At 73.6% G+C, this 55,740-nt stretch carries 57 protein-coding genes (2 of these 57 running past the window's edge); 22 read left to right on the top strand and 35 right to left on the bottom strand.

Annotation, left to right across the window (positions count from 1 at the left end; translation table 11 throughout):
- Both ACPOLA_RS09170 and ACPOLA_RS09175 read left to right on the top strand, forming a co-directional pair.
- Positions 1–1,609 carry the 3' portion of an MMPL family transporter gene (locus tag ACPOLA_RS09170; protein ID WP_435770111.1) on the top strand. The gene continues 563 nt to the left of window position 1, outside the view, so 1,609 of the gene's 2,172 nt are visible here — the last part of the coding sequence; its start codon lies beyond the left edge, outside the window; the stop codon is at positions 1,607–1,609.
- A gap of 46 nt (positions 1,610–1,655) precedes the next feature.
- The gene (locus ACPOLA_RS09175) at positions 1,656–2,831 is read left to right on the top strand and encodes a class I SAM-dependent methyltransferase (protein ID WP_435770112.1); all 1,176 of its coding nucleotides are present in this window, start codon (positions 1,656–1,658) and stop codon (positions 2,829–2,831) included.
- Positions 2,832–2,847: 16 nt separating this feature from the next.
- Here the strand turns inward: ACPOLA_RS09175 and ACPOLA_RS09180 are convergent, their stop codons facing one another.
- From ACPOLA_RS09180 to ACPOLA_RS09190, 3 genes are all read right to left on the bottom strand, one after another.
- Positions 2,848–3,477: an MBL fold metallo-hydrolase gene (locus ACPOLA_RS09180; protein ID WP_435770113.1), complete on the bottom strand. Its 630-nt coding sequence runs from the start codon at positions 3,475–3,477 to the stop codon at positions 2,848–2,850.
- A complete protein-coding gene (locus ACPOLA_RS09185; protein WP_435770114.1) occupies positions 3,477–4,589 on the bottom strand; it encodes an S-(hydroxymethyl)mycothiol dehydrogenase in 1,113 nt (370 codons plus the stop codon). Before ACPOLA_RS09185 ends, ACPOLA_RS09180 begins: the two co-directional genes overlap by 1 nt.
- A 101-nt stretch (positions 4,590–4,690) precedes the next feature.
- Positions 4,691–5,293 carry a hypothetical protein gene (locus tag ACPOLA_RS09190; RefSeq protein ID WP_435770115.1) on the bottom strand — a complete coding sequence of 201 codons (603 nt, stop codon included), beginning with the start codon at positions 5,291–5,293 and terminating at the stop codon, positions 4,691–4,693.
- 161 nt (positions 5,294–5,454) lie between these two features.
- Here ACPOLA_RS09190 and ACPOLA_RS09195 point away from each other — a divergent pair, with 161 nt between their 5' ends.
- Both ACPOLA_RS09195 and ACPOLA_RS09200 read left to right on the top strand, forming a co-directional pair.
- Entirely contained in the window at positions 5,455–5,889 is a 435-nt protein-coding gene (locus ACPOLA_RS09195) for a hypothetical protein (protein WP_435770116.1), read from the top strand.
- A complete protein-coding gene (locus tag ACPOLA_RS09200; protein WP_435770117.1) occupies positions 5,889–7,193 on the top strand; it encodes a hypothetical protein in 1,305 nt (434 codons plus the stop codon). Before ACPOLA_RS09195 ends, ACPOLA_RS09200 begins: the two co-directional genes overlap by 1 nt.
- 75 nt (positions 7,194–7,268) lie before the next feature.
- Here ACPOLA_RS09200 and tsaD read toward each other — a convergent pair whose 3' ends face one another.
- The 10 genes from tsaD to ACPOLA_RS09250 form a co-directional block, all read right to left on the bottom strand.
- Positions 7,269–8,321: a tRNA (adenosine(37)-N6)-threonylcarbamoyltransferase complex transferase subunit TsaD gene (tsaD, locus tag ACPOLA_RS09205; RefSeq protein ID WP_435770118.1), complete on the bottom strand. Its 1,053-nt coding sequence runs from the start codon at positions 8,319–8,321 to the stop codon at positions 7,269–7,271.
- Positions 8,318–8,782, bottom strand: coding sequence for a ribosomal protein S18-alanine N-acetyltransferase (rimI, locus tag ACPOLA_RS09210; RefSeq protein WP_435770119.1), 465 nt, complete (start codon positions 8,780–8,782; stop codon positions 8,318–8,320). Before rimI ends, tsaD begins: the two co-directional genes overlap by 4 nt.
- Positions 8,779–9,438, bottom strand: a complete 660-nt coding sequence (gene tsaB / locus ACPOLA_RS09215; protein WP_435770120.1) for a tRNA (adenosine(37)-N6)-threonylcarbamoyltransferase complex dimerization subunit type 1 TsaB — start codon at positions 9,436–9,438, stop codon at positions 8,779–8,781. Before tsaB ends, rimI begins: the two co-directional genes overlap by 4 nt.
- 37 nt (positions 9,439–9,475) lie before the next feature.
- Positions 9,476–10,648 (bottom strand): glycoside hydrolase family 16 protein, encoded by a 1,173-nt coding sequence (locus ACPOLA_RS09220; RefSeq protein WP_435770121.1) that lies wholly within the window; start codon positions 10,646–10,648, stop codon positions 9,476–9,478.
- 213 nt (positions 10,649–10,861) lie between these two features.
- A complete protein-coding gene (locus tag ACPOLA_RS09225) occupies positions 10,862–11,743 on the bottom strand; it encodes a glycoside hydrolase family 16 protein (protein WP_435770122.1) in 882 nt (293 codons plus the stop codon).
- Between the two features lie 129 nt (positions 11,744–11,872).
- Positions 11,873–12,805: a tRNA (adenosine(37)-N6)-threonylcarbamoyltransferase complex ATPase subunit type 1 TsaE gene (gene tsaE / locus ACPOLA_RS09230; protein ID WP_435770123.1), complete on the bottom strand. Its 933-nt coding sequence runs from the start codon at positions 12,803–12,805 to the stop codon at positions 11,873–11,875.
- Complete coding sequence (locus ACPOLA_RS09235; RefSeq protein WP_435770124.1) at positions 12,802–13,902, bottom strand: alpha/beta fold hydrolase; 1,101 nt, start codon at positions 13,900–13,902, stop codon at positions 12,802–12,804. The genes tsaE and ACPOLA_RS09235 overlap by 4 nt, the downstream gene beginning before the upstream one ends.
- Complete coding sequence (alr, locus tag ACPOLA_RS09240) at positions 13,899–15,110, bottom strand: alanine racemase (protein ID WP_435770125.1); 1,212 nt, start codon at positions 15,108–15,110, stop codon at positions 13,899–13,901. The genes ACPOLA_RS09235 and alr overlap by 4 nt, the downstream gene beginning before the upstream one ends.
- Before the next feature lie 25 nt (positions 15,111–15,135).
- Complete coding sequence (locus ACPOLA_RS09245; RefSeq protein ID WP_435770126.1) at positions 15,136–16,584, bottom strand: NAD(P)H-hydrate epimerase; 1,449 nt, start codon at positions 16,582–16,584, stop codon at positions 15,136–15,138.
- Positions 16,581–17,765 carry a hypothetical protein gene (locus ACPOLA_RS09250; RefSeq protein WP_435770127.1) on the bottom strand — a complete coding sequence of 395 codons (1,185 nt, stop codon included), beginning with the start codon at positions 17,763–17,765 and terminating at the stop codon, positions 16,581–16,583. Before ACPOLA_RS09250 ends, ACPOLA_RS09245 begins: the two co-directional genes overlap by 4 nt.
- Before the next feature lie 106 nt (positions 17,766–17,871).
- Between ACPOLA_RS09250 and ACPOLA_RS09255 the strand changes: the two genes are divergently transcribed.
- Positions 17,872–19,011: a sensor histidine kinase gene (locus tag ACPOLA_RS09255; RefSeq protein ID WP_435770128.1), complete on the top strand. Its 1,140-nt coding sequence runs from the start codon at positions 17,872–17,874 to the stop codon at positions 19,009–19,011.
- Positions 19,008–19,682, top strand: a complete 675-nt coding sequence (locus ACPOLA_RS09260) for a response regulator (protein ID WP_435770129.1) — start codon at positions 19,008–19,010, stop codon at positions 19,680–19,682. The genes ACPOLA_RS09255 and ACPOLA_RS09260 overlap by 4 nt, the downstream gene beginning before the upstream one ends.
- Before the next feature lie 27 nt (positions 19,683–19,709).
- On the opposite strand, the gene ACPOLA_RS09265 is transcribed toward ACPOLA_RS09260, so the two are convergent.
- Complete coding sequence (locus ACPOLA_RS09265; RefSeq protein ID WP_435770130.1) at positions 19,710–20,063, bottom strand: holo-ACP synthase; 354 nt, start codon at positions 20,061–20,063, stop codon at positions 19,710–19,712.
- A 12-nt stretch (positions 20,064–20,075) separates the two neighbouring features.
- A complete protein-coding gene (gene glmS, locus ACPOLA_RS09270; protein WP_435770131.1) occupies positions 20,076–21,920 on the bottom strand; it encodes a glutamine--fructose-6-phosphate transaminase (isomerizing) in 1,845 nt (614 codons plus the stop codon).
- Between the two features lie 75 nt (positions 21,921–21,995).
- Between glmS and coaA the strand changes: the two genes are divergently transcribed.
- Positions 21,996–22,988, top strand: a complete 993-nt coding sequence (coaA, locus tag ACPOLA_RS09275; RefSeq protein WP_435770132.1) for a type I pantothenate kinase — start codon at positions 21,996–21,998, stop codon at positions 22,986–22,988.
- A gap of 43 nt (positions 22,989–23,031) precedes the next feature.
- Here the strand turns inward: coaA and ACPOLA_RS09280 are convergent, their stop codons facing one another.
- The 6 genes from ACPOLA_RS09280 to rplM form a co-directional block, all read right to left on the bottom strand.
- Positions 23,032–23,829: an endonuclease/exonuclease/phosphatase family protein gene (locus ACPOLA_RS09280; protein WP_435770133.1), complete on the bottom strand. Its 798-nt coding sequence runs from the start codon at positions 23,827–23,829 to the stop codon at positions 23,032–23,034.
- 24 nt (positions 23,830–23,853) lie between these two features.
- Complete coding sequence (locus ACPOLA_RS09285; RefSeq protein WP_435770134.1) at positions 23,854–24,645, bottom strand: ABC transporter permease; 792 nt, start codon at positions 24,643–24,645, stop codon at positions 23,854–23,856.
- Complete coding sequence (locus tag ACPOLA_RS09290) at positions 24,642–25,565, bottom strand: ABC transporter ATP-binding protein (RefSeq protein ID WP_435770135.1); 924 nt, start codon at positions 25,563–25,565, stop codon at positions 24,642–24,644. Before ACPOLA_RS09290 ends, ACPOLA_RS09285 begins: the two co-directional genes overlap by 4 nt.
- 72 nt (positions 25,566–25,637) lie before the next feature.
- A complete protein-coding gene (gene glmM, locus ACPOLA_RS09295; protein WP_435770136.1) occupies positions 25,638–26,981 on the bottom strand; it encodes a phosphoglucosamine mutase in 1,344 nt (447 codons plus the stop codon).
- 97 nt (positions 26,982–27,078) lie between these two features.
- Positions 27,079–27,582 carry a 30S ribosomal protein S9 gene (gene rpsI / locus ACPOLA_RS09300; RefSeq protein WP_435770137.1) on the bottom strand — a complete coding sequence of 168 codons (504 nt, stop codon included), beginning with the start codon at positions 27,580–27,582 and terminating at the stop codon, positions 27,079–27,081.
- Positions 27,583–27,624: 42 nt separating this feature from the next.
- Positions 27,625–28,068: a 50S ribosomal protein L13 gene (rplM, locus tag ACPOLA_RS09305; RefSeq protein ID WP_435770138.1), complete on the bottom strand. Its 444-nt coding sequence runs from the start codon at positions 28,066–28,068 to the stop codon at positions 27,625–27,627.
- A 362-nt stretch (positions 28,069–28,430) separates the two neighbouring features.
- Here rplM and ACPOLA_RS09310 point away from each other — a divergent pair, with 362 nt between their 5' ends.
- The 5 genes from ACPOLA_RS09310 to ACPOLA_RS09330 all read left to right on the top strand — a co-directional run bounded on the left by ACPOLA_RS09310 (position 28,431) and on the right by ACPOLA_RS09330 (position 34,289).
- Complete coding sequence (locus tag ACPOLA_RS09310; RefSeq protein WP_435770139.1) at positions 28,431–29,318, top strand: bile acid:sodium symporter family protein; 888 nt, start codon at positions 28,431–28,433, stop codon at positions 29,316–29,318.
- Positions 29,319–29,380: 62 nt separating this feature from the next.
- Positions 29,381–30,670 (top strand): citrate synthase, encoded by a 1,290-nt coding sequence (locus ACPOLA_RS09315; RefSeq protein WP_435770140.1) that lies wholly within the window; start codon positions 29,381–29,383, stop codon positions 30,668–30,670.
- A 2-nt stretch (positions 30,671–30,672) separates the two neighbouring features.
- Complete coding sequence (locus tag ACPOLA_RS09320; protein WP_435770141.1) at positions 30,673–31,317, top strand: HAD family hydrolase; 645 nt, start codon at positions 30,673–30,675, stop codon at positions 31,315–31,317.
- Positions 31,318–31,366: 49 nt separating this feature from the next.
- Positions 31,367–32,995 carry a long-chain-fatty-acid--CoA ligase gene (locus ACPOLA_RS09325; RefSeq protein ID WP_435770142.1) on the top strand — a complete coding sequence of 543 codons (1,629 nt, stop codon included), beginning with the start codon at positions 31,367–31,369 and terminating at the stop codon, positions 32,993–32,995.
- A gap of 73 nt (positions 32,996–33,068) precedes the next feature.
- The gene (locus tag ACPOLA_RS09330) at positions 33,069–34,289 is read left to right on the top strand and encodes a S1C family serine protease (protein WP_435770143.1); all 1,221 of its coding nucleotides are present in this window, start codon (positions 33,069–33,071) and stop codon (positions 34,287–34,289) included.
- A 3-nt stretch (positions 34,290–34,292) separates the two neighbouring features.
- Here the strand turns inward: ACPOLA_RS09330 and ACPOLA_RS09335 are convergent, their stop codons facing one another.
- The 7 genes from ACPOLA_RS09335 to ACPOLA_RS09365 all read right to left on the bottom strand — a co-directional run bounded on the left by ACPOLA_RS09335 (position 34,293) and on the right by ACPOLA_RS09365 (position 40,689).
- On the bottom strand, positions 34,293–34,466 hold the full coding sequence (locus tag ACPOLA_RS09335; protein ID WP_435770144.1) for a DUF5302 domain-containing protein: 174 nt from the start codon (positions 34,464–34,466) through the stop codon (positions 34,293–34,295).
- A gap of 104 nt (positions 34,467–34,570) precedes the next feature.
- Positions 34,571–35,599, bottom strand: a complete 1,029-nt coding sequence (locus tag ACPOLA_RS09340; protein ID WP_435770145.1) for a GNAT family N-acetyltransferase — start codon at positions 35,597–35,599, stop codon at positions 34,571–34,573.
- Complete coding sequence (locus ACPOLA_RS09345) at positions 35,596–37,296, bottom strand: ABC-F family ATP-binding cassette domain-containing protein (RefSeq protein ID WP_435770146.1); 1,701 nt, start codon at positions 37,294–37,296, stop codon at positions 35,596–35,598. The genes ACPOLA_RS09340 and ACPOLA_RS09345 overlap by 4 nt, the downstream gene beginning before the upstream one ends.
- Before the next feature lie 55 nt (positions 37,297–37,351).
- A complete protein-coding gene (locus tag ACPOLA_RS09350) occupies positions 37,352–37,966 on the bottom strand; it encodes a class I SAM-dependent methyltransferase (RefSeq protein WP_435770147.1) in 615 nt (204 codons plus the stop codon).
- Complete coding sequence (gene truA / locus ACPOLA_RS09355) at positions 37,963–38,799, bottom strand: tRNA pseudouridine(38-40) synthase TruA (protein WP_435770148.1); 837 nt, start codon at positions 38,797–38,799, stop codon at positions 37,963–37,965. The genes ACPOLA_RS09350 and truA overlap by 4 nt, the downstream gene beginning before the upstream one ends.
- Positions 38,800–38,918: 119 nt before the next feature.
- Positions 38,919–39,686 (bottom strand): HNH endonuclease family protein, encoded by a 768-nt coding sequence (locus ACPOLA_RS09360; RefSeq protein ID WP_435770149.1) that lies wholly within the window; start codon positions 39,684–39,686, stop codon positions 38,919–38,921.
- A 58-nt stretch (positions 39,687–39,744) separates the two neighbouring features.
- On the bottom strand, positions 39,745–40,689 hold the full coding sequence (locus ACPOLA_RS09365; RefSeq protein WP_435770150.1) for a PfkB family carbohydrate kinase: 945 nt from the start codon (positions 40,687–40,689) through the stop codon (positions 39,745–39,747).
- Positions 40,690–40,737: 48 nt separating this feature from the next.
- On the opposite strand from ACPOLA_RS09365, the gene xseA reads away from it, so the two are divergent.
- Together xseA and ACPOLA_RS09375 are read left to right on the top strand one after the other, a co-directional pair.
- Positions 40,738–41,985: an exodeoxyribonuclease VII large subunit gene (gene xseA, locus ACPOLA_RS09370; RefSeq protein ID WP_435770151.1), complete on the top strand. Its 1,248-nt coding sequence runs from the start codon at positions 40,738–40,740 to the stop codon at positions 41,983–41,985.
- Complete coding sequence (locus ACPOLA_RS09375; protein WP_435770152.1) at positions 41,978–42,208, top strand: exodeoxyribonuclease VII small subunit; 231 nt, start codon at positions 41,978–41,980, stop codon at positions 42,206–42,208. The genes xseA and ACPOLA_RS09375 overlap by 8 nt, the downstream gene beginning before the upstream one ends.
- A gap of 15 nt (positions 42,209–42,223) precedes the next feature.
- Here the strand turns inward: ACPOLA_RS09375 and ACPOLA_RS09380 are convergent, their stop codons facing one another.
- Positions 42,224–42,817: a DUF4245 family protein gene (locus tag ACPOLA_RS09380; protein ID WP_435770153.1), complete on the bottom strand. Its 594-nt coding sequence runs from the start codon at positions 42,815–42,817 to the stop codon at positions 42,224–42,226.
- A 112-nt stretch (positions 42,818–42,929) separates the two neighbouring features.
- Between ACPOLA_RS09380 and ACPOLA_RS09385 the strand changes: the two genes are divergently transcribed.
- The 5 genes from ACPOLA_RS09385 to glpX are packed head-to-tail and all read left to right on the top strand — an operon-like array spanning position 42,930 to position 47,077.
- Positions 42,930–43,340 carry a TOBE domain-containing protein gene (locus tag ACPOLA_RS09385; protein ID WP_435770154.1) on the top strand — a complete coding sequence of 137 codons (411 nt, stop codon included), beginning with the start codon at positions 42,930–42,932 and terminating at the stop codon, positions 43,338–43,340.
- A 26-nt stretch (positions 43,341–43,366) separates the two neighbouring features.
- Positions 43,367–44,149 (top strand): molybdate ABC transporter substrate-binding protein, encoded by a 783-nt coding sequence (gene modA / locus ACPOLA_RS09390; protein WP_435770155.1) that lies wholly within the window; start codon positions 43,367–43,369, stop codon positions 44,147–44,149.
- Positions 44,146–44,940, top strand: coding sequence for an ABC transporter permease (locus ACPOLA_RS09395; protein ID WP_435770156.1), 795 nt, complete (start codon positions 44,146–44,148; stop codon positions 44,938–44,940). The genes modA and ACPOLA_RS09395 overlap by 4 nt, the downstream gene beginning before the upstream one ends.
- On the top strand, positions 44,937–46,013 hold the full coding sequence (locus ACPOLA_RS09400) for a sulfate/molybdate ABC transporter ATP-binding protein (protein WP_435770157.1): 1,077 nt from the start codon (positions 44,937–44,939) through the stop codon (positions 46,011–46,013). The genes ACPOLA_RS09395 and ACPOLA_RS09400 overlap by 4 nt, the downstream gene beginning before the upstream one ends.
- Before the next feature lie 50 nt (positions 46,014–46,063).
- Entirely contained in the window at positions 46,064–47,077 is a 1,014-nt protein-coding gene (gene glpX, locus ACPOLA_RS09405) for a class II fructose-bisphosphatase (protein WP_435770158.1), read from the top strand.
- 18 nt (positions 47,078–47,095) lie between these two features.
- Here glpX and ACPOLA_RS09410 read toward each other — a convergent pair whose 3' ends face one another.
- The gene (locus ACPOLA_RS09410; RefSeq protein WP_435770159.1) at positions 47,096–47,722 is read right to left on the bottom strand and encodes a LysE family translocator; all 627 of its coding nucleotides are present in this window, start codon (positions 47,720–47,722) and stop codon (positions 47,096–47,098) included.
- Positions 47,723–47,796: 74 nt separating this feature from the next.
- Here ACPOLA_RS09410 and ACPOLA_RS09415 point away from each other — a divergent pair, with 74 nt between their 5' ends.
- Entirely contained in the window at positions 47,797–48,585 is a 789-nt protein-coding gene (locus tag ACPOLA_RS09415; RefSeq protein WP_435770160.1) for an MBL fold metallo-hydrolase, read from the top strand.
- Positions 48,586–48,601: 16 nt separating this feature from the next.
- Here ACPOLA_RS09415 and ACPOLA_RS09420 read toward each other — a convergent pair whose 3' ends face one another.
- Entirely contained in the window at positions 48,602–49,438 is an 837-nt protein-coding gene (locus ACPOLA_RS09420) for an esterase/lipase family protein (RefSeq protein WP_435770161.1), read from the bottom strand.
- 94 nt (positions 49,439–49,532) lie between these two features.
- Between ACPOLA_RS09420 and ACPOLA_RS09425 the strand changes: the two genes are divergently transcribed.
- Entirely contained in the window at positions 49,533–50,423 is an 891-nt protein-coding gene (locus ACPOLA_RS09425; protein WP_435770162.1) for an alpha/beta fold hydrolase, read from the top strand.
- A gap of 50 nt (positions 50,424–50,473) precedes the next feature.
- Here ACPOLA_RS09425 and ACPOLA_RS09430 read toward each other — a convergent pair whose 3' ends face one another.
- From ACPOLA_RS09430 to ACPOLA_RS09445, 4 genes are read right to left on the bottom strand one after another with little or no spacing between them, the layout of a single operon-like run.
- Positions 50,474–51,679, bottom strand: coding sequence for an ABC transporter ATP-binding protein (locus tag ACPOLA_RS09430; protein ID WP_435770163.1), 1,206 nt, complete (start codon positions 51,677–51,679; stop codon positions 50,474–50,476).
- A 6-nt stretch (positions 51,680–51,685) separates the two neighbouring features.
- A complete protein-coding gene (locus ACPOLA_RS09435) occupies positions 51,686–52,516 on the bottom strand; it encodes a carbohydrate ABC transporter permease (RefSeq protein ID WP_435770164.1) in 831 nt (276 codons plus the stop codon).
- 4 nt (positions 52,517–52,520) lie between these two features.
- A complete protein-coding gene (locus tag ACPOLA_RS09440; protein WP_435770165.1) occupies positions 52,521–53,462 on the bottom strand; it encodes a carbohydrate ABC transporter permease in 942 nt (313 codons plus the stop codon).
- Positions 53,459–54,751 carry an extracellular solute-binding protein gene (locus tag ACPOLA_RS09445; protein WP_435770166.1) on the bottom strand — a complete coding sequence of 431 codons (1,293 nt, stop codon included), beginning with the start codon at positions 54,749–54,751 and terminating at the stop codon, positions 53,459–53,461. Before ACPOLA_RS09445 ends, ACPOLA_RS09440 begins: the two co-directional genes overlap by 4 nt.
- 215 nt (positions 54,752–54,966) lie before the next feature.
- On the opposite strand from ACPOLA_RS09445, the gene ACPOLA_RS09450 reads away from it, so the two are divergent.
- Positions 54,967–55,740, top strand: the 5' portion of a protein-coding gene (locus ACPOLA_RS09450) for a DUF4032 domain-containing protein (RefSeq protein WP_435770167.1). 429 nt of this gene lie beyond the right edge of the window; 774 of the gene's 1,203 nt are visible here — the first part of the coding sequence; it begins with the start codon at positions 54,967–54,969; the stop codon falls past the right edge of the window.

Here is a 55,740-nt window from a genome sequence, read left to right on the forward strand (position 1 = left end):
CGTGGGCATCGCCACCTTCACCCTGATCATCGTGCTGCTCGCCCTGATCTTCCGCAGCGTGCTGATCTGTGTGCTGCCCATCGCCGTGGTCACGGTCGTGTCGATGATCGCGACCGGGGCGATCGCCTGGGCCAACGAGATCTTCGACCTCAAGGCGGACGCCTCGATCCAGCAGATCCTCGTCGTCGTGCTCTACGGCGTCGGCACCGACTACATCCTGTTCTTCCTCTTCCGGCACCGCGAGAAGCTGCGCCAGGGCGCTCCGATCAAGGAGTCGGTGGTGTACAGCCTGGACCGCGCAGGTGAGGCGATCGCCTCTGCCGGCGGCGCGGTCATCGTCGCGTTCCTGGCCCTGGTCCTCAGCTCGCTGAGCATCTTCCGGGCCATCGGACCGGCGCTGGCGATCGCGGTGTTCGTGACGCTCCTCGCCGCGCTGACGCTGGTGCCGGCGATCGTCAGCCTGCTCGGCAAGGCGCTCTTCTGGCCGTCCCGCAGCTGGCAGCGGGAGCCCGAGCACGGCACCTTCACCAAGCTGGGCTCGGCCGTCGGTCGCCGGCCGGGACTGGTCGCGCTGGCAGCAGGCGGCGTGATGGGCGTGATGGCGCTCTTCGCCCTGGCCTTCAACCCGTCCTTCGACTTCACCTCCAGCCTGCCCGAGGGCGTGGAGTCGACCGAAGCGATGGAGACGTTCCAGGAGCACTTCTCCGCCGGAGCCGCCGAGCCGGTGCCCGTGCTCGTCGACGCGCAGGGCGCCGACGTGTCGCCGGCGGACCTCGAGCCGCTCAAGTCGGCCCTTGCCGGGGTCGACGGGGTCGCGGAGGTCGCCGGTCCGCTGCCGTCCGAGGATGGCAGCGCCTACCAGCTCTTCCTCACCCTCACCGACGACCCGGTGTCGCAGGCGGCCCAGGACAACGTCTCCGGTCCCATCCGCGACGCCGCACATGAGGCGACCCCGGAGGGCACCGAGGCGTACGTCGGCGGAACTCCCGGCATCTTCGCTGACATGTCCGAGGCGATGGCCCGCGACTACAAGGTCGTCTTCCCGGTCGCCGCGCTGGTGATCATGCTGATCCTGGCCCTGCTGCTGCGCAGCCTGGTGGCGCCGTGGTTCCTGATGGCGGCGGTCGGGCTCGGCTTCGCGGCGACGCTCGGGGCGACGGTGGTCGTCTTCCAGAACATCGTCGGCGAGCCCGGGCTGATCTTCATGCTGCCGATCTACATCTACCTCTTCGTGACCGCACTCGGCACCGACTACAACATCCTGATGGTCGCGCGGCTGCGCGAGGAGGCCCGCGAGGGACGCCCCGCACGCGCCGCGGCCGCGGAGGCGGTCAAGCACGCCGGGCCCACCATCGCAGCCGCCGGCCTGATCCTCGCCGGAACCTTCGCCTCCCTCATGCTCGGCGGCAACACGCTGATCGTGTCGATGGGCTTCGCCCTCGCCGTCGGCATCCTGATCGTCGCATTCGTGATGTCGATGTTCTTCACGCCGGCGCTCACGGCGCTGATCGGGCACGCTGCCTGGTGGCCCGGCCATGGTGACGAGCCGCGCGAGCCCGAGGCCGTGCCGGCGTCGTCGAAGCGACCCGACCGCAGCGTGGTCGACTGAGGCGGGTGCGCCGCCGCCGACCGGCGGCACCTGACAGGATCGGCGGGTGGACCTCGACACCTTCCGGTGGCTGCTCACCGACGAGGGCCAGGCGCTGCTGGCCGAGGCCGCGGCGCTGGTCGAGAGCGGCGCCACGGACCTGGCCGCGGGATCCGCACTGCGTCGTACGGCGTCGGCGGAGCGGGCCGCGGCCGCGCTCACGCAGGTCGCCCTGCGCCGCCGGGCGAGGAGCAAGTACGACGAGCTGGCCGACCGGATGTACTTCACGCCGGACGGCCTCGAGCAGGCCACCCGACTCGCGGTCGCGACCCACCGGGCCGGGCGCTACGCGGCGTTCGGCGCGCGCACGTTGATCGACCTCGGCTGCGGCGTCGGCGGTGACCTGGTCGCCGCCGCCCGGGCCGGGCTGGTCTGCGCCGGCGTCGACCTCGACCCGGTCCGGGTGGCGGTCGCCGAGGCGAACCTCGCCGCCCTCGGGCTCGGCGGCGCGGTGCAGGTGGCGGACGCGACCGAGGTGGACCATCGTGGCTTCGACCTCGCCTTCGCCGACCCCGCACGGCGCGGCGGCGCCGGCCGGACCTTCCGCGTGGAGGACTGGACGCCGCCGTGGAGCTGGGTGGAGGACCTGCTCCGCCGCGACGCGTGCGTCAAGGTCGCCCCGGGCATCCCCCACGCGCTCCTCCCCGATGACGTCGAGGCGGAGTGGGTCAGCGACCGGGGTGAGGTGAAGGAGGCCGCGCTCTGGGCCGGGCGTACGGCGACCGTCCGCCGCCGCGCCACGGTCATCGGCGACGGCGGGCTGGCCACCCTCACCGACGAGGACGATCCCGGCGCCGCCCACGTCGGCACGCGCGACGTCGGCGGCTTCCTCTACGAGCCCGACGGCGCGGTGATCCGCGCCGGTCTCGTCACCGCCGTCGCGGCCGGCGTCGGCGGGGGCCTCCTCGACCCGAAGATCGCCTACCTGACCGGCGACGACGCGTTCCGCACGCCCTTCGCCCGGGGGTACCGGGTGCTCGAGGAGCTCCCCTACCGGGAGAAGCAGCTCAAGGCGGCGCTGCGGGCGCGGGGCGTCGGGCGGCTGACCATCAAGAAGCGCGGCGTCGACGTGACGCCCGACCAGCTCCGCAGGCGCCTCGACCTCCACGGCGAGGCCGAGGCGACCCTCGTGCTCACCCGCGTCGCCGGCGTCGGCACCGCGCTCCTCGTCGAGCCCTTCTGAGCGTCACCGCCGAGGGTCAGGCCCGGCCGAGGGCCTCCGCCTCGGCGCCGATCGTGGTGTCCTCGCCGTGGCCGGTGTGGACCACGGTGTCGTCGGGGAGGGCGAAGAGCCGCGCCCGGATCGATGCCTCGAGCACGCCGCTGTCGCTGAACGAGCGTCCGGTCGCACCGGGACCGCCCTGGAACAGGGTGTCACCGGTGAACACGCAGCCCAGCTGGGGCGCGTAGAGACAGACGGCCCCCGGCGCGTGCCCGGGCGTGTGCAGCACCTGGAGCGTCACCCCGGCGACGTCGAAGGTCTGCCCGTCGACGAGGTCGACGTCCCAGAGGTAGCCGTCGTCGCCGCCGTGCGTGAGGTCCCACAGCGGTCCGTCGTCCGGGTGCAGCATGATCGGCGCGACCACGCGGTCGCGCAGCGCGGGCGCGACCCGGACGTGGTCGTCGTGGGCGTGGGTGCAGATGATCGCCTTGACCGTGCGCCCGTCGACGAGCGCGAGGATGTCGTCGACCGAGTGGGGCGCGTCGATGACCACGCACTCGTCGTCGTCGCCCACCACCCAGAGATTGTTGTCGACGTCGAAGGTCTCGCCGTCGAGGGTGAACGTGCCGCTGCTGACGGCGTGGTCGACCCGTGCCGCCCCGGCCATCACAGCACCACCACCGAGCGGAGGACGTCGCCGTGGTGCATGCGTTCGAAGGCCGCCTCGACGTCGTCGATGCCGACCTCCTCGGTGACGAACGCGTCGAGGTCGAGCCGCCCCTGGCGGTAGAGGTCGACGAGCATCGGGAAGTCCCGGGTCGGCAGGCAGTCGCCGTACCAGCTGGACTTGAGCGCACCGCCGCGGCCGAAGACGTCGATGAGCGGGAGGTCGGGGACGCGCATGTCGGGCGTCGGCACACCGACCAGCACCAGCACGCCCGCCAGGTCGCGGGCGTAGAAGGCCTGCTCCCAGGTCTCGGGTCGCCCGACCGCCTCGATCACCACGTCGGCCCCCTCCGCGCCGGGATAGGTCTCCGCGCAGATCCGCCTGATCTCCGCCACCGCGTCCGTGCCGGAGGAGTCGACCACGTGCGTCGCGCCCATCCGCAGGGCGGCCTCGAGCTTCTTGGCGTCGATGTCGACGGCGATCACCGGGCTGGCGCCGGCGAGGGCGGCCCCGGCGACGGCGGCCACGCCCACGCCCCCGCAGCCGAGGACGGCGACCGACCTCCCGCGGGTGACCGCCCCGGTGTTGATGGCGGCTCCGATCCCGGCCATCACCCCGCAGCCGAGCAGGCCGACGGCAGCCGGGCGCGCCTCCGGGTCGACCTTCGTGCACTGGCCGGCCGCGACCAGGGTCTTCTCCGCGAAGGCCCCGATGCCGAGCGCGGGCGAGAGCGGGGTCCCCGCCCCCTCGCCCTCGGCCAGGGTCATCCGCTGCGTCGCGTTGTGGGTGTTGAAGCAGTAGTGCAGGTCTCCCCGCTTGCAGGCGCGGCACTCACCGCAGACCGCCCGCCAGTTGAGGACGACGAAGTCGCCGGGCGCCACGCCGGTGACGTCCGGGCCGACCGACTCCACCACGCCCGACGCCTCGTGCCCCAGGAGGAAGGGGAACTCGTCGTTGATCCCGCCCTCCCGGTAGTGCAAGTCGGTGTGGCAGACCCCGCAGGCCGACACCTTCACCACCGCCTCGCCCGGCCCGGGGTCGGGCACGTTGATCGTGGTGACCTCGACGGGAGCGCCCTTCGCTCGCGCGACGACGGCCTTGACCTGCTGCATGGTGCCTCCTGCTGGAGTGACGGGGCGTGCCCGGCCACGCTAGCGGGCGCGGGTTGCCACCGGGATGGTCCGTTGACGCCGGGGCACCGAGGACCGGCCGGTCAGGCCCACTCCACGCTGGCCAGGACGGAGTCCACCCACTCCTCGCCCTCGGCGAAGGTCTCGGGGTAGCGGAACTCGAAGTACACGCGCAGCTCGCCGCTGACCGTGCCGTACTGGTAGTACGTCGTCCCGTCGTTGGTCGCCTGCAGGGCGTAGCCGTCGAGGCCGCCGACCTCCCGGTTGGGGAGGCGCTCCAGGCCGGGGTGCTGGGCGGCGAAGGAGTCGAGCGCCACCTCGGCGACCTTCTCCACGGTGGCGCCGGGGATGGCGAACTCGGCCGCGCCGATCCGCACCACTCCCTCGTCGACGTGGATCAACGCCACCGCGGCGCTGCCGGCTTGCGAGACTGAGGCGTCGACGCCTGCCGGCAGCCGGAAGGTGCCGGCGGTGCGCATCGTCACCAGGTCACCGGTCGCCGGGGCGACGTCGTCCACGGGAGTGGTGGAGGACCCCGGGCCGGACGGCGAGCCGCTGGACGTCGCCTCGGACGCGGGCGTGCTCGACGCGGACGGCGGCGGGTCCCCGTCGGCGGAGGAGCAACCGGTCACGAGGCCGGCGAGCAGCGCGGAGACGACCGCGACGACACCAACCCGAGAGCGCATCCCACCTGTCCTTCACGCGACGTTGCGGCGCAACGATAACAGCGCGAATCCGGTGGTTTCCGTCGCGCAGCGGCCGGGTAGGCAGCCCGTTGTCACTGGTTCGCTCGGGACGAAGGATGGTCATCGTGATACCAGAGCTCGCCGGTCTGAGGCCGGAGGACATGGCGTCGAGCTCCCCGAAGGGGCTCGAGCTCGTCGAGGAGAAGATCAGCGCGGTCATCGTGACCCTCAACACCGAGCTCACGGCGCTCCAGGAGGTCGACTTCCCGGCCAAGGGCCACATCCCGCGTCGTTCCTTCGGCGGTGGCGAGCCGTCGCCGGTGCTCGCCCGCCACCACGCCCGAGCGCACGGGGTCGTCGTCGACACCCTCAAGGACCTGATGACCGACCTGGAGGACTTCCGGTCCGCGGTCCGGGAGGCGCGCGCCCTCATCCGCGAGAAGGACGCGGCCGCCGAGGCCGACGTCACGCGGATCCTGACCCGCACCGAGGGCCTCGACATGGGCCGCTGGGCCTACGTCGACGCCCAGCACCAGCACGTGAACGACCAACCGACCGACGAACCGCCGGTCGAGCCGAGCGAGCAGGAGGACTGATGGCCGGGGAGCACCTGCGCAAGCTCGAGCAGTGGGTCGCCGGCATGGAGCCCGACGACGTGTCGACCTCGGGCGCGGCATGGGCCACGACCGCGCTGTCGCTCGGCAACGTCCGGACCGCGCTGGCGACGGCCGCCGCCGACGTCAAGGAGGGCTTCGGCGACAACCCCGACGGCGTCGGCGCGACGGCGTACGACGCCTTCACCGCCACCGCCACCCGGATCGAGGAGCAGGAGGTCCGGATGGAGAAGGCCGCGACCGCCCTGGTCGACGTCCACGGTGCCATGAAGGCCGCGAAGACGACCAAGGAGGGCGCGCCGGCCGAGCCCGGCCCCGCGCCCAGGCCCGAGGACTACCCGGACTACCACATCAACCCGCTGTCGATGCTCGAGCACGCGGTCGACTCGGTGGTGCACAGCGCTGCGGTGACCAGCTACAACCAGGCCGACGCGGACGCGAAGGCCCGGATCGAGGAGCTCACCACCAAGTACGACGACGCGGTCGCCGTGCTCTCGGAGATCCACGGCGACCCCTACGTCCCCATGGACCCCGAAGGCACGCCGGGTCCGGGCGGCCCGGCAGGGCCCGGGCCGGGCCGCGGCCCCGGCAGGGGGCCACGCCCGGGCAACCCGACCGACCCCGTCCGGCCGGGCGAGGTGGTCGAGTGGCCGCCGATCGACGGCGGCGAGGAGGAGCCGGTTCCTCCGCGCGACGAGGACCCGCCGATCGACGAGTCCCTGCCACCGCGCGATCCCGTCGTCACCACGCCCCTCCCTCTCCCCGTGGACGAGGGCGGCGGTCTGACACCGACGCCGATCGGCGGCGGTGGCGGCGGGGGGCTGAACCCGGGCCTCGTCGGAGGCGGCCTGGCTGCCGCCGGCGTGCTCGGAGCGCCCGGGTTGGTCAACGGCATCCGCGGCCTGCTCAACCGTGGTGGGAGCCTCAGCGGAGGTGCCGGAGCCATCGGGAGCTCGACCCGGACCGGCGGGCCCGGCGCCCTGGGCCGCTCCGGCGCGGGGACGGTGCCCGGAACGCCGGTGGGCCGCGGCGGAGGCGGCGGGGGCGCAGGTGGCGGTCGCGGCGGCGGTCGGGGCGGTGGTGCCGCCGGAGGCAGGGGTGCCGGCGTGCCGGGATCGGCCGCAGGACGCGGCGGCTCCGGAGCACGCGGCGTCGGCGTCGGCGTCGGCGCCGGCGGCCGGGGCCGTGGCAGGCGCGACGACGACCAGGTGCAGGGGCGCGACCTGTTCGACGACGGCCAGGACTGGATCGACGACGAGGGCACCGCGCCCGGCGTCCTCGGCTGAGCCGACCGGGCCGACCGCGCCGTCCGGCCGACCGGGCCGTCGGCCGACTGGGCCGACCGGGCCGACCGGGCAGACTCAGCCGGCCAGCACGTCGGTCACGGGCAGGCTCGAGTCGGCCGGGAGGTCGAGCGGGGACGCGGGCCGGCCGCGCTCGACCATGGCCGAGCCCAGCGCGGCGACCATCGCCCCGTTGTCGGTGCACAGGCCGGGCCGGGGCACGCGGACCCGGATGCCCAGGCGGGACGCCCGGTCCTCGGCGAGCGCCCGCAGCCGGGAGTTGGCCGCGACGCCGCCCCCGATCATCAGGTCCTCGATGCCCTCGGCGCTGGCGGCGTCGAGGGCCTTCCGCACCAGCACGTCGCAGACCGCCTCCTGGAAGGAGGCGGCGACGTCCGCCACCGGCACCGGCTCGCCCGCGCGCTCGCGTGCCTCGACCCAGCGGGCGACCGCCGTCTTGAGGCCGGAGAACGAGAAGTCGAACCGGTGCCGCTCGAGGTCGCGGCGGCTGGTCAGGCCGCGCGGGAAATCGATCGCGACCTTGTCGCCGTCGCGGGCGGCGCGGTCGATGTGGGGGCCGCCCGGGAACGGCAGTCCGAGCAGGCGGGCCACCTTGTCGAACGCCTCCCCTGCGGCGTCGTCGATGGTGGCGCCCATCGGGTCGACCCCGGTGGTGATGTCGGTGACCTTGAGCAGGCTGGAGTGCCCGCCCGAGACGAGCAGCGCCAGGCACGGCTCGGGCAGCGGGCCGTGCTCGAGCTGGTCGACCGCCACGTGCGCGGCGAGGTGGTTGACGCCGTACACCGGCTTGCCCGTCGCCAGCGCGAGCGCCTTCGCGGAGGCGACCCCGACCAGCAGCGCCCCGGCCAGTCCCGGGCCGTGGGTGACCGCGATCGCGTCGACGTCGGCCAGCCGGATCCCTGCGGTCTCGCACGCCCGGTCGATCGTCGGCACCATCGCCTCGAGGTGCGCCCGGCTGGCGACCTCGGGCACCACGCCGCCGAACCGGGCGTGCTCGTCGACGCTGCTGGCGACGGCGTCGGCGAGGAGCGTGCGGCCGCGCACGATGCCGACGCCGGTCTCGTCGCAGGAGGTCTCGATGCCGAGCACCAGTGGTCCGTCGGGAGTCACGCGTCCATTGTGACGGGTGTGCTGAGCACCAGTGCCGTGGTCCCGTCGCGGTAGTAGCGCGGGCGACGGCCGAGCTCGGCGAAGCCGTGGCGGGCGTAGAACGCCAGCGCGGCGCGGTTGTCCTCGCGCACCTCGAGCAGCAGCCGCTCGGCCCCCTCCCCGGCGGCCAGCCGTCGCGCGGCGGCCAGCAGGTCGGTGGCGACGCCGGCGCGCCGCAGACCGGGCCGGACGGCGATGCGCTGGAGCTCGGCGTCGACGTCCACCACGCTCACCACCGCGTAGCCGGCGAGCCCGCCGTGCCGTTCGGCGACCAGGTAGGTCACGGTCGGGACCCGGTCGCCGACACCCTCGGTGACCAGGGCGGCCGACCACCCGTCCGTGGGGAAGGCAGCGGCCTCGAGCTCGACGATCGCGGCGACGTCGCCGCCCGTCGCCGGACGGACCGCCGACGGGTCGGTCACCGCGCCGGAGGTGCGTTGGGGAGGACCGCCTTCGGGGCGCGCGGGATCTCCGCGTCCGGGCGTCGCAGGTAGAGCGGCTCCGGCGGACCCACCTCGGCGAGCCCGTCCACGACCACACGGGCCAGCCACCCGGCACTCGGCCGCAACGGCTGCCGGCCGTCGGGGAAGGCGTCCGGATAGAGGTTGGCGCCCTCTCCGACGACCGGCCCGTCCGTGGCCACCGTCGCCGGTCGCTCCACCACGGGCCCCGAGACGCGTCGCCCCTCGGCGTCGTACGACGCCAGGTAGACCTCCTTGCGCCGGGCGTCCGTGGCGACGGCGAACTCCCCGTCGACGGCGCGGGTGGCGACCGCCTCGGCCGCCAGCGCGTCGAGGCTGCAGACGCCGTGGGCGGGGATCCCGAGCACGTGCGCCATGGTGCGGGCAGTGACCAGCCCGACGCGGAGCCCGGTGAACGGGCCGGGTCCGACCCCCACGGCGATGCCGGTCAGGTCGGCCGGCCCGGCTCCCGCCGTGGCGAGGACCCGCTCGACCAGCGGCGCGAGCTGCTCGCCGTGCCGCATGCCCGAGCCGGCCACCTCCTCCGCCACGACCCGCGTCCCGTCGTGGAGCGCGACCGCGACGGTCGGCGAGGCGGTGTCGAACGCGAGCAGCACGCCACGAGGCTACCGGCGACCGCTCAGCGCGGCGCGGTCAGCGCCAGACCTTCACGTAGTCGACCTCCATCGTCGCGGGCAGCGGCACGCTGCTGCTCCGGTAGAGGTTGGTGCCGGTGCCCAGCGCCTGGGTGAGGTTGATGATGAACTCCTTGCGGAAGCTCTCGGCGCCGTGCGTGTTCACCAGGCAGGTCTTGCCGTCGACGGTGATGGTCAGCCGGTCGGCCGTCCAGACCAGTCCGTAGGTGTGCCACTCGCCGCGCGAGCTGGGGCAGTTCCAGGCGGTGTTGAGCCCGTCGACCGGCCCGCCGTTGTCGTCCTCGTTGTAGTGCAGGAACGGCACCACCAGGTCGGGGTACTGCGAGTAGGTCTCCATGATGTCGATCTCGCCGGACGCAGGCCACTCGCGGTCGGACGCGGTCCGCACGTCGGGCCAGAGCCAGAACGCCTCGTGCAGGCCCGCGGTGGCGTGGTCGCTCACCTTGATCCGCGCCTCGAACCGGCCGTACTGCTGGCCCCAGCGTCGGTAGGTGCTCACCCAGCCGCCGGTCACCGAGCCGCGGGTCCCGTCGGCCCGCTGGGGGCACTGCAGGTCGCCCTCGGCCGGCCGCGCGGACAGGCGCAGGACGCCGTCGGCCACGCGCACGGTCTCGGGGCTGTTGATGTAGCAGGCGTCGCCCGCGGCGCCGGCCATGTGCTGCGGCAGCCAGCGCGTGGGGTCGAGCTCGGTGCCGGCGAACTGCTCGACGAAGGTGCACTCGTAGTAGGAGCCGTCGGGCCGGGCCGGCCGGGTGCCGCAGGCGTCGACCGGGGCCGGCGGCGGCTTGGGCCGGGACTTCCGCTCGACGCGGCGCACCGCGCTGGCGCGCCGGTTCACCACGACCCGGTAGGACCGCGTCCGCTTCGGGTTGGCGATCCGGACGCCGAACCGCCCGCGGCGGTCGGTCCGCACCGTGCGCTTGACCACCCAGCGGTCCCCGGCCCGGACCTGCAGCCGCACCCGGGCGTGGGGCCGGGCCCGGCCCTTGAAGGTGAGCGACTTCCGTCGGGTGACGGGCCTGCCGAGCACCGGCTTGGACGAGCCGGCGGCCGCCACCTGCACCTGCGTGTGGGCAGCAGGTCCGGCGGGCTGGCTCGAGGCCGTGGTGGTGTGTACGACGAACCCGGCGGCGCAGAGCAGCACGAGCACGACGGACTTGATGGTCCGCATGGAGATCCCCCAAGATCAGCTCCTCGCGGACCGCGACCCCGTGCCGCTTCCCCCTCCGCGAAGGCCTTTCCAGGCTAGGAATCCGCGGACGGTCGGCGACACGGCCTGGCGGGCGGACCCGGCTGGTCAGGAGAGGTCACGGACCTCGGGACCGGGGTGCGGCGAGGCCCAGATCCACGGGGACGATCGTCCCAAGGGAGTGCGACGAGCCGGCTACCGCCAGGCCCGCACGTGGTCGACCTCCATGGTCGCGGGGAGCGAGACCTGCCCGTCGAACCGGTTGTGGCCGCCTCCGAGGAGCTGGGTGAAGTTGAGGATGAACGGCTTGCGGAAACTGCTCGCACCGTGCGTGTTGACCAGGCAGGTCCTGCCGTCGACGCGGATGGTGAGCCGGTGGGGCGTCCACTCGAGGACGTAGGTGTGCCACTGGCCCCGTGGCGCGCGGCAGTCCCACGCGGTGTTCAGCCCGGGCACCGGACCGCCGTTGTCGTCGGGGCCGTAGTGCAGGTGCGGGATGGCGAGGTCCGGGTAGGCCGAGAAGGTCTCGACCACGTCGATCTCCCCGCTGCTCGGCCAGGGCGAGTCGGAGGTGTAGCGCACGTCGGGCCACAGCCAGAACGCCTCGTGCAGGCCCGGGCGGCTGGCGGCCCGGACCTTGATCCTGGCCTCGATCCGCCCGTACTGCTGGCTCCAGCGGTAGTGGGAGCTGACCCAGCTGCCGACGTAGGAGCCCCTGGTGCCGTCGGCCCGGAGCGGGCACTCGAGGCCGGAGCCGGCTCGCCGTACGGAGAGACGCAGCTTGCCGAAGCGCTGGACGACGGTGCGCGCATCGCTGATCACGCAGAGATCGCCCGACGTGCCCGGCTTGTCCACGCCCACCCAGAGGTCGGGATTCATGGTGGACCCGCTGAAGTAGTCGGCCATCGTGCAGATCCAGTAGCCGCCGGTCGGCTTGACCAGCCGCGCGCCGCAGGGGTCGCCGAGCGCTCGCGCCGGGGCGACGGGGGTGGCCGTGGAGGGCCCGGGCGTGCCGATCGCGGCCGCCGTGACGACGCAGCACAGCACGCCGAGGACGGCAAGGACTCGTCGGATCACCTGATCTCCCCCTGTGCCCGAGAACGAGCCTCGCGGTCGGTCGACGCGGGTCACGGTACTGAGGGAACCTCGCACTGGGGAACCCCCGAACCGCAATCGCCCGTCGCGACCCGCCCGTCGGGACCGGCGTCAGGCGCCGAGCAGGTCGAACCGAACACCGAGCCAGCGTCGGCCCACGGGGTCGATCTCGACCACCCGGGGATCCCGCTCGGGGTCGACCTCGGTGCTCGCCGTCGCCCGGGCGATGCGGATCTCGAGCCGGGCGTCGGCCAGGCCCTCGGCGAGGCCGGTGCCCCACTCGACCACCGTCACGGCGTCGTCGAGCTCGGTGTCGAGGTCCAGGTCGTCCAGCTCGGCGGCGCCGCCCAGCCGGTAGGCGTCGACGTGGACGAGCGGAGGCCCGTCGGCCAGCGGGGGGTGGACCCGGGCGATCACGAAGGTCGGCGAGGTCACCTCGCCGCGCACGCCGAGCCCCGCCCCGAGACCCTGGGTGAACGTCGTCTTGCCGGCGCCGAGATCGCCGCTGAGCACGACGAGGTCACCCGGACGGAGGTGGTCGGCGAGCCGCCGGCCCAGGGTCCGCATGCCCTCGGCGTCCGGCACGTCGACCGCGACCGGCACCGGTCGCGCCAGCTCGACGTACGGCGCCCGGTGGGCCGTCTCGGCGAACCCCATGTCGCGCCAGAACTGCACCGTGCGCGGGAGCTCGTCGCGGGCCAGCACGACGAGCCGGTCGGCGGTGCCGCGGCGGCAGGCGTGGGCGAGGGCGGCCCGCACCAGGTCGCGGGCGACGCCGCGGCCCTGGGCCGCCGGGTCGACGCCGAACCGGCGCAGGTAGAGCGCGGCGTCGACGGGGTCCAGCACGACGGCCCCGACCGGACGCCCGTCGTCGACGACGAGCAGCCCACCGTCGTGGTCGAGCAGGGCAGCGATCGAGTCCTCGGTCTCCCCCAGCGCATCGGCGGGCGGGTCGAGCACCGGGCGGTCGGCGAAGGCCGCGCGCACGACGGCGAGCACCTCGGCGGCGGACTCGGGACCGACCAGCCTGACCTCGCGGGTCATCGAGCCGCGATCCTCGCCGTCGCAGCGGTGATCAGCTGGTCGAGCTCGGCGTTGACCAGGTCGTGCCGCTCGAGGATGACCATGTGACCGGCCCCTTCGCATTCCAGCAGGCGGGAGCCGGAGATCCGCGCGTGCAGCTTGCGGGAGTGGCCGATGGAGGTGAGCCGGTCATCGGTGCCGCCGATGACGGAGGTGGGGACGCGCCCGAGCACCTCCACGTGGTCGAACTTGTCGAGGCCGGCGAAGTGCGGGAAGAAGTCGGCGACCACCTCGAAGGGTGTGGCTGCCAGCATCTGGTCGACGAACTCGACGTAGCACTCGGGCACCTCGTCGCCGAAGGCGAACCGGTCGGTGGCGACCGTCGCGACGGCCGCACCGGCCCGCCGCAGGGCGTCGACCACGCGGTGGCCCCGGTGCAGCGTGCGGACGGCGCCGAGCGTGAGTGGCGCCAGCAGCCGGGCCGGGGCCATCGGCAGCAGGATCCGGCTGGGGTCCAGGCCTCCGGCGGTGGTCGCGACCAGCCCGACGCCGACGACGCGGTCGCCGATGAGCTCGGGGAACTGCTCGGTGAACGCGACGATCGACATGCCGCCCATCGAGTGACCGACCAGGACGACCGGTCCGTCCGGCGTGGTCGCGTCGATCACCGCCTTGAGGTCGCGACCGAGCTGCTCGATGGTCGAGTGCTCGCGGTCCGAGCGGCCCGAGCGGCCGTGGGAGCGCTGGTCGTAGTAGACGGTGCGGACCAGGCCGCGATAGGCCGCGCGCTGGAAGTGCCAGCAGTCGAGCGTCAGGCAGTAGCCGTGCACGAAGACCACGGTGACCGGCGGTGCCGCCCCCGGGGCCCGGCGCAGCAGGCGGCCGACCGAGCCGGCCGGTTGCCGCAGGTCCACCTCGTCGACCTCGACGTGCAGTGGCACGCCGTCGTCGGCGACGACCGTCACCGGCGCCGACCGCAGCGAGCCGAACGGGACGTCCTGTCCGGCGCGACGGCTGATCTGCCGCTGCTGGCGGAGGACTCCCACGGCAGCGGTGCCGGCGGCGGCGACGCCGACCGCACCGGCGAGCGAGCCCAGCACCCGCGCTCGCCTGCTCATCGGTCCGCCTCCGCTGCCGAGTCGACGTGCCTGCGGGCCATCCGGCCTCCGATCCTGGTCACGATCTCGTAGTTGATGGTGCCGCACGCCTCGGCCCAGTCCTGGGCGGTGGGGCCACCGGCGGAGGGCGGTCCGAACACGACGACCTCGGTGCCGACCGGAGGCCGGTCGCCGCCGAGGTCGACGACGACCTGGTCCATGCAGACCGTCCCGCGGATCGGCCGACGCCGCCCGTCGACCGCCACCTCGGCCACGGCCGCGCGTGACCGGTCCGCGCCGCCGGCGGGCGTGCTGCCGGCGGTGGTGATCCCCGACGCGTGCCGCGGGATGCCGTCTCCGTAGCCGACGGGCACGAGCCCGACCGTGGTGGGCCGGTCCGCCGTCCACCGGTGGCCGTAGGACACCGAGTCGCCCGGCTGCAGGTCCTTCACCATGACCAGCGGCGCACGCACGGTCATGGCCGGCACCAGGCCGAGGTCGGGCGTGCGCCCCGGAGCGGGGTCGAGCCCGTAGAGGGCGATGCCGCAGCGCACCGCGTCGAACCGCGCGCTCGGCCGCAGCACGGTGGCGGCGGAGTTGGCGAGGTGGCGGACCTCGGGCCGCAGTCCCGCCGATCCGGCCATCGCGAGGGCGGCCCGGAAGGCCTGTTCCTGGGAGTCGTTGGCCGGGTGGTCCGGGTCGTCGGCGCACGCGAGGTGGGACCACACCCCGGTGATCCGCCAGGTGCCGTCCTGCTCGCCGGCGCGGGCGCGCGCGAAGAGCTCCGCCCAGTCGGCACGGGCGGCACCACCCCGGGAGAGCCCGGTGTCGACCTTCAGCTGGACCCGCGCCGGTCGCGCCGCGGAGCCGCCCAGCGACTCCGCGACGGCGTCCAGCTCGGCGACCGAGTACGCGGTGACGTCGAGGTCGGCCGCCGCGCCGGCGGCGTAGTCGGCGCCCGGCGCGGTGAGCCAGCACAGGATCCGGCCATCGACCCCGGCGGCCCGGAGCGCGAGCGCCTCCTCCAGGGTGGCCGTGGCCAGCCACTCGGCGCCGCCCGCGCGCGCGGCCACTGCCGCCTCGACCATGCCGTGCCCGTAGCCGTCGGCCTTCACGACCGCGATCAGCGGGACGCCGGCAGTCTCGCGGAGCACCCGCGCGTTGGCCCGGATCGCGGCCACGTCGACGACGATCTCGGCTGGACCGAGCGACGCCGACGGGCTGGGCATGGGAGCCATCCTCCCATCCGGCGGCTCAGAGGGTGGCGAGCAGGGCCGGCAGGGCGGCGGCCACGTCGGCGGCGACGATCGGGCCACCGGTCACGACGGGGCCGGACCGCACCGACCGTGAGCCCCCCGATGCCAGCGTGGCCGCGGCCCCGTGCAGCCAGGAGCCCACCGAGGCGGCGTCGAACGGCTCCAGCCCTCCGGCGAGCAGCGCCCCGACCAGCCCACCGAGCACGTCACCGGCGCCCGCGGTCGCCAGCCACGGGGTGCCGGAGGTGGTCACCCGGACCGCTCCGCCGGGCCGGGCGACGACGGTGCGGCGTCCCTTGAGCAGCACCACGGCGTCGTACTCCTCGGCCGTGCGGCGGGCCAGCTCGAGGGGGCGGGCCTCGACCGTCGCCCGGTCGAGGTCGAGCATTCGCGCGAGCTCCCCTGCGTGGGGGGTCAGCACCGCCGGCGTGCCGCGGACGAGGTGGGCGAAGCCGAGGGCGTCCGCGTCGACGACCAGCGGCACCGCGTCGGCGAGCGAGGCGCGCAGGCTCTCCTCGGCCGACGCGTCGCTGCCCGAGCCCACCACCCAGGCCTGGACCCGCCCGGGCCCGACGACCTCCGGGAACCGGGCCCGCACCTGCTCGAGCACCGCCTCGTCGCCGTCGTAGCGCACCATGCCGGCCAGCCCGCACGAAGCGCCGGCCACGCTGAGCACCCCGGCCCCCGGATAGCGGGCGGAGCCGGCGCGCACGCCCACCACCCCGCGGCTGTACTTGTGCGCGTCGGCGGCGGGCCGCGGCACCAGGCGCGCCACGTCGGCCGGCTGCAACGCCTCGACGGTCGCCCCGTCCCCCGCGTCGGATCCCCCATCCGGCCCCATGTCGAGCCCGATGTCGACGAGGTGCACGGCCCCGCACGCGGCCGCCGCCGGGTCGACCAGGTGACAGGCCTTGTGGGTGCCGAAGGTGACGGTCACGTCGGCGGTCACGTGCGGACCGGCCACCTCGCCGGTGTCGACCCCGACTCCCGAGGGCACGTCCACCGCCACCACCGGCACCCCGGCCAGGACCGACAGCGCTGCGGCCGCCGGGGGTCGCAGCCCCGGACGCCCACCGATGCCGACGATGCCGTCGACGACCACCTCCGGGCGTCGCGGGTCCGGCACCGCAGCGGACGCGTCCGTCGCGGTGCCGCCCGCCCGGCGCAGGGCGCGGAGGCCTTCCGGGTGCACGGTGGCGGAGAGGAGCCAGGCCTCCACCTGGGCGCCGCGCCGGGCCAGCAGCGCGCCGGCGTACAGCGCGTCGCCGCCGTTGTCGCCCGACCCGACCAGCAGGAGGACGCGGCGACCGTAGGCGGAGCCCAGGAAGTCGGTCACCGCGTGCGCCAGTCCGTGGGCCGCCCGCTGCATGAGGGCCCCCTCCGGCAGCCGCGCGAGCAGCTCGCCCTCGGCTCGACGGACCTGCTCGACGGTGTGCGCGCGGATCACGCACTCACGCTAGCCGCACCGTGCCGACGGCGGTGGTAGGCGACGGCGGCCGCGACCAGCGCCGGCCCCCACAGGGGGAACGGCATCACCAGCAGCACCTCGACCGCCGACACGGGCAGGTCGGGGTCGGCGAGGATCAGCTGCACCATCGCCCGGCCGGCCACGGTCACGGCGAGGCCGACACCGATCGCGGTCGCCGTCGGCCAGCCCGGCGAGACGACCCGGCCACCGACCGCGGGCAGCCACCGCGGGTACGTCGTCCCCCACCGTGCGAGGAGCCCGAGCGTCAGCACCGCTCCACCGAGGGCGGCGATGCCGAGGGAGATCCCGAACACCCGGGCACCCGGGTCGGCGTGCACGTCGCCGCCCGCAGCGAAGGCCGGCCAGGGAGTGAGCCAGGTCAGCCGGACGAGGCCGTAGGGCACCGGACCCAGCGCGGCCACGATCGTGACCCACCAGCCCCAGTCGCGCCGCGGCCGCCGGTAGCCGCTGACCACCGGCGCCTCGCCCCACCAGCGCACGCCCGAGACGCGGAGCGCGACGACCGCCCACAGCAGGCCGCCGGCGAAGACCCCCGCGTTGAGCAGGATTCCGGCGGCGGAGTCCCGCAGCCCGCCGCCCAGCGCCCGACCGAAGTCCGCGACATCGGCCGCGTCGACGCCGGCGAGGACGGGCCCACCGAGGCCGGCGACGAGCAGCCCGACCGGCAGCCACCACAGCCGAGGGGCGCGGACCGCCGCCACGGTGAGGTACAGCAGCAGCAGCGGCGGGCCGAGGATGGCGGCGGCATAGCCGAGGGTGACCAGCAGCTTGAGGTCGGTCAGCAGCAGCAGCGACCCGGCCGCGTACGACGCGACGACCGCTCCCGGCACCGTACCGACCGGACGGTGGGCCAGCACCCACCCGGCGAGCAGCGCTGCCGTCGTGCCCCAGAGGAGGAGCGCCGCGGCGCCCGCCGTCGGGGCGAGGAGGTTGAGCAACGACCCGGTGCCGGCTCCGGGCCGGAGGTGGTCGGGATAGCTGTCCGGCTCCAGCAGCCAGTACGACGCCGCGCCGGCCAGCGCCACGCCGAGCGCTCCGGCGAGCGCCGCGGTCCTCGCGACGGGATGCGTCGTCGGGGACGGTCCGGGGTGACGTGGGTCGGCTGGGGGTCGCACGGTGGTGCGCGTCGTGGTGGCCATGGGTCGAGCGTGGTCGGCCGGGAGCGGTTCGGCGTCCCGCCGGGGAGGGAACCGCCTCCCTCACGCGAGGGATCCGTCGCCTGCGCCGCACTGCCAGAATCACCTCATGCAGCTGACCGTCGAGCGGGCCCCGCTGCGCGTGGTCTTCGTGCTGATCGGCGCCGCCCTCGCCCTCGCGCTGGCGCTCGTCGACACCACCGTCGTCGCGCTGCTCCACCAGGAGACCCGGCTGCCGCTGTGGGCGGTGGTGGGGCTCGGAGCGGGCCTCGTCGTGCTGCCGCCGGTGCTGCTGGGCCTGCTGCCGGCGATGCGGACCGTCGAGGGCGTCGCGGCGACGTCGCTCCTCGGTGTCGACGTGCCGGGTGCCGGCGAGCCCGCGCGGACCGCCTCGCAGCGGGGCCGGACGCTCGGCTGGTTCCTCGCCCACCTGCTGGCCGGCGCGGCGATCGCCGCCGGCGTCACCGCGGCGCTGGTCGTCGGCGGCTGGTGGGCCGTGCCGGTCCTCGGCGGCACGGTGCTCCTCGCCGTGGCGCTCGGCACCGGTCTGGCCGCGCTCGCGCCACGCCTGCTCGGCCCGTCCTACGCGGAGCGGATCGCCCTGCTGGAGCGCGACGTCGACCGGGCCGTCGAGCGGAACCGTCTGGCCCGCGAGATCCACGACGGCGTCGGCCACGCGCTGTCGCTGGTGAGCGTGCAGGCGGGTGCGGCCCGACGGGTCCTCGCGACCGACCCGGCGTTCGCCCGGGACGCGCTGGAGGCGATCGAGGACGCCGCCCGCCGTGCCACCGCGGACCTCGACCGGGTCCTGGGCCTGCTCCGTGACTCCGCGGCACCGCGTCCCCAGGCCGCCGACCTCACCACCCTCGAGGAGCTGGTCGGCGCGACGCGCACGGCGGGCCTCGAGGTGGACCACCGGACCGGCGGCGACCTGTCCGCGCTGCCGTCCGTCGTCAGCCGCGAGGGCTACCGGGTCGCGCAGGAGTCGCTGACCAACGCGCTGCGCTGGTCCGGCGACGGCACGGCCACCCTGGAGGTGGTCCACGACCGCGGAGTGCTGCGGATCTCGTCTGCCAACCCCCTCGGCGCCGACCAGGCGACGAGCCGGTCCCGCGGCGGGCGTGGCCTCGTGGGCCTCCGGGAGCGGGTCGCCGCCCTCGGCGGCGCGCTCGAGGCGGGCGTGGTCGGGGACCGGTGGCAGCTGGTGGCGACCATCCCGACGACCGACCCGTCGGAGCCGACCCGGTGACCACCGTGCTGCTCGCCGACGACGAGCCCCTCGTGCGCGGGGGGCTGCGGGCGATCCTGGAGGCCGAGCCCGACATCGTGGTCGTCGGCGAGGCCGCCGACGGCGCCGAGGCGGTCGCCCTCGCCCGCCGCGTCGGTCCCGACGTGGTGCTGATGGACGTCCGGATGCCGCACGTCGACGGGATCACCGCCACCACGCTGCTCGCACGTCAGCCGCGGCCACCGAAGGTGGTCGTGGTCACGACCTTCGAGAACGACGACTACGTCTTCGACGCCCTGGTCGCCGGCGCCCACGGCTTCCTCCTGAAGCGCGACGCCCCCGCGCGGGTCGCGGCCGCCGTCCGCACGGTCGCGGCCGGCGAGGCGCTGCTCTTCCCGGAGGCGCTGCGCGCGCTGGTCGCCGGCCGGACCCGCGACGCGGCACGGCAGGCGGCGTCCCCGCAGGCCACCGAGCTCGCGCGCCGGCTGGCCCGGCTCACCGACCGGGAGCGGGACGTGCTCCGGCTGCTCGCCGCCGGGTTGAGCAACGCCGAGATCGCCGACCGGTTGGTGCTCGGCGTCGAGACGGTGAAGACCCACGTCCGCAGCGTGCTGGGCAAGCTGGGGGTCAAGGACCGGGTGCAGGCCGTGATCCTCGCCTACGAGTCCGGGTTCGTCCGCACGGGGACCTGAGTCTCCGGTGGCCGGGCCGAGGGTGGCTCAGTCCTCGAGCACCACCATCGCGGTGGCCACTCCGCCGTCGTGGGAGAGCGAGAGGTGGACTGAGCGCACCCCGAGCCGGTCGGCCACGGCGCGGACCGTGCCCCGGAGCTCGAGGACCGGCCGCCCCGAGTCGAGCCGCACCACCTCGGCGTCGTGCCACGCCATGCCGCCCGGGGCACCGAGCGCCTTGGCCAGTGCCTCCTTGGCCGCGAACCGCGCGGCCAGCGAGGCGACCGGCAGACCGAGCTCGTCACCGACGAAGAGCTTGTCCACCAGAGCAGGCGTACGACGGCACGACTCGTCGAACCGAGCGATGTCGCACACGTCGACCCCGACGCCCACCACCGCCATCCAGACCGCCGCCTACTCCACGGTGACGGACTTGGCGAGGTTGCGCGGTTGGTCGACGTCGTGGCCGAGCGCGGTGGCCAGCTCGCAGGCGAACAGCTGCAGCGGGACGGCCGCGACGAGGGGCTGGAGCAGCACCGGCACCTTCGGCAGCGGGAGCAGGTGGTCGGCGTACGGCTCGATCGAGGTGTCGCCCTCCTCGGCGAGGCAGATGGTGCGGGCTCCGCGGGCCCGGACCTCCTGGATGCCGCTGATCATCTTGCCGTGCAGGCTGTCCCTCCCGCGCGGGGGCACCACGCAGAGGACCGGCAGTCCCTCCTCGACGAGGGCGATCGGGCCGTGCTTCAGCTCGCCGGCCGCGAAGCCCTCGGCGTGGATGTAGGCGAGCTCCTTGAGCTTGAGCGCGCCCTCCAGGGCGACCGGGTAGCCCGCGTGCCGGCCGAGGAACAGCACCGACTTCGACTCCACGTGGGCACGGGCCAGCGCATAGACGCGCTCGGCCTCCGCCAGGACGCCGTCGATGTGGTCGGGCATCGCCTCGAGCTGCGCCATGATCTCGTCGATCTCGTCGCCGTACCGGGTGCCCTTGACCTGCGCGATGTAGAGCGCCAGGAGGTAGCAGGCGACCAGCTGGGTGAGGAACCCCTTGGTCGACGCGACGCCGATCTCCGGCCCGGCGTGGGTGTAGATCACCGCGTCGGACTCGCGCGGGATCGAGGAGCCGTTGGTGTTGCAGATCGCCAGGACCCGCGCCTTCTGGCTGCGCGCGTGGCGGATCGCCTGCAGGGTGTCGGCGGTCTCGCCGGACTGGCTGATCGCGACGATGAGCGTGGTCTGGTCGATGATCGGGTCGCGGTAGCGGAACTCCGAGGCAAGCTCGACCTCGACCGGGGTGCGGGTCCAGTGCTCGATGGCGTACTTCGCCACCATGCCGGCGTAGAAGGAGGTGCCGCAGGCGATGATGATGATCTTGTCGATGTCGCGGATCTCGTCGTCCGCGAGCCGCATCTCGTCCAGCTGGAGGCGCCCCGCCGCGGTGCGCCGGCCGATCAGCGAGTCCGCGACCGCGCGGGGCTGCTCGAAGATCTCCTTGCGCATGAACCAGTCGTGGCCGTCCTTCTCGGCGGCAGACAGGTCCCAGTCGACGTGGAACCGACGGGCCTCGACCGGCGCGCCCCGGAAGTCGGTGACCTCGACGTGGTCGCGGGTCAGCACCACGATCTGGTCCTGCCCCAGCTCGAGCGCCTCGCGCGTGAAGTCGATGAACGCCGCCACGTCGGAGCCGAGGAAGTTCTCCCCCTCGCCGAGGCCGACCACCAGCGGCGAGTTGCGCCGGGCGGCGACCACGGTCTCGGGGTCCTCCGCGTCGACGGCGACGAGGGTGAAGGCGCCGTCGAGCTGCTGGCACACCCGCTGCATGGCCGTGGTGAGGCTGACCCCGGACTGCACCTGGAGCTCGACGAGATGCGCCACGATCTCGGTGTCGGTCTGGGAGAGGAGCACGTGGCCGTCGGCCTCGACGCGGGCGCGCAGCTCGACGAAGTTCTCGATGATCCCGTTGTGCACCAGCGCCACCCGGCGCACCCCGCCGGTGTGCGGGTGCGCGTTCAGGTCGCTGGGCGGACCGTGGGTGGCCCAGCGGGTGTGTCCGATCCCGATCCCGGCCTTCGGCAGCGGCCGGTCGTCGAGCACCTTCTCGAGGTTGGCCAGCTTGCCGGCGCGCTTCTCCACGGCCAGCGCGCCGTCGTGGACCACGGCGACGCCCGCCGAGTCGTAGCCGCGGTACTCCAGCCGCCGCAGACCGTCGAGGACGGTGTCCTGGGCCGACCTCGGCCCGACGTACCCGACGATCCCGCACATGGACGCCAACTCTAGGCGGTCCGGATGCGGGACGCGCCCGCGGCGCTCCCGGAGGGCACTGCCACAATCGCTGGCATGTCGGCCGGCCACAGCACGGGGGACAACCACCGCCACGGCGACGAGGCGCGGGCCGAGGCGTCGCCGTACGTCGAGCTGGACCGGGCGACGTGGGCGATGCTGGCCTCGGAGACCGAGAGCCCGCTGACCACGGAGGAGATCGGGCGGCTCCGCGGGCTCGGGGAGTCGCTGGACGTGAGCGAGATCCGCGACGTCTACCTGCCGCTGTCCCGGCTGCTGAGCCTCTACGTCAGCTCGGCGTCGAAGCTGCACCGCGAGCAGGAGGCGTTCCTGCACGGCGTCACTCCCCCGCGCACGCCGTTCGTGATCGGGCTCGCCGGCTCGGTGGCCGTCGGCAAGTCGACGACCGCCCGGGTCCTGCAGCACATGCTGGGCCGGTGGCCGGAGCACCCCAACGTCGCCCTGGTCACCACCGACGGCTTCCTCTACTCCAACGCCGAGCTGGAGAGGCGCGGCCTGCTCCACCGCAAGGGGTTCCCCGAGTCCTACGACCGCCGGGCGCTGATGAAGTTCGTGATCGACATCAAGTCCGGCAAGGACGACGTCGAGGCCCCGGTGTACTCCCACCTGGTCTACGACGTCGTGCCGGACGAGCGGGTCGTCGTCAAGAGCCCCGACATCGTCATCATCGAGGGGCTCAACGTGCTGCAGCCCGCACGCGTCCGCGAGGACGGCCGCACCGGTCTGGGCCTGTCGGACTTCTTCGACTTCTCCATCTTCGTCGACGCCCGCACCGGCGACATCCGCGAGTGGTACGTCGACCGGTTCCTCCAGCTGCGGGAGACCGCCTTCCGGGACCCGGAGTCCTACTTCGCGAAGTACGCCGCGCTCGACCACGACGCCGCCGTGGACGAGGCCCGCCGGATCTGGGACGAGATCAACGGACCCAACCTGGAGCAGAACGTGCTGCCGACGCGCTCCCGGGCGACGCTGGTGCTGCGCAAGGGGGCCGACCACGCCGTGCGGTACGTCCGGCTGCGCAAGCTGTGACGCCTCCGCGCGCCCGGGCCGGCGAGGGCCGGCCCGCTCCGAGTCAGAGCTCCACCATCAGCGCCCGATGGTCGGACACCTCCGGCGCCGCGACCACCTCGAACGACCGCACCCTCCCGGGATCCGAGACCAGCAGGTAGCTGGCGTGCCGCACCGGCTTGCGATAGCGCGTGGTGCGGGTGTCGGCCTCGCCGACCAGGTCGGTGAGGCCGATCTGCGCCAGCACCTCGAAGGTCACGCTGCCCGGCAGCACGTTGAGGTCGCCGCACACCACCACCAGGTCACCGGGCTCGCGCACGCTCTCCACCAGCTCCGCGAGCCGCTCGGCTTGGGCCCGGCGGGCGGGGGTGTCCGCCTTCCCGCCGGCGTCGCGCAGGCCGTGGAGGTGGCCCAGCGTGACGTGCCGGCCGTGCTCGTGGTCGTGGAAGCGCGCGACCTGCGCCGCCCGGGGCCGGTCGCTGTGCGGCCACGCCTCGCCGTGGTCGGCGTACGCCCGGTGGACGTGGGCGCCCCTGGTCGCGACCTGCGCCAGCTCCAGCCGGGCGAACATGCCGAGCCCGAAGTGCTGGCGGTGCACCGCGCCGGCTCCGTCGCGCACCGGGCCGCTGTCGCTGACCGTGAACCAGCCGGCGTGACCCGGCAGCGCGGCCGCGAGGTCGCCCAGCAGGTCGGCCCGCTGGGGCAGCGTCCGCTCGCCGTCCTCGAACCGGGTCCAGCCGGTGAGCCCCGGCGTCCGGGTCACCTCCTGCAGGCACAGCACGTCCGCCCCGGCGACCGGGACCCACGCCGCCAGCTCGTCGTACATCGCCCCGCCCCAGGCGTTCACCGAAACGATCCGCACGAGCGGGAGACCCTAGCGGCCCGCTCAGCCGATGTCGCGGCGCAGCGTGGTGAGCCGCCCGACCACGGCGAACACCGCGGCGTAGCCCAGGAGCACCAGCGCGGCCGCCCACCGCGGCAGCAGGTCGACCGTCGTCGGGTCGCCGAGGAAGGTGGCGCCGATCAGCGAGTCGGCGGCACCGCCGGGGAGGAACGCCGCCACCCGGTCGAGGCTGCCGACCTGGGTGAGCACCAGCCGGGCGATCGGCTCGACGAACTGGGTGAACGCGAGGATCACCACGATGGCGGCGACCTGGTTGGAGACCCACGAGCCGAACGCGACCCCGATCACCGCCCACAGCGCGATCACCAGCACCCCGAGCACCAGCCCGACCACCACGTCGCCGTCGCCGAGCATGGCGCCGTCGCCCTCCAGCGCCAGGAACGGCGCGCCGCCGGCGACGACCGCGGCGACGCCCACCAGGCCGGCGAGCAGCCCGATCGGGATCACGGAGAGCAGCTTGGCGACCAGGAACCGTGTGCGGTCGGGCTCGACCAGCAGGCTCTGGGTGATGGTCTGGTGCCGGAACTCCGTGGTCATCGCCAGGCTGCCGATCACGAGCGGGAAGACGTAGCCGATGCTGTTGACCACCGAGTACGTCGACCGCGCGGCGTCCTCGCCGCGCAGGGGCGCCGCGCCTTCGGTCTCCAGCAGCGTCATGCTGGCCCCGATCGCTGCGGCGATGAAGACCAGGTAGGCCGCCATGACGAGCAGCAGCAGCCACCACAGCCGGGTGCTGACGAGCTTGCGGTACTCCGCGACGAGCGCCGCCCTCATGCCGCCACCCCCGGCGCTGCCGCGGCCGGCTCGGGTCGGGTGAGCTCGAAGAAGAGCGCCTCCAGGTCGACGTCGCGGCGGACCAGCTGATGCAGCTCGATGCCGGCCGCGTGCGCGGCGCCGCCGAGCTCCGCCGACGCCGCGCCGTCCACGAGCAGGCCCGTCCCGTCCGGCGTCGCCGCCCAGCCGCGGTCGGCGGCGAGGCGGGTGACGGCCTCGAGGTCCGGCGCCTCGACATAGGTGGCGGGCGTCGCGCGGGACTGGAGGCTCGTGAGGGAGGAGGCGTGGCGCAGCCGGCCCTGGGCGATGATCACCACCTCGTCGACACTGGCCTGGACCTCACGCAGCAGGTGGCTGGAGACCAGCACCGTGCGGCCCTCCGCGGCGAACTGGCGCAGGAGCCCGCGGATCCACACGATGCCCTCGGGGTCCAGTCCGTTGGTCGGCTCGTCCAGCACGATCACCGGCGGGTCCGCGAGCAGCGCGGTCGCCAGCCCGAGCCGCTGACGCATGCCGAGGGAGTACTTCCCGACGCGCCGGCCGGCGGCCTGGTCGAGCCCGACCGCCTCCAGCACCTGCGCGCACCGGGCCCGCGAGACACCGACCTGCGGCGCGTAGGCCTCGAGGTGGCCCAGGCCGGTGCGGCCGGGATGGAAGCTGGACGCCTCGAGCGCGGCGCCCACGACGCGGCCCGGCCGGTCGTGGTCGACGTACGGCCGGCCCCCGACGAGCGCGGTCCCCGCGGTCGGCCTGGTCAGTCCCAGGAGCATCCGCAGGGTGGTGGTCTTGCCGGCGCCGTTGGGACCGAGGAAGCCGGTGACGGCGCCGGGCCGGACGGTGAAGGTGAGGTCGTCGACGGCCCGGACGGGGCCGAACTGCTTGGTCAGGCCGTCGATGACCAACTGGGGGGAATCGGTCATGCCCTCACCCTGCCAGGTGACGGCGGCTCCCCGGCCGGCGGGGACGGGTCGCGGGCCCCTCGGTGTCCTGCCTCAGAGCGCCAGCCGCGCCCGGACCACGTCGGCCAGCCGGTCGGCCACCGACTGCGCGAGGTCGGCGGTCGGGGCCTCGACCATCACCCGCACGAGCGGCTCGGTGCCGGACGGGCGCAGCAGCACCCGGCCGGTGTCGCCGAGCTCCGCCTCCGCCCGGGCCACCGCCGCGACGAGCTCGACGTCGTCGGTGCGACCGCGGTCGACGCCGGCCACGTTGACGAGGACCTGGGGCAGGCGGGTCATCACCGCGGCCAGCTGCTGCAGGCTCTGGCCGGTGGCGGCCATCCGCTGGAGGACGTGGAGGGCCGTCAACAGGCCGTCACCGGTGGTGGCGTGGTCGCGCATGATCACGTGTCCGGACTGCTCGCCGCCGAGCGAGTAGCCGCCGGCACGCATGTCCTCGAGCACGTAGCGGTCCCCGACCGAGGTCTGCCGCACGGCCACGCCCGCGGCGGACATCGCCTGCACCAGGCCCAGGTTGCTCATCACCGTGGCGACCAGGGTGTCGTCGACCAGCCGGCCGGACTGGCGGAGGGCGAGGGCGAGGATCGCCATGATCTGGTCGCCGTCGACGACCTCTCCGGTGTGGTCGACCGCCAGGCAGCGGTCGGCGTCGCCGTCGACGGCGAAGCCCGCGTCCGCACCGTGCTCGAGGACCGCCTTCTGCAGGAGGCCGAGGTGGGTGGACCCGCAGCCGTCGTTGATGTTGAGCCCGTCGGGCTCCGCCCCGATGGCGACCACCTCGGCTCCCGCGGCGGCCAGCGCGCGGGGTCCCACGTCGCTCGCCGCGCCGTGGGCGCAGTCGAGGACCACGCGCAGTCCGGCGAGCGGCTCGTCGAGGGTGCCGACCAGGTGCGCGGCGTACTCCTCCGCCGCCGGGCCGTAGGGCGTCACCCGGCCGACAGCGGCCCCGGTGGGCCGCTCCCAGGCCTGGCCGAGGTGCTCCTCGATCTCCCGCTCCAGCCCGTCGTCGAGCTTCACGCCGCCGCGAGCCAGGAACTTGATGCCGTTGTCGGGCATCGGGTTGTGCGACGCACTGATCACCACGCCCACGTCGGCGCCGAGCGCGTCGGTGAGGTAGGCGACCCCGGGCGTCGGCAGCACGTCCAGCTGGAGCACGTCCACGCCCGCCGAGGCCAGCCCGGCGACCACCGCGTGCTCGAGGAACTGGCCCGAGATGCGGGTGTCGCGGCCCACCACGGCCAGCGGACGCGGGCGGCTGAAGTCGCCGTGCTCCACCAGCACGCGCGCCGCGGCCACGCCGAGGCCCAGCGCCAGCTCCGCCGTCAGCTCGCCGTTGGCCAGCCCGCGGACGCCGTCGGTCCCGAAGATGCGCGTCATCTCTCTCCCCTCGGCGGCGCCGAGCCGCCCGCCAACGCCGACGGGACCACGACCGCTGCTGCGGAGCGTGGTCCCGTCGTGCTGTGCCGTACGGCGATCAGCGCTTGCTGTACTGCGGAGCCTTGCGGGCCTTCTTGAGACCGGCCTTCTTGCGCTCGGTCGCGCGGGCGTCGCGGGTCAGCAGGCCGGCCTTCTTGAGGGTCGGGCGGTTGGCCTCGACGTCGACGGCGTTGAGGGACCGGGCCACGCCGAGACGCAGGGCGCCGGCCTGGCCGGTGATGCCACCGCCGTGGATGCGGGCGATGACGTCGAAGCGGCCCTCGAGGCCCAGGGCCGCGAACGGCTCGTTGACGACCTGCTGGTGCAGCTTGTTGGGGAAGTAGTCCTCGATGCTGCGACCGTTGATCGTCCAGTTGCCGGTGCCGGGGACGATCCGGACGCGGGCCACCGCCTCCTTGCGGCGGCCGGTGGCCGCGCCGGGGGCGATGGTCGCCGGGTGGGCGGCGGAGTCGGCGGACGGGGTGGTCTCGCTGGTGTAGGCGAGGCCCTGCTCGTCGGTCTCGAAGGTCTCCTCGACCTCGTTGTTCTGGGTGTCAGCCACGGTGAAAGTCCTTGAATCCTAAAGAGTCTGCTCGGTCGGAGGTCACTGGGAGATCTGGGAGATCTCGTAGGGCACGGCCTGCTGGGCCTGGTGCGGGTGAGCCGGGCCGTTGTAGACCTTCAGCTTCTTGATCATCTGCCGGCCGAGGCGGTTCTTCGGGAGCATGCCCCACACGGCCTTCTCGACGGCCTTGCGGGCGTCCTTGTCGAGGACCTCGCCGATCGGGGTCGCGGTGAGGCCGCCCGGGAAGCCGGAGTGGCGGTAGACGAGCTTGTCGTTGCGCTTGTTCCCCGAGAGCGCGACCTTCTCGGCGTTGACGATGATGACGTAGTCACCGGTGTCGGCGTTCGGCGCGAAGATCGGCTTGTGCTTGCCGCGCAACAGGTTGGCGGCCGTCACGGCGAGCTTGCCGAGGACGACGTCCGTGGCGTCGATCACGAGCCAGGCGCGCTCGACGTCACCGGGCTTGGGAGCGTAGGTACGCATGATGCGTTCACTCTCTTCGGATAGTTCGTGGACCCGTCCGACGGACGCCGGTCGGGCTTGCCTCCACTCCGGCGGGAGCCGGCGCGGGGGCGACGTCCTCTGACGAACTCAGCCCGGCCCACGCACGCTCGTCGTCGCGACGATCCGGTGAGCGATCCGGGACTGCCCCGGCTCACCGGAAGGTGGGCGCGGAGCGGCAGGAGACGCGACCGACAAGGCTACGGTCCGATGCGGCGGCCGGTCAAAACGCGGTCGCCGGCCCGGCCGCGACGCCGGCCGCCGGGGCGGCGGTACTCCGGTCCGGGTGAGCTGTGTCACACTCCGTGCGGGAGCGGCCCGGACGGGCCGGAGGAGAGGGACACATGGACTCCGCACTCGTGTCGGTGGGGCTGCCGGCAGCGCTCGCCGTGATCATGTTCGGCCTCGGCCTGTCGCTGACCCCGGACGACTTCCGGCGGATCGCCCGCACGCCGCGGGCCGTGGCCGTCGCGCTCGGCGCACAGCTCGTCGTCCTGCCGCTGGCCTGCTTCGGGCTGGTCGTCCTGCTGGACCTGGACCCGCTGCTCGCAGTCGGCATGATGCTGCTGGCCGCCTCCCCGGGCGGCACCACCGCCAACCTCTTCAGCCACCTCTTCCGCGGCGACGTGGCCCTCAACATCACGCTGACCGCCCTCAACTCGCTGATCGCGGTGGTGACCCTGCCCGTGGTCGTCAACCTCGCCGTCGGGTTCTTCGACCCCACCGGCGCGGGCGACCTGGGGCTGCAGTTCGGCAAGTCCGCGCAGGTCTTCGCCATCGTGCTCGTCCCCGTCGCCGCGGGCATGCTGGTGCGCCGGGCCTCTCCCGGCTTCGCCGCCCGCGCCGACAAGCCGGTGCGGATCGGCTCGGCGGCCGTGCTGGCCCTGGTCGTGGTCGGCGCGCTGCTGGCCGAGCGGGAGAACCTGTCGGACTACCTCGCCGACGTCGGCCTGGCCGCGACCCTGTTCTGCCTGGCCAGCCTCGGCCTCGGCTATGCCCTCCCCCGCCTCGCCGGGACGACCGAGAAGCAGGCCCTGGCCTCGGCCTTCGAGGTCGGCATCCACAACAGCACCCTGGCGATCGCGGTCGCGGTGAGCGTGCTCGACAGCGAGCTGCTGGCGGTGCCCGCCGCGGTCTACGGCGTGCTGATGTTCCCGCTGGCGCTGGGCGCCGGCTGGCTGCTCACCCGGGTGCCGCGCCGCGCCCCGGCCGCGACCGCCCGGGGGACCTGACGACGGTCACCCTGCGGGACACCCGCTACCGGCGCCCTCCACCGGGCGACTAGGTTGCAGGTGTGACTGACTCTCTCACCGTACGCGACAACCGCACCGGCGCGGAGTACGAGATCCCGATCGTCGACGGCACCATCCGCGCCGCCGACCTGGGACAGATCAAGACGGCCGACGACCAGCCCGGCCTTGCGACGTACGACCCCGGTTTCGTCAACACCGCCTCGTGCCGCAGCGCGATCACCTACATCGATGGCGAGAAGGGGATCCTCGAGTACCGCGGCTACCCGATCGAGCAGCTCGCCGAGCACTCGAGCTTCCTCGAGGTGGCCTACCTCCTGATCCACGGAGACCTGCCCACCCGTGAGCAGTACGAGCAGTGGGTCCACGAGATCACGTTCCACACCTTCGTCCACGAGAACGTCAAGGGCTTCATGCAGGGCTTCCGCTACGACGCGCACCCGATGGGGATGCTGATGGCGTCGGTGGGGGCCCTGTCGACGTTCTACCCCGAGTCACGTCACATCGAGGACCCGGACAACCGCCACATCCAGATCGTGCGGATGATCGCGAAGATGCCGACCCTCGGCGCCTGGTCGTTCCGCCACGCCCAGGGCAAGCCCTACATCTACCCCGACAACGAGCTCTCCTACTCGGAGAACTTCCTGTCGATGCTGTTCAAGATGAGCGAGGCGAAGTACGCCGCCGACCCGCGGATCGCCAAGGCGCTCGACGTGCTGTTCATCCTGCACGCCGACCACGAGCAGAACTGCTCGACCAACGCCGTCCGCTCGGTCGGCTCCTCGCAGGTCGACCCCTACTCCGCGGTCGCCGCCGGCATCGGCGCCCTGTTCGGCCCCCTCCACGGCGGTGCCAACGAGGCGGTGCTGAAGATGCTGCGCCGGATCGGCTCCAAGGAGAACATCCCCGCGTTCATCGAGGGGGTGAAGAACGGCGACGAGCGGCTGATGGGCTTCGGCCACCGCGTCTACAAGAACTACGACCCGCGGGCGAAGATCATCAAGAAGGCGTGCGACGACGTCTTCGAGGTCACCGGCGTCAACCCGCTGCTCGAGGTCGCGCAGGAGCTGGAGAGGATCGCGCTCGAGGACGAGTACTTCGTCAAGCGGAAGCTCTACCCCAACGTCGACTTCTACTCCGGCCTGATCTACGAGGCGCTGGAGTTCCCGCCCGAGATGTTCACCGTGCTCTTCGCCATCGGCCGCACCCCCGGCTGGCTCGCCCAGTGGCTGGAGCTGGTGCAGGACAAGGACCAGAAGATCGCCCGGCCGAAGCAGATCTACACCGGCCAGCGGACCCTCGAGTTCGTGCCGGCGGAGGAGCGCTGGGCCTGACCTTGGGCGCGGCTCCGCAGCACCGGACGACCCCGGCCACCGACGTGGCCGGGGTCGTCTGGGACCTGGGCAACGTGCTCGTCGAGTGGGAGCCGTTCCGCGCGGTCGCGGCCGGGGTCGGCGACGACGAGGCCCGCCGCTTCCTCGCCGGCTTCGACTTCGGCGCCTGGAACCATGCCTGTGACGCCGGACGACCGTGGGACCAGGCGTTGGCGGAGCTCCAGCGCGACCATCCCGAGTGGGCCGCGCACGGCCGGGCCTACTACGACAACTTCGCCGCGTCGCTGACCGGCGAGGTCCCCGGCACCGTCGACCTCCTCCGCGCGCTGCACGCGCAGGGCGTGCCGCAGTGCGGCCTGACAAACTGGTCCGACGAGCTCTACCACGCGCATGCGCCCCGGCGCTTCCCCTTCCTCGCACTGCTCGACGACGTCGTGGTGTCGGGCACCGAGGGCGTGGCGAAGCCGGACCGCCGCAGCTACGCCATCGTCGCCGAGCGGATGGGGCTGCCGCTGTCGCGCCTGGTGTTCGTCGACGACAAGGCGGCCAACGTCGACGCGGCCGTCGCCCTCGGCATGACCGGCGTCGTCTTCACCGGCGCCGACTCCCTGCGGGTCGCGCTGCGGGGTCTCGGCCTGCCCGTGTGAGGGGTGCGTCGCGTTGTGCCCCCTTGTGATGTGGGACACAATCGGCGGGGTGACCACCGACGCCCAGTCCCGCCCTGCAAGCTCTCGCGCCTGGCCGCCCGCCACCCCACCCGAGCCGACGTACGTCGACGACCGGCTCAACTACTGGGCCGAGGCCACCCCCGACGGGGAGGCGATGTCCTACCTCGGCCGCACCTGGACCTGGGCCGAGTGGCACGACCGGGTGCACCGCGTGGCCGGAGGCCTGCGCGACCTCGGCATCGCCCGCGGCGACGTCGTCGCCTTCCTCGACAAGAACCACCCGGCGTGCGTGGAGGTCAGCCTGGCCGCGGGCTCGATCGGTGCGGCCAACGCCATCGTCAACTGGCGCTCGGCGGGCGACGAGATCGACTACGCCGTCAACGACTGCGGAGCGAAGGTGCTCTTCGTCGGCCGGGAGCTGATGCCGACGATCGAGGCGATCAGGGACCGGCTGCCGAAGGTCAGCCGGGTGATCGAGGTGACGCCCGCGGGCGGGCCCGACGACGAGTACGAGCAGTTCCTCGGCGAGTCCACCCACTGCGGCGACGGGCCCGACGTGCTGGAGGACGACGTCTGCCTGATCATGTACTCCTCCGGCACGACCGGCCGGCCCAAGGGCGTGATGCTCACGCACCGCAACATGGTCCGCCACACCGTCAACGCCCACGACGGCTGGGGCTTCGAGCCCGGCGACAAGTCGATGGTGGCGATGCCCCTGTTCCACGTGGGTGGGTCGTCGTACGTGCTGTTCGGGATCCACGACGGCGTCCCGTCCGTGATGACCCGCGAGCCGGACGCGGCGTCCCTCGCCGGCGCGATCATGGCGGGTGCCAACCGGACCTTCCTGGTGCCCGCGGTCCTCGCGCAGGTGCTCCAGGCGGGCGGCGACGCGGTCAAGCTGTTCGGCGCCCTCAAGACCTACACCTACGGCGCGGCCCCGATGCCCCCGCCGCTGCTCCGCGCCGCGATGGAGGCCTGGCCGGGGACCGACTTCATCCAGGTCTACGGGCTGACCGAGGTCTCCGGCGTCGCGACCCACCTGCTCCCCGAGGAGCACCGCGAGGCGGTGGCCGGCGACCGTCCGGAGCGACTGCTCTCCGCGGGCAGGCCCATCCCGGAGTGCGAGGTGCGGATCGTCGACCCCGGGACGCTCGCCGACCTGCCCACCGGCGAGGCGGGCGAGGTGTGGCTGAAGACCCCGCAGCTGATGAAGGGCTACCACGGCAAGCCCGAGGCGACGGCGGAGGTGATCACCGACGACGGCTGGTTCCGCACCGGCGACATCGGGCACGTCGACGCCGACGGCTACGTCTACGTGTCCGACCGGCTCAAGGACATGATCATCACCGGCGGCGAGAACGTGTACTCCCCCGAGGTGGAGCGGGTGCTCAGCGAGCACCCGGCCGTCCTGGAGGTCGCCGTGATCGGCGTGCCCGACGACCGCTGGGGCGAGTCGGTCAAGGCGGTGGTGGCGCTCAAGGAGGGCTCCGACGCCACCGAGACCGAGCTGGTGGAGTGGTGCCGCGAGCGGTTGGCCCACTTCAAGGCCCCCCGGTCGATCGACGTCGTCCCCGCGCTGCCGCGCAACCCCACCGGCAAGATCCTCAAGCGGGAGCTCCGCAAGCCGTACTGGGACGACCGGGACCGCCAGGTCTGAGCAGGCACCGCTGTTGGGCAACTCCTAAAGCAGGTCTCAGCCCGCTCACAGGGACCCCGCCCATGCTGGATGCATGACCCAGGTACTGCCGCCGACCCCCCGCCCGACCGCACCGCCGACCCCGCCTGCACCGCCGTTCTTCCCGCCGACCCCGCACCGGTCGCCCGCCTCGGCGCGGCCCCGGCGCGCCGGCTTCGCGGCGGCGGTGCTGACCGGCGCGCTGCTGGTCGGGGGTGGGGCCGGCGTCGGCGGCGCCGCGCTGTACGACGCCGTCGCCGACCGGCCGAGCACGGGCGGCAGCTCCGCGCCCCTGCAGGTGGTCGACTCCGGCGACCGCCGGGCCGCCACGGGCTCGGTGGAGTCGGTGGCCTCGGGCGTGCTCCCGTCGGTGGTCGCGCTCGACGTCACGGCCGGCGGCGGTGCGAGCGGCCCCGGCGGCTCGGGCGGCGGGGCAGGAAGCGGCTCCGGCGTGGTCATCGACGCCAGCGGGCTGATCCTCACCAACGACCACGTCGTCAGCCTGGGCGGTCAGACCGATCCCCGCGAGGCCGAGGTCACCGCGTCGTTCAACGACGGGCGGAAGGCCAAGGCGACCGTGGTGGGCACCGACCCGCTGACCGACACCGCACTGCTGCAGGTGGAGGGCGTGGATGACCTGAAGCCGGTCACGATCGGCAAGTCCGGCAACCTCGACGTCGGCGAGCAGGTCGTGGCGATCGGCTCCCCGTTCGGCCTGGACGCCACCGTGACGAGCGGCATCGTCAGCGCGGTCGACCGTCCGGTCGAGGTCGCCCGTGACGAGAGCGGGCGCTCGGTGGCCTATCCGGCCATCCAGACCGACGCGGCGATCAACCCCGGCAACAGCGGCGGCCCGCTGGTCAACATGGACGGCCAGCTCGTCGGCATCAACGCCTCGATCCGGACAGCCGGATCGGTGAACGGTGCCGCGGCCGGATCGATCGGCCTCGGGTTCGCGATCCCGATCGACGAGGTGCTGCCGATCATCGAGCAGCTGCGCGCCGGCGAGACGCCGACCCACGCGCGCCTCGGCATCCAGGTCGCCAACACCCCCGATGGAGCGCGCGTCGAGGCGATCGACAAGGGGTCGGCGGCCGCCGAGGCCGGCCTGCGGGCGGGCGACGTGATCACCGGCATCGACGACCGTCAGATCGACGGGACCGAGGACCTGATCGCCACCGTCCGGTCGTTCCGTCCGGGAGACACCGTCGAGGTCACCTACCGCAGGGGCGGCGACGAGCGGACGACCGACCTGGAGCTCGGGTCCGACGGCTGATCCTCAGGAGCCGCCCCCGCCGGCCTTGCGGCGGTGCATCTTCGGGGCACCGCCGACGACCTCCGGGCCGTGAGCCTTCTCCCGGGTCGGGCCGTCCTCGTGGACACCCTTCTCCTGGCGGTTCTTCCGGTCCAGCGCCTCGCGCATCCTGGCCTTGATGTCGTCGTTGGCAGCCATGGGCGGTCCTTCCTCCGGGGATGTGTCCCCACCGTCGCATCCCGGCGGCCCGGACGGAAAGCCATTAACCGGCCCACACACTCCGGTCGGCGACGGGCAACCCCTCAACCGCGCTTCTGCAGCTCGCAGTTCCACGCGGTCGGCACGAAGCCCAGCCGCTCGTTGATCCCGATCATGTGCGCGTTGACCTCGGCGTTCCAGGTGACGACCCCGCGGCCGCTGACGTCCGCCGCCGCCTGCAGCGACCGCAGGTTGGCGACCTTGACCGCGAGCCCGAGGCGGTGGCCCCGGTGGTCGCGGTGCACCAGGGTGCCCCACTGGAAGATGTGGCCGTCGGTGTCGGCCCCGCGCGACACCAGCAGGCTGTACGCCACCGGGCGTCCTCCGCCGTCCAGCGCGACGGCGTGCCACGGGACGCGGCCCTGCTTGGCCTGGATCGCCTCGGCCATCCGGTGGGCCTCGACGTCGGCGGCCTCCTCCTCCCGCTCCATCTCCCCCGCCGGCGCCTCGGTCAGCAAGGTGTTGGCGAGGGCGAGCCAGTCCTGGACCAGGTCGTCGGGAACCGGGCCGGACCAGGTGCGGATCCGGTAGCGCCCGTGCCGCTCGGCCGCCTCCGCCGCGAGCGAGGCGAGCCGTGCCTCGTCGACGGGCAGCTCCAGCTCCCGCTGCACCTCACCGATGCCGATGCGGTAGCCGTGCCGGGCGGCGAACTCGACGCCCGGCACGCCGGCGCCGTCGGCCGGCCCGTGGTGGAGCCAGCGGACCTGCCCCTCGAACCGGGTGCGGGCGTCCTCCCGCGCGATCGCCTCGGCCCGCTCCAGGACCTGGGACCCGATCCCCCGGCGTCGTACGTCGGGACGCACGTTGACGTCGACCTCTGCCGCGTCGAGGTTGTCCAGCTGGCGCAGCACCAGCCGGGCGGCGGCCACCACCTCGCCGTCGAGCACGCCGGCGAGGAGCACCTGGCGGCGGGACTTGTCCGGCTCGCGCACCGAGGGCAGCAGCTCGCGCGGCGACCACGGCGTGGCGCTGGCGCCCGCGTCGTGCCGTTGCGCCGCCGCCGCCACGTCGCACCAGGCGCCCACCGCGGCCTCGTCGTGCGTGGCCACCTCGACCACCTGCAGCCGGCTCACCGGGCTCGCGCCACCCGTCCCTCGTCCCAGACCGGCTCGTCGGACTCGTAGACCGAGCCGTCGGCACCGAAGACGCAGAACCGGTCGAAGCCGCGGGCGAACCACCGGTCGTGGGTCACCGCGACGACGGTGCCGTCGAAGGCCGCCAGGCCCTCCTCGAGCGCCTCCGCCGACTGCACGTCGAGGTTGTCGGTCGGCTCGTCGAGCAGCAGCAGGGTCGCCCCGGACAGCTCGAGCAGCAGGATCTGGAACCGAGCCTGCTGCCCCCCGGACAGCGACTCGAAGCGCTGCTCGGCGCTCGGCGAGAGCTCGTAGCGGTCCAGGACGCGGCTGGCCTGCTCGCGCCCCATCCCCTGCCGCCCGGTGGGCGTGCCGTCGCCGCGATGCAGGATCTCCAGCAGGGTGCGGCCGAGCAGCTCGGGGTGCTCGTGGGTCTGCACGAACCACCCCGGCCGCACCCGGGCCCCGAGCCGCGCGCGGCCGGTGTGGGCGACCGGGGCGACCCGGACGTCGGAGACAGGGAGGTGCTCGACCTCGGGATCGGTGCCGCCGGCTGCCAGCAGCCGGAGGAAGTGGGACTTGCCCGAGCCGTTCGACCCCAGGACGGCCAGCCGCTCGCCGTACCAGACCTCGAGGTCGAAGGGCCTCATCAGCCCGGTCAGCTCGAGTCCCTCGCAGACCACCGCGCGCTTGCCGGTGCGGCCGCCGCCGAGCCGCATCGTGACCTGCTGCTCCCGCGGCTGCTCGGTCGGCGGCCCGGCCTCCTCGAACTTGCGCAGCCGCGTCTGCGCCGCCTTGTACTGCGACGCCAGGCCGTCGTTGTACTTGGCCTTGGTCTTGTACATCAGGACCAGGGCCTTGAGCTTCGCGTGCTCCTCGTCCCAGCGCCGGCGCAGCTCGGCGAAGCGGGCGAACCGGTCGCGTCGCGCGTCGTGGTACGACGCGAAGCCGCCCGCGTGCGTCCACACCGAGTTGCCGCCGCCCCCGGCACCGAGCTCCACGGTGACCACGTGCGTGGCCGCGTTGGCGAGCAGCTCGCGGTCGTGGCTGACGAACAGGATCGTCTTGTCCGACGCCGCGATCCGCTGCTCGAGCCAGATCTTGCCCGGCACGTCGAGGAAGTTGTCGGGCTCGTCGAGGAGCAGGACCTCCTCCGGGCCGGCCAGCAGGTACTCCAGCACCAGGCGCTTCTGCTCGCCGCCGGAGAGGGTGCGCAGCTCGCGGTACTTCGCGCGGTCGTAGGGCAGCGCCAGGGCCTTCACCGTGCACACGTTCCAGACCACCTCGACGTCGTAGCCGCCGGCGTCGGCGTACTCGGCCAGGGCCGTCGCGTAGGCCAGCTGGGTGGCCTCGTCGTCGGTCTCCATCAGCGCCAGCTCGCAGCGGTCCACCTCCGCCGCGGCGCTCTGCACGCGCGGCGGCGCCAGGCTCAGCAGCAGGTCGGCCACGGTGGGCGCCTCGCCGAGGCCCCGGTCGACCATCTGCCGCATCACGCCCAGCCCACCGGACCGGGTGACCGCGCCCGCGTGCGGAGCGAGCTCACCGGTGACGATCCGCAGCAGGGTCGTCTTGCCGGCCCCGTTCGCGCCGACCAGCGCAACCTTGGCGCCGTCGCCGACGCGGAAGGAGACGTCGTCGAGGAGCACCCGGCCGTCCGGGAGCTCGTAGCGCACACCGGCGACCTCGACATGACCCACAGGGGAGGATTGTCCGGGACGGGCGGGGTCGCCGCGAGCGAATAACCGGATCCGGCTAGCTTCGCCGTCCGGCGGCGCCGGGCCGCGCCTCCAGCACGCGGAACCCCTTGGCGCTGGCCAGCCGGGTGGTGGGGTGACCCTGCTCGCCGAGCCACCGCTGCAGGGAGTCGGCGCCGAGGTTCTTGCCGACCACCAGCACCGCGCGTCCGCTCGGGGCGAGCCGCGGCAGCCAGGCGAGCAGCAGCGCGTGCAGAGCCGCCTTGCCGATCCGGATGGGTGGGTTCGACCAGATCTCGTCGAAACGGGCGTCCGGCGGCACCTGGTCGGGGGGCATCGCGGTGAACCGGTCGGAGACGCCGAGCGCCGCGGCGTTCTCGTTGGCCAGCAGCACGGCACGCCGGTTGACGTCGACGGCGGTGACCTGCGCCGCGGACACGACGGCGCAGGCGAGCCCGATCACGCCGTACCCGCACCCGAGGTCGAGGATCCGGCCGCCGGCGGGCGGCTCGGTCTCCCGGAAGAGCACCGACGTGCCGATGTCGAGGCGACCCTGGGCGAAGACCCCCGAGCCCGAGGTCAGCTCGAGGTCGTGCCCCCACACGTGGGCGCGCACCCGGGTCCGCTGGAAGGGGACCGAGGGATCGGCGGAGAAGTAGTGCTCGTCGCTCACGCGCCCCCCTCCCCCAGCGGAGCGCGCCGCGCTGCCGTCTGCTCGACGCGGCGCGCGAGCCCGGCGTCGTCGGGGTAGGCGACCTCCTCGAGCGTCAGGCCGTGGGCCTGCACGACCACCACCCCCGAGTCGCGGCGGCGGCCGGCGAGGACCTCCGCGGCCCACTCCGGCGGCTTCCGCCCCTCCCCCACCGCGATCAGGCAGCCCACCAGCGCCCGCACCATCGAATGGCAGAAGGCATCGGCCCGCACGTGGCCGACCAGGACGCCCGTCTCGTCGCGGTCCCACCGGAGGTCGAGCAGGGTGCGGACCGTGGTGGCACCCGGCCGCTGCTTGCAGAACGCGGCGAAGTCGTGGAGCCCCACCAGCGGTCTCGCCGCCGCGTTCATGGCGTCGGTGTCCAGCACGCGCGGCCAGGCCAGCACGTGGTGGCGGCGCAGCGGGTCGACCAGCTCCGGCGCGTCGGCGATCCGGTAGGCGTAGCGGCGCCAGAGCGCGGCGAACCGGGCGTCGAACCCGTCGGCTGCCGGCGTGACGCTGCGGATCCGCACGTCCGGCGCGAGCAGCCCGTTGGCGCGCCGGGCCAGCTTGTCGACGTGGCCCTCGGCGACGGTGCGCGTGTCGTCGGGGACGTCGACGTGCGCCACCTGACCGCGGGCGTGGACCCCGGCGTCCGTCCGGCCGGCACAGGTGACCTGCAGCGCGTCGCCGGACGTCCGGAGGACGGTGGCGAGCGCGGCGGTCAGCTCGCCCTGCACGGTCCGCAGCCCCGGCTGGGCCGCCCAGCCGTGGAACTCGGTGCCGTCGTAGGCGAGGTCGATCCGCAGCCGCACCCGAGCAGCCTAGTTGCGCCCGGGGGAGCGCGTACGGCGGCGCCGCCGGTCCCCGTGCCGACGCCGGTCGCCGCCGACCCCGCGCCGTCCCGACGGCCCACCGCCTGACCGTCGCCCGCTCACCCGCAGCGGTCGAGCATCTCCCGCAGCGCCCGCACCTCGCTGTGGTCGGCCGCGAGGGACCACCGGCTCTTGGTGTCGATCCACCGGACGGCGTACTCGCACTGGAAGGCCTTCCGCGGGCGCCACGCGGCGGGGTCGTCGGCGCCCTTGCCGGCGTTGGTCGGTCCGTCGACCGCGAGCAGACCGTCGAGGTCGTTGGCGAACCGCTCCCGCCGGGCAGCGGACCAGCCGGCGGCACCGGAGGCCCAGGCCTCCGCGAGCGGGACCACGTGGTCGATCTGCACGGCCTGGGCCTGCGAAGGGTCCTTGAGGTCGTCGAGCACGATCCGCCGGCCGGTGTAAGGGTCGACCCACCGGCCGGCCAGCACGTCGTGGTCGCAGGCTCCCTGCCGCACCACGACGGCAGAGCCGGGGACCGCGTCGCGGAGCAGCACGTCGTCGCGCTGGTTGCAGCCGTTGCCGTCGGTGTCCCGCCAGGCGGTGCCGAAGGCGTCGCGGCGGTAGTCGTCGCGGCGCACCCGCTCGGTCAGCGCGAGGGCGGCGAGCCGTGACCGGGCGGTGTCCGCGGAGGCACCCCGCCCGACCTGCTGGGTCGCCTCGGTCGGCCCGGACGACCCGGTCGTCTCGGACGGCCCGGACTGCTCCGAGCTCTCCGGCCCGGGGATCGTGCAGGCCGTCACTGCGCCCGACAGGCCCAGCAGCCCCAGCACGGCCAGGAGCGAGGCGACCAGGGTCGCGGGGAGGTGAAGGAGACGGCGGTGCACCGGAGCATGGTGGCCGGAACGCCCGACACCGGCTCCGGTCGGAGCGGCAGCGCGCACCTCAGCGAGCCTCGAGGTCGTCCCTCGTCGGCGGGTCGGCACCCACCCGCGAGACGGTGACCGCAGCCGCTCGGGCGGCGTACACCAGGGCAGCGGCCCAGTCGTCGACGGACATCGCCTCCAGCCGCTCGCGTCCACCGTCGCCCAGCCGCGGCCAGAGGTGGTCGAGGAGGGCCGCGCCGAAGGTGTCCCCCGCGCCGATGGTGTCCACCACGTCGACCGGCTCGGCATGGACGCCGCCGGTCGACCAGCCGTCCGCGGAGCGGACGTGCCAGGACGCGCCGTTCGCGCCGTGGGTCACCACCACCGCCTCCGGTCCGAGCTCCAGCAGCCGCGCCGCGGACTCCCCCGGGTCCTGCTGCGGCCAGAGGGCGAGCAGGTCCTCGTCGGAGGCCTTCACCAGGTCGGCGCGCGCCGCCATCCGGCGCACCCGCTCCACCACGGCAGGGCCGGCGCCGGTGAGGGCCGGACGGACGTTGACGTCGTAGGTCACCGTGGCCTCCGGGCGCAGCCGGTCCACGAGGGCGAGCACCTCCTCGGCGCCCGGGTCCAGCAACGGGCCGAGCGAGACGACGTGCACCACGCGGGTGCCCGCGGTGGCGACGACGTGCGGCATCCGCCACCCCACGTCGAAGCTGTACGACGCCGCGCCGGCCGGTCCGATCCGCGCGTCCGCGCGCGAGGTGCGTGGGAGCACGAACGGGTCCGCGGCCAGCACCACGCGGGCGTCGGCGAGGTGGGCGGACAGCACGCGGCCGTGGGAGTCGGGCGCGAACGACGTCGCGAGCCGGACCGGCCGCCCGAGCCGGGCCAGGGCCACCGCGGCGTTGACCGCCGAGCCGCCGGGCCGCTCGACGGCCTCGACCCCCGGCGCGTGGACGACGTCGATCAGCGCCTCGCCGACCACGAGCGCGGATCCCTCTCCGCTGAACTCCTGCCCCGTCACCCGCCCACTGTGCCCAACGGCGTCGGACCCATGAAATAGGCTCACCGCGTGGCCATGGAGACCTCCCTCGAGAAGCCGGCTCCGGTCCGGGCGGTCGCCAACGCGATCTCGGGCTGGATCGACCGGCTGGGCGCGGTGTGGGTCGAGGGGCAGGTGGCGCAGGTCAACCGCCGGCCGGGGATGAACACCGTCTTCATGACCCTGCGCGACTCCAACGCCAACATCGACATCTCGGTCCCGGTGACCTGCTCGCGCGTGCTCTTCGACGGGCTCGAGCCGCCGGTCGTCGAGGGAGCCAGCGTCGTGGTGCACGCGCGCCCCTCCTACTACGCCAACCGCGGCACGCTGTCCCTCTACGCACGCGAGATCCGGATGGTGGGCCTCGGCGAGCTGCTTGCCCGGATCGAGCGCCGTCGCCAGCTCCTCGCCGCCGAGGGCCTGTTCGCGCAGGAGCGGAAGCGCCGGCTGCCCTTCCTGCCGCAGCGGGTCGGCCTGGTCACGGCGGCCCGCTCCGCTGCCGAGCGCGACGTGGTGGAGAACGCCGGGCGGCGGTGGCCGGGCGTGCGGTTCGAGACCGCCTACGCGTCGATGCAGGGTCCCCGGTCGGCCGCCGAGGTGATCGAGGCGGTCCGCCGGCTCGACGCGACGGCCGAGGTCGACGTCATCGTGATCGCCCGCGGAGGCGGCTCGGTCGAGGACCTGCTGCCGTTCTCCGACGAGGGCCTGATCCGGGTGGTGGCCGCCGCGCGCACGCCGGTGGTCTCCGCGATCGGCCACGAGCCCGACAGCCCGCTGCTCGACCTGGTCGCCGACGTCCGCGCCTCCACCCCTACCGACGCGGCCAAGCTGGTCGTCCCCGACGTGTCCCAGGAGCGCGCCGCCGTCGACCACGCCCGCGACCGGCTCCGCCGGGCGGTCTCCGGCTGGCTCGACCGCGAGCAGGCGCGGCTCGACGCGCTCCGGTCCCGCCCCGCCCTCGCGGACCCGCGGAGCCTCCTCGACGCTCGGGCCGCCGAGCTCGACGAGTCCCGCGCCCGGATCCGCCGCTGCCTGGCCGCCCGGCTCGACCGGGCGACCGACGACATCGGCCATCACCGTGCCCGCGCACGGGCGCTCTCTCCCCTGGCGACGCTCCAGCGCGGCTACGCCGTGCTGCAGGACGCCGACGGCCACGTCGTGACCTCCGCCGCCGCGCTGGCGGAGGGGTCGGCGCTCACCGTGCGCGTCGCCGACGGCCGGATCCACGCCACCACCACGTCGACCGAGCTGACCGACCTCGAGGAGCCCCATGACTGAGCCCGACCAGACCCTGTCCTACGAGGAGGCGCGGGCGGAGCTGGTGGAGGTCGTCTCGCGGCTCGAGCAGGGCGGCACCACGCTCGAGGAGTCGCTGGCGCTGTGGGAGCGCGGCGAGCAGCTGGCGACCGTGTGCCAGGAGTGGATCGACGGCGCGCGGGCCAGGCTCGACGCGGTGCTCGAGAGCCGGGAGGGCGCGGCGGGCGCCGACGAGGAGGACTAGGGCGTCAGGCCACGGTCAGGGCGTGGCCTCGGCGACCGGGCGCTGCACCAGGCTGTCGACGATGGCCTGCAGGTCCTCGGCCGGGGCGGAGCCGAAGACCAGGATCGTCTCGTCGCCGACGGTGGCGCTGTAGGCGGTGTCCCCACCGGCGTCGGTGTAGCCCTCCCAGCGGCGCGCGACCGGCCGGGCGACCGACGCGGGCACGGAGTACCCGTCGGTCGTCTCCGTCTCCTCGTCGACCCACTCCCGCAGCAGGGTGGTGCTCGAGGCGTCCTCCTGACGGATGCCGACGAACCTCTCCTCGTCGGTCAGCATCCGCAGTCCGAAGGCGGCGTCCTCTCCCGGCACGACGTCGACGCCCGTCGCGATCCAGCCCTCGGGGAGCTCCGGCGGGTAGACCGGCTGGAGTCCCGCGGCCTGCGCGGAGTCGACGGTCTCCAGGTAGTCCACCCGCTCGGGCTCCACCTCCAGGTCGTGCCGAAAGGCGCCCATGAAGTAGAGCAGGCCGCCGAGCGCGACCACGGTGACGACCAGGGACGCCACGAGTCCGGCGGCCGAGCGCTGGTAGCGCCCCGGCCGCCCGCTGGGCTCCACCTGCGGTGCGGACATGGTGCCTCCAGTCTCCCAGCCGCCGCGCCGCCGGCCGCAGCCGGGAGGTCGTCGTCCCGCAGATGCGGCCGGATCCAGTGACATTTCTCCGCATCTGCGGCACGCTGGAGCCGTGAGTGACTACCGGGTCTCCGAGGCCGCAGCGATCCTGGGTGTCAGCGACGACACCGTGCGCCGCTGGATCGACGCGGGCCGGCTGCCGAGCCGCACCGCGGACGGACGCACCGTCGTGCCCGGCGCCGACCTCGCCGCGCTCGCGTCCTCCCTCGTCGACGAGGCCGACCGCGACCGCACCCGTGCCGGCGCGGTCAGCGCCCGCAACCGGATGACCGGCATCGTCACCCGGGTCGTCCTGGACACCGTGATGGCGCAGGTGGAGCTGGTCTGCGGCCCCTACCGGGTCGTCTCGCTGATGAGCGCGGAGGCGGCCACCGAGCTCGGCCTCGCCCCCGGCGTCCGTGCCATCGCCTCGGTCAAGTCCACCGCCGTGGTCGTCGAGCGCCCGGTCGAGCGCCGCCGATGACGAGGTGGCAGGTTTCGGCGCGCGAGGTGGCAGGTTCCGGCGCGCGAGGTGGCAGGTTCCGCACCTTCCAGCTCCTCCTGCTGCTCCTGCTCCCGCTCGCCGGCTGCGGTGACGGTGGGGACGGTGACGGGCCGACCCTCACCGTCTTCGCCGCAGCGTCGCTGACCCCCGTGCTCGAGGCGCTGACCGAAGAGTACGACGCCGCGCACCCCGGCGTGGACGTCCGGCTGTCCTTCGGCGGCTCCGCCGACCTGGCGAGCCAGGTACGGGAAGGGGCCGAGGCCGACGTCTTCGTCTCCGCCGACAGCCGCACCATGGACGCGCTCGTCGACGACGGACTGGTCGACGGCGAGCCGGTGCAGCTCGCCACCAACACCCTCACCATCGCCGTGCCGCCCGGCAACCCGGCGGCGGTCCGTGGTCCCGAGGACCTGGCGCGTCCCGGCCTCGACCTCGTGCTCTGCGCGCCGGAGGTGCCGTGCGGCGCGGCGGCCCGGGAGCTGGCCGGCGAGCTCAGCCTGGACCTCGAGCCCGTCAGCGAGGAGCAGTCGGTCACCGACGTGGTGGCCAAGGTGCGGAGCGGCGAGGCCGACGCGGGGCTGGTCTACGTCACCGACGTGCAGGCGGCAGAGGGGGACATCGAAGGCGTAGCGGTGCCCGGAGCCGACCGCGTCGTCAACCACTACCCCGCCGCCGCGCTCGAGGGCAGCGACCACCCGGCCCTCGCCCGGGAGCTCCTCGACCTACTGCTCAGCGACCGCGGCCGCGACCTCCTCGCCGATGCCGGCTTCGGGCTCCCGGCACGATGACGACCGCGACCAGGACCCGCCATCCGGGCCTGCCCCGCTGGCTGGTCGCGCCGGCCGCACTCGGGGCGGCCCTCGTCGTGCTGCCGGTGGCCGCGCTGGCCGCCCGCGTCGACTGGGGGCGGCTGCCGGCCCTGGTGACCTCCGACTCGGCGCTGACCGCGCTCGGCCTGAGCCTCCGCACCTCCGCGGCCAGCACGGGGCTCTGCCTCCTGCTCGGCGTGCCTCTGGCCGTGACGCTGGCCCGCAGCGACCTCCGTGCACTGCCCCTGGTGCGCGCCCTGGTGCTGCTGCCGCTCGTCCTCCCGCCCGTGGTGGGAGGCATCGCCCTGCTGGCCGCGTTCGGTCGGCAGGGGCTGCTGGGCGGCCACCTCGAGGCGCTCGGCATGCAGGTCGCGTTCACGACCGTCGCCGTGGTGCTCGCGCAGACCTTCGTCTCGCTGCCCTTCCTGGTCGTGAGCCTCGAGGGCGCGCTGCGCACCGCCGGCGAGCGGTACGACGTCGTCGCGGCCTCGCTCGGCGCCCGCCCCACCACGGTGCTGCGCCGGGTCACCCTCCCCCTGGTGCTGCCCGGGCTCGCCTCGGGCACGGTGCTGGCCTTCGCCCGCTCCCTCGGCGAGTTCGGCGCGACCATCACCTTCGCCGGCTCGCTGGAGGGCACCACCCGCACCCTCCCGCTGCTCATCTACAACCTCCGCGTCACCGACGTCGACGCGGCGGTGGCCATGTCGCTGGTGCTCGTCGTGGTCGCGGTCGCGGTGATCGGGCTGGTCCGGCCGAGGGTGACCTCGTGAGCACCCCCACCGCCCACGAGGTGCCGGCCGCCGCCGAGGTCGAGCTGGCGGCGACCGTGACCGCGCGCGGAGTCGACGTGGCGTTCGAGGTCGGGCGGGGCGAGACCGTCGCGCTGCTCGGCCCCAACGGCGCCGGCAAGTCCACCGCGCTCGCGGTCCTCGCCGGCCTGCTCCGTCCCGACCGCGGACGGGTCACCGTCGACGGCAGGGAGCTGACCGGCCCGCGACGCTGGGTGCCGCCCCACGCCCGTCGTACCGCCCTGCTCGCCCAGGACCCGCTGCTGTTCCCCCACCTGACCGCTCTCGACAACGTCGCGTTCGGCCCGCGCAGCGCGGGTGCGGGCCGGCGGGCGGCGCGCGCCGAGGCCGAGCGCTGGCTCGCCGAGGTCGACGCCACCGACCTGGCCCACCGGCTGCCGCGCGAGCTCTCCGGCGGGCAGGCGCAGCGGGTCGCCGTGGCGCGTGCGCTCGCGGCGGACCCCCGCCTCCTCCTGCTCGACGAGCCGATGGCGGCCCTGGACGTCGCGGTCGCTGCGGCCCTGCGGCAGCTGCTCCGCCGCGTGCTCGCCGACCGCACGGTCGTCCTGGTCACCCACCACGTGCTCGACGCGCTGCTGCTCGCCGACCGGGTGGTGGTGCTCGAGGACGGGCGGGTGGCGGAGGACGGTCCGGCCGGCACCGTGCTGACCCGCCCGCGGAGCGGGTTCGCCGCACGCTTCGCCGGCCTCAACCTGGTGACCGGCACCGCCGTCCCCGAGGGAGTACGACGCCCCGACGGCTCGCTCCTGCACGGCACCCCCGGCGCCGACCCCGCGCGCCCCGGCACGACGGCCGTCGCCGTCTTCCGTCCCTCGGCCGTCGCGGTGCACCGCACACCGCCCGGCGGCAGCCCCCGCAACGTGCTGACCGTCCGGGTCACCGAGCTGGAGCCGCGGGGCGACCTGGTCCGCGTCCGCGCGGGCGACCTCGCGGCCGACGTGACCCTCGCCTCGGTCACCGAGCTGGCGCTCGCGCCGGGGGCGGAGGTGACGTTCGCGGTGAAGGCGACCGAGGTCGACGTCTATCCGCGCTGAGCGCGGTCGTGCACACCACCGGCCCGGAATCGCCCGATAGGGTGCGGGTCATGAGCGAAGCCCTTGCCGTCGAGCCGCCCGCCCCCGACCGCAACCTCGCCCTCGAGCTGGTGCGCGTGACGGAGGCGGCCGCGATGGCCGCCGGCCGCTGGGTCGGCCGGGGCGACAAGAACGGCGCCGACGGCGTCGCCGTGCAGGCCATGCGGGTGATGATCTCGACCATCGGCATGGACGGCACCGTCGTGATCGGCGAGGGCGAGAAGGACAACGCGCCGATGCTCTACAACGGCGAGCGCGTCGGCGACGGAACCGGCCCGGAGTGCGACGTCGCCGTGGACCCGATCGACGGCACCACGCTGACGGCGAAGGGCATGCCCAACGCCGTCTCGGTGCTCGCGGTGGCGCCGCGCGGCTCGATGTACGACCCCTCTGCGGTGTTCTACATGGAGAAGCTGGTCACCGGCCCGGAGGCCGCCGACGTGGTCGACATCCGCTACCCGGTGGCCGAGAACATCCACCAGGTGGCGAAGGCCAAGGGCTCCAACCCCTCCGACGTCACCGTCGTCGTGCTCGACCGGCCGCGTCACGAGACGCTGGTCGACGAGATCCGCTCGACCGGTGCGCGGATCAAGTTCATCAGCGACGGCGACGTCGCCGGCGCGATCATGGCGGCCCGTTCCGACACCGGCATCGACCTGCTGCTCGGCATCGGCGGCACCCCGGAGGGCATCATCACCGCCTGCGCGATGAAGGCGCTCGGCGGCACCATCCAGGGCCGGCTCTGGCCGACCGACGACGCCGAGCGTGCGCGCGCGATCGACGCCGGCCACGACCTCGACCCCGATCACGTGCTGACGACCGACACGCTCGTGACCGGCGACGACTGCTTCTTCGTCGCGACCGGCATCACCGACGGCGAGCTGCTCCGCGGCGTCCGCTACCGCGCCGGCGGCGCGATCACCCAGTCGCTGGTGATGCGCTCGCGCAGCGGCACGATCCGCACCATCACCTCCGAGCACCAGCTGCACAAGCTGCGCGGCTTCTCCTCCATCGACTTCGACTGAGCTCCCCGACCGGCGCGGTCACCGGGGCTCGACGGCGAGCCGCGCGGCCAGCGCCGCGAAGGTCGCCGCGAACGTCCGTCGTACGGCGCGCAGCACGCGCGGCCGCTGCAGCACCCGGTCGCGAACGACGGCAGCGCACACGCCGTAGCCGGCGAAGACGACGAACGTCATCACCATGAACACCCCGCCCAGCGCGAGCATCGACGCCACCGCGCCGTCGCCTGCCGGCACGAACTGCGGCAGGAAGGCGACGAAGAAGATCGTGAGCTTCGGGTTGAGCAGGTTGAGGGTGATGCCGGCGCCGAGCACCCGCCACGCCGAGCCGCCGCCACCGCTGCCGCTGCCACGGCCCGCGTCCGCCACGGACAGCGCGCCGGTGTCGCGCCAGGTCGCCCACGCCATGTAGAGCAGGTAGGCCACGCCGGCGTACTTCACGACGCCGAAGGCGACGCCGCTGGCGTGCAGCAGGGCGGCGAGCCCGGTCAGCGCCGCCACCAGGTGCGGGACCGCGCCCAGCACGCCGGCGAAGGCGGCGAGGACGCTGGCGCGCGCGCCCCGCGTCAGTCCAGCGGCGATGGCGTACAGCGCGCCGGTGCCAGGGGTCGCGACGATCACCAGCGAGGTGACCAGGAACGAGGTCGTCACGAGCAGGCAGACCATCGCCGGGCCCGGAACTCATCGCCCGTCTGCCACCTGCCGCCAGCGGGTACCCCAGACGAGTGGACGAGACCTCCATCGAGTTCGTCGGCACGGCGACCTGCATCCTGCGGCTGGGGCCGTTCACCCTGCTCACCGACCCCAACTTCCTGCACCGGGGCCAGTACGCCTATCTCGGCAAGGGACTGTTCTCGCGCCGGCTGACCGACCCGACGCTGCAGCCGACCGAACTCCCTCCGCTGGACGCCGTCGTGCTGTCCCACCTCCACGGCGACCACTTCGACCGCGTGGCCCGCCGCGAGCTCGACCGCGACCTGCCCGTGCTCACCACCCCCGCCGCGGCCCGCCGCCTGCACCAGTGGGGCTTCGGCCGCGCCGAGGGGCTGCGGACCTGGGAGACGACCGTGCTGGAGGACGGCGAGTGGCGGCTGGAGATCACCTCGATGCCCGGCGTGCACGGGCCGGGCCCGGTCAAGGCGCTGATGCCGCCGGTGATGGGCAGCGTCCTGGAGCTGCGCCGCGGCTCGGAGCCGCCGCACCGCACCTATCTCAGCGGCGACACGCTGCACCGGCCGTGGCTGCGCGAGGTGGTCGAGCGCACCGGTCCCCTCGACGCCGCGGTGCTGCACCTCGGCGGCACCCGGGTGCTCGGCATCCTGCTCACCATGGACGCCACCCAGGGGGCCGACCTCACCGAGCTGCTCGGCGCCGGCGTCACGCTGCCGATCCACCACGGCGACTACGGCGTCTTCCGCTCGCCCGTCGAGGACTTCCACGCCACGTGTGCCGACCGTGGCCTGACGGCGGTACGACGCCTCGGCCGCGGCGAGCGCGCGTCGCTGCGGCCCTGAGCCGGCTGTCAGGCCGTCAGGCCGTCTCGACGACGCTGAGGTGCGCCGGGCCGGAGGTGCGGCTCTGCGTGAGCAGCGCGTCGGTGACCACGTCGAGCACCCGCGGGTCGACCGCCATCCCGATGTGGGAGGCGCGCACCTCGGTCGCGGTGCCCTGGGGGTCGACGCACGCGCGCCAGTCGACGATCCCGTCACGACGGGAGTAGACGTTGGTCATCCGCACGTCGGGCCGGAGCGGCTCCTGCGACTCGGTGAAGCTCAGGTTGGCGCACTCCCCCGCCACGCAGTCGGTCGACATCACGCCGGGCAGCCCGGCGTCGCTGAGCCGGGTCAGCAGCTGCACGCCGCGGGTCAGGACCGAATGGTGTGCGGCGGGCGCCCGCATCGGGCTGCCCATCGTCACGATCCCGGCCACGAGGTCGGGACGGCGCGCCGCCAGGCCGCGGGCGATCATGCCGCCGAGGCTGTGCCCCACCAGCTGCACCCGGGAGTCGCGGCGCTCGGCGAGCTGCTCGAGCCGCGCCTCGATCGTCAGCGCGGAGGTGAGGGTGCAGCCGACGTTGGCGTGGATCTGGGACCGGTAGGTGCGGAAGCCGCGCTCCCGCAGCTCGCTGCCCATCGCCCGGAGGGTCCAGTCCCCGGCGAGGAAGCCGGGAATGAGCACCACCGGCTCGGCCGCGCGCGCCGCCGCCCGGGCCGCGTACGGCGTACGGCGGCGGTGGCGTCGTACGGCGCCGCGCCGGACGGCGAACCGGCCGGCCTCGGTCACCACGCTGCCCTCGCGCAGCAGCGCTGCGAGTGCCGGCGGGCCGTAGCCCTCCGGCAGCAGCCAGGGCGCCAGGGTGTTGCTCACGTCACAGACGGTACCCAGTTGACACGCCAACCAGACGGGTTTGGGCACACTGGAAGGCATGTCGAGCCGTCCGCGTCCCTCAGGATCGTCCGAAGTGACCATCTCCGATGAGCTGCTCGCGCCAGTGACGCCCGACGTCGAGCTGTGCTACCAGACCTTCGGCGACCCCGACGACGACCCGCTGCTGCTGGTCATGGGGCTCGGCGGGCCGATGACCTGGTGGCCGCACGACCTGTGCGTCCAGCTCGCCGAGGCGGGCTTCCACGTCATCCGCTACGACAACCGCGACGCGGGTCGGTCGAGCCGCGCGCGAGGCCGGGTGCGCAACGGTCAGCTGGTGCGTGCCTTCTGCGGCGCGCGGACCCGTGCGCCCTACGGGATCCCCGACCTCGCGGGCGACGCGTTCGGCCTGCTGGACCACCTCGGCCTCGCCTCCGCCCATGTCGCCGGCATCTCGATGGGCGGCATGGTCGCCCAGACGATGGCGATCGAGCAGCCCGGGCGCGTGCGCAGCCTGGTCAGCATGATGTCCACGACCGGCCGCCGTGCCGTCGGCTGGCAGAGCCCGGCCCTGCTGCCCACGCTCCTCGCCCCCCGCGGCGACCGGGACGCCTACATCCGGCGGGCGCTGATGGTCTGGAAGGTGATCGGCTCGCCCGGCTTCCCCCAGTCGGAGGACGAGCTGCGCAAGCGGGCCGGCGACACCTGGGACCGCGGCATCGACCAGGCCGGGGTGATGCGGCAGATGCTCGCGGTCGTCACCCAGAGCGACCGCACCCGCCGGCTGGCGGAGGTGCGGGTGCCGACCCTGGTGATGCACGGCCTCGACGACCGGATGGTGCACGTCTCGGGCGGCCGGGCCACCGCGCGGGCGATCCCGGGCGCGGAGCTCGTCCTGGTGAACGGCTGGGGCCACGACCTGCCGGTGGAGCTGTTCGAGACGTTCACCCGCAACATCCGGCGGACCGCCGACCGGGCACGCTGAGCGACCACGCCACCGCCCGGCTCCACTGCCCGGCGCGGACGCCGGCACGGTCAGCCCCCTGCGGCGACCTCCGCCTCGGCGATCCGGCCGGCGTGCTCCCGGTCGACGGTGAGGTTCTCGCCGGTGGCCGGGTCGAAGAGGTGGATCCGGCGCCCGTCGACCCAGATCTCGGCCTCCTCGCCCTCCTTGATCCGGCTGGCGCCGTCGAGCGAGACCACCATCTGGGTGCGCATCGCCTCGCCGTCGAGCTCCTGCTCGAGCTCGTGGAGCTGGCGCTTCACCTCGTCCGGCGACTCGAACGGGATGTAGGCGTAGGTCTCGTTGCCGAGCCACTCGACCACGTCGACCTTGGCCCGGAACGTCGACCCGCTCCGCCGCTCCTCGGGTGCCAGCGAGGCGTCCTCGAAGTGCTCGGGCCGGATGCCGGCGATCAGCAGGCCCCGGTCCTTGGCTCGCGCCGCGTTGTCCGCGGGGATCTCGACGCTGCCGAACGGCAGCTTGACGCTGTTGCCCTCGACGGTGGCCGGGAGGAAGTTCATCGGCGGCGAGCCGATGAAGCCGGCGACGAACAGGTTGCCGGGGTTCTCGTAGAGCTCGCGCGGGGTCGCCAGCTGCTGGAGGATGCCCCGCTTGAGCACCGCGACGCGGTCGCCGAGCGTCATCGCCTCGGTCTGGTCGTGGGTGACGTAGACGGTGGTGATGCCGAGCCGCTTCTGCAGTCGCGCGATCTCGGTGCGCATCTGGCCGCGGAGCTTGGCGTCGAGGTTCGACAACGGCTCGTCGAAGAGGAACGCGTCGGCCTTGCGCACGATCGCGCGACCCATCGCGACCCGCTGCCGCTGGCCACCGGACAGGTTGCCGGGCTTGCGCTCGAGGTGCTCGGTGAGCTCCAGCGTCTCGGCGGCGTCGCGGACCAGCCGGTCCACCTCGTCATTGGACATCTTCGCCAGGCGCAGCGGAAACGCGATGTTCTCGTAGACGCTGAGGTGCGGGTAGAGCGCGTAGTTCTGGAACACCATGGCCAGGTTGCGGTCGCGCGGCGCGAGGTCGTTGACCCGCCGCTCGCCGATCAGCATCTCGCCGGAGGTGATGTCCTCCAGGCCGACGATCATCCGCAGCAGGGTCGACTTCCCGCAGCCCGACGGCCCGACCAGGATCATGAACTCCCCGTCGGCGACGTCGATCGAGACGTCGTTCACGGCCGGGAAGCCGTCGCCGTACTTCTTGACGATGTTGTTCATCGTGATGGCGGCCATGGATACCTATCCCTTCACCGCGCCGGACGTCAGGCCGGCGACGATCTTGCGTTGGAAAATCAGGACGATGACGATGATCGGGATCGTCGCGATGACGGCCGCCGCGGCGAGCAGCGACGCCGGCCGGTTGAACGGGTCGGAGCCGACGAAGAAGGCCAGCGACGCCGGAATGGGCCGCGCGGCCTCGGTCGAGGTCAGCGAGATGCCGAACACGAAGTCGTTCCAGGCGAAGAAGAAGGTCAGGATCGCCGCGGTGAAGACGCCCGGGGCGGCCAGGGGCACGATGACCTTGCGGAAGGCCTGCCACGACGTGGCCCCGTCGACCTGGGCGGCCTGCTCCATCTCCCACGGGATCTCCCGGAAGAAGGCGGACAGCGTCCAGATCGCCAACGGGAGGGTGAACGACATGTAGGGGATGATCAGGCCGGGCCAGGTGTCGTAGATGCCGAAGGTGCGCCACATGTCGAAGAGCGGCCCCACCAGCGACACGACGGGGAACATCGCGATCGCGAGCGCCATCGAGAGCACCAGCTTCTTGCCGCGGAACTCCAGCCGGGCGATCGCGTACGCCGCCAGGGTCGCCACCATCACCGACAGCAGCGTCGCGATCAGGCTGATGCCGATCGAGTTGCGGATGGCCTTGAGGAACTGGTCGTTGTCGAGCACCGCCTCGTAGTTGTCCCACCCGGCGAACGTCCCGTCACTGGGGAAGAACCCGGGGTTGCCCACCGTGATCGACGCCTCGTCCTTGAAGGACATCGAGATGATCCACGCCACGGGCAGCAGGCACCACAGCAGGATCAGGACGACCCCGACCACCATTCCGAGCTTCTTCATCTGCTCATCCCTCCTGCCGGGCCTGCGCCAGGTCGACGCGGAAGGCCTTGATGATCAGCCAGGCGATCAGCAGCACGGACAGGAACAGCAGCACCGAGAGTGCCGACCCCATCCCCAGCTGGAACTGCTCGATGGTCTGGCGGTAGGTGAGGAAGCTGATCGACTGGGTGTCCTCCGCGCCGTTGGTCATCACGAAGATGTTGTCGAAGATCCGGTAGGCGTCCAGCGCGCGGAACAGGATGGCGACCATGATCGCCGCCCGCATGTTGGGGATGATCACCTTCCACAGCCGCTGCCACCAGGTGGCGCCGTCGACCTTCGCGGCCTCGACCATGTCCTCGCTGACCTGCGCGAGACCGGCGAGGAGCAGCAGCGACATGAACGGCGTCGTCTTCCAGATCTCCGAGATGCAGATCGCGATCACCGCCGGCGTCGTCTCGCCGAACCAGTTGAAGTCCTGGCCGATGAACGGCAGCCAGCCGTTGACGAAGCCGTTCTGGTAGGAGAAGGCGAACTGCCAGGTGAAGCCGGAGACGACGGTGATGATGCCGTAGGGGATCAGGATCGAGGTGCGCACGACCCCGCGGGCGAAGATCAGCCGGTGCATCACCAGCGCGAAGATGAACCCGATCACGAGCTCGATCGCCACCGTCACGACCATGTAGAGCACCGTGATCCCGGTGGACTTCCAGAACAGCCCGTCGGTCAGCGCCGTCAGGTAGTTCTCGAGCCCGACGATCTGGCGCTCGTCGGGCGCCGTCAGCGAGTAGTCGTAGATCGACAGCCACAGCGCCCGGAGCATCGGGAAGGCGGTGACGATCAGCATCAGGATGATCGCGGGTGCGACCAGCTTCTGCCCGAGCCGGTTCTCCGCCCTCGTGCGGTCGCTGGGATCCGGCTTCTTCCTGGCCGGCAGCGCGGAGGCCGGCACGCTCGTCGAGGTCACAGCAGCGCCTTCCCTTCAAGAACGGCCTTCACGTACTCGGCCGACTCCTCCGGCGTCGTCTCCGGGGAGACCGACTCCGGTGAGTGCCAGGTCTCCTGCAGCGCGCCGGAGATCATGGCGTAGAACGCGCTCTTCGGTCGCGGACCGCCCTCGTCGACGCTGGTGCGGAACAGCTCGATCAGGTCCTTCGGGTAGTCGCCGCTCTCCGCCACCTGGTCGTAGGCGGAGTTGGTCGACGGCATCAGCCCGTGCTCCATCGCGAGGTCGACCTGCACGTCCGTGCTGGTGATGCAGCGGGCCGCCTCCATCGCGAACTCCGGGTGCTCGGAGAAGGCGCCCACACCGATGTCGATGCCACCCACCGGCGGCGCCGACGGCTCGCCCTCGACCGTGCGCGGGTAGCGCGCCCAAGCGAGGTCCTCGAACGCCTTCTCGTTGGCCGGGCCGCCGGACTCGCCCACCAGGCCCTCGTAGTTCTTGTAGACGAACGTCCAGTTCACCATGAACTCGCCGGGGCCCTGCTCGGGGAACATCGGGCCGAGGACGGTGCCCTCGTTGGACACGGAGAGGTCGGGCTGAGCCGCCTCGGAGTCGGCGAGCTTCTTGATCACCGCGGCCGCCTCGCGCCCCGCCTCCGAGTCGATCTCGACCGTGGCGTCACGGCCCTCCTCGGTGTCGGAGATGATCTGGCCGCCGGCACCCTCGATGAGCGCGTTGAGCCACACGACGTAGCCCTCGTACTTGTTGGCCTGCACCCCGACCGTGCCGCCGTTCTGGGCGGCTCCCTCGATGATCTGGTCCCAGGTGACCTCCTGCATCTCCTGCTCGCTGAGGCCGGCGGCCTCGGCGAGCGACTCGCGGTACCAGAGCACCTGGGTGTTGGCCCAGAGCGGGATCGCGTAGACCTCGTCGTCCCAGACCACCGTCTCCGCCGCGCCGCGGAGGTAGTCGCCGTTCTCGTCGGTGATCTCCTCGGCGAGGTCCTCGGGGATCTCCTGCAGCCAGCCCGCGTTGGCGAACTCGGCCACGAAGACCGGGTCGAGGTTCATCAGGTCGGTCGAGGAGTCCTCGGCGGCGAGCCGTCGGGCGAGCTGCACCCGCTGGTCGGTCGCGCTCGACGGGAGCTGCCGGACGCGGATGTCGTAGTCGTCGGTGCTGCACTTCTCGGCGTACCGCTCGAAGACCGGCACCCCGTCGGGGTTGACGTACCAGTTGAGCTCGGGCTTACCGGAGCCGCCGCACGCGGAAAGGGTCCCCGCGGCCAGGGCGGCGACGGCCGCGAGGGCCACGGCCCTGCCGCGACGCCGCGTCGTGCCCGTGCTCCCGGAGGCAGTGGGACCACACCTCCGGCCTGGTGTGGCGCTTCTCGTGGTCATCGACCAGATCACTCCCTCCGAGGTGTGGCGTGTGCCACAAGTGCTACCGCAGTGCGCGGCCTTTGTCCATGACCGGCGAGCGGCTGGTACCCCGTGACGCCACTCACCAGACCCCGTAGGTTGCGGCCATGGCGCTCCACCTCGTCGCCGCCCGCACCGATCCGGCGCTGTTCCGGCTGCCGTGGTCGCAGCGGCTGGCCGAGTGGGACGACCGCCACGTGGTTCCACTGCCCCTCGGTCTCTCCCGCCACGTGGTGCGGGTGGTGCAGGTCAACCGCCAGTTCCTGGCGGTCAAGGAGACCGACGAGGCGATCGCGCTGCGGGAGTACCACCTGCTGCGGGAGCTCCAGCGCCTGGGCCAGCCGTGCGTCGTACCGCGCGGGGTGGTCACCGGCCGCGTCTCTCCCGACGGCGAGCCCCTGCCCGCCGCGCTGCTCACCGAGCACCTGCACTACTCGCTGCCCTACCGCACCGTCTTCCAGCACGGGCTCCGGACCGAGCAGGTGCCGGTGCTGATCGACGCCCTGGTGGTCCTCCTGGTCCGGCTGCACCTCGGCGGCTTCTACTGGGGCGACGTGTCGTTGTCGAACGCCCTGTTCCGACGGTCCGCGAGCGGGTTCGCGGCCTTCCTCGTCGACGCCGAGACCGGCGAGCTCCGCTCGAGCATCTCCGACGCGATGCGGGAGCACGACGTCACGGTCGGCACCGAGAACATCTTCGCCGAGCTCATGGACCTGGCCGCGAGCGGCGAGACCGAGGGCGAGCTCGACAGCCACGCGGTCATCGACCAGCTCGTCGAGCGCTACCACGCCCTGTGGAACGAGCTGACCGCCGCCGAGGAGTTCGGCGTCGACGAGTGGTACCGCATCGAGCAGCGGATCGGTCGGCTCAACGACCTCGGC

This window comes from Nocardioides proteolyticus (assembly GCF_051280635.3).
Lineage (GTDB): Bacteria > Actinomycetota > Actinomycetes > Propionibacteriales > Nocardioidaceae > Nocardioides.

What these genes read in the sequence shown, in the direction of transcription:
- ACPOLA_RS09375 (WP_435770152.1), top strand. Translation starts at nt 41,978, where the DNA reads ATGACTGAGCCCGACCAGACCCTGTCCTACGAGGAGGCGCGGGCGGAG.
- ACPOLA_RS09195 (WP_435770116.1), top strand. Translation starts at nt 5,455, where the DNA reads ATGGCGTCGAGCTCCCCGAAGGGGCTCGAGCTCGTCGAGGAGAAGATC.
- ACPOLA_RS09265 (WP_435770130.1), bottom strand. Translation starts at nt 20,063, where the DNA reads ATGGCGGTGGTGGGCGTCGGGGTCGACGTGTGCGACATCGCTCGGTTC.
- ACPOLA_RS09200 (WP_435770117.1), top strand. Translation starts at nt 5,889, where the DNA reads ATGGCCGGGGAGCACCTGCGCAAGCTCGAGCAGTGGGTCGCCGGCATG.
- ACPOLA_RS09185 (WP_435770114.1), bottom strand. Translation starts at nt 4,589, where the DNA reads ATGCAGCAGGTCAAGGCCGTCGTCGCGCGAGCGAAGGGCGCTCCCGTC.
- alr (WP_435770125.1), bottom strand. Translation starts at nt 15,110, where the DNA reads ATGCCCAGCCCGTCGGCGTCGCTCGGTCCAGCCGAGATCGTCGTCGAC.
- ACPOLA_RS09250 (WP_435770127.1), bottom strand. Translation starts at nt 17,765, where the DNA reads ATGGCCACCACGACGCGCACCACCGTGCGACCCCCAGCCGACCCACGT.
- glmM (WP_435770136.1), bottom strand. Translation starts at nt 26,981, where the DNA reads ATGACGCGCATCTTCGGGACCGACGGCGTCCGCGGGCTGGCCAACGGC.
- ACPOLA_RS09335 (WP_435770144.1), bottom strand. Translation starts at nt 34,466, where the DNA reads ATGGCTGCCAACGACGACATCAAGGCCAGGATGCGCGAGGCGCTGGAC.
- ACPOLA_RS09310 (WP_435770139.1), top strand. Translation starts at nt 28,431, where the DNA reads ATGGACTCCGCACTCGTGTCGGTGGGGCTGCCGGCAGCGCTCGCCGTG.
- ACPOLA_RS09190 (WP_435770115.1), bottom strand. Translation starts at nt 5,293, where the DNA reads ATGCGCTCTCGGGTTGGTGTCGTCGCGGTCGTCTCCGCGCTGCTCGCC.
- ACPOLA_RS09255 (WP_435770128.1), top strand. Translation starts at nt 17,872, where the DNA reads ATGCAGCTGACCGTCGAGCGGGCCCCGCTGCGCGTGGTCTTCGTGCTG.
- ACPOLA_RS09395 (WP_435770156.1), top strand. Translation starts at nt 44,146, where the DNA reads ATGACGACCGCGACCAGGACCCGCCATCCGGGCCTGCCCCGCTGGCTG.
- ACPOLA_RS09180 (WP_435770113.1), bottom strand. Translation starts at nt 3,477, where the DNA reads ATGGCCGGGGCGGCACGGGTCGACCACGCCGTCAGCAGCGGCACGTTC.
- ACPOLA_RS09435 (WP_435770164.1), bottom strand. Translation starts at nt 52,516, where the DNA reads ATGAAGAAGCTCGGAATGGTGGTCGGGGTCGTCCTGATCCTGCTGTGG.
- ACPOLA_RS09430 (WP_435770163.1), bottom strand. Translation starts at nt 51,679, where the DNA reads ATGGCCGCCATCACGATGAACAACATCGTCAAGAAGTACGGCGACGGC.
- ACPOLA_RS09235 (WP_435770124.1), bottom strand. Translation starts at nt 13,902, where the DNA reads ATGAGCAGGCGAGCGCGGGTGCTGGGCTCGCTCGCCGGTGCGGTCGGC.
- glmS (WP_435770131.1), bottom strand. Translation starts at nt 21,920, where the DNA reads ATGTGCGGGATCGTCGGGTACGTCGGGCCGAGGTCGGCCCAGGACACC.
- ACPOLA_RS09220 (WP_435770121.1), bottom strand. Translation starts at nt 10,648, where the DNA reads ATGCGGACCATCAAGTCCGTCGTGCTCGTGCTGCTCTGCGCCGCCGGG.
- ACPOLA_RS09380 (WP_435770153.1), bottom strand. Translation starts at nt 42,817, where the DNA reads ATGTCCGCACCGCAGGTGGAGCCCAGCGGGCGGCCGGGGCGCTACCAG.
- ACPOLA_RS09330 (WP_435770143.1), top strand. Translation starts at nt 33,069, where the DNA reads ATGACCCAGGTACTGCCGCCGACCCCCCGCCCGACCGCACCGCCGACC.
- rplM (WP_435770138.1), bottom strand. Translation starts at nt 28,068, where the DNA reads ATGCGTACCTACGCTCCCAAGCCCGGTGACGTCGAGCGCGCCTGGCTC.
- tsaE (WP_435770123.1), bottom strand. Translation starts at nt 12,805, where the DNA reads ATGACCCGCGAGGTCAGGCTGGTCGGTCCCGAGTCCGCCGCCGAGGTG.
- ACPOLA_RS09290 (WP_435770135.1), bottom strand. Translation starts at nt 25,565, where the DNA reads ATGACCGATTCCCCCCAGTTGGTCATCGACGGCCTGACCAAGCAGTTC.
- ACPOLA_RS09285 (WP_435770134.1), bottom strand. Translation starts at nt 24,645, where the DNA reads ATGAGGGCGGCGCTCGTCGCGGAGTACCGCAAGCTCGTCAGCACCCGG.
- glpX (WP_435770158.1), top strand. Translation starts at nt 46,064, where the DNA reads ATGAGCGAAGCCCTTGCCGTCGAGCCGCCCGCCCCCGACCGCAACCTC.
- coaA (WP_435770132.1), top strand. Translation starts at nt 21,996, where the DNA reads ATGTCGGCCGGCCACAGCACGGGGGACAACCACCGCCACGGCGACGAG.